The sequence below is a fragment of the Idiomarina sp. H2 genome, assembly GCF_004364275.1.
GTDB classification, from domain to species: Bacteria; Pseudomonadota; Gammaproteobacteria; order Enterobacterales; family Alteromonadaceae; genus Idiomarina; species Idiomarina loihiensis.
Genome location: NZ_SNZY01000006.1, coordinates 1 through 57,671, shown reverse-complemented (window position 1 = coordinate 57,671; position 57,671 = coordinate 1). Strand labels below are relative to the sequence as shown.

At 46.8% G+C, this 57,671-nt stretch carries 52 protein-coding genes and 1 pseudogene (1 of these 53 running past the window's edge); 41 read left to right on the top strand and 12 right to left on the bottom strand.

Annotation, left to right across the window (positions count from 1 at the left end; all coding sequences use genetic code 11):
- The 3 genes from DET62_RS09345 to argE form a co-directional block, all read right to left on the bottom strand.
- Nucleotides 1-317, bottom strand: the 5' end (the start) of a protein-coding gene (locus tag DET62_RS09345) for a methyl-accepting chemotaxis protein (RefSeq protein WP_110013691.1). It extends 1,309 nt beyond the left edge of the window; the window shows 317 of its 1,626 coding nt (coding positions 1-317); it begins with the start codon at nucleotides 315-317; its stop codon lies beyond the left edge, outside the window.
- Nucleotides 318-646: 329 nt separating this feature from the next.
- Nucleotides 647-2,272 carry a methyl-accepting chemotaxis protein gene (locus DET62_RS09340; protein WP_110013690.1) on the bottom strand — a complete coding sequence of 542 codons (1,626 nt, stop codon included), beginning with the start codon at nucleotides 2,270-2,272 and terminating at the stop codon, nucleotides 647-649.
- Nucleotides 2,273-2,405: 133 nt separating this feature from the next.
- A complete protein-coding gene (argE, locus tag DET62_RS09335; RefSeq protein WP_110013689.1) occupies nucleotides 2,406-3,560 on the bottom strand; it encodes an acetylornithine deacetylase in 1,155 nt (384 codons plus the stop codon).
- 99 nt (nucleotides 3,561-3,659) lie between these two features.
- Here argE and argC point away from each other — a divergent pair, with 99 nt between their 5' ends.
- From argC to argH, 5 genes are read left to right on the top strand one after another with little or no spacing between them, the layout of a single operon-like run.
- On the top strand, nucleotides 3,660-4,685 hold the full coding sequence (gene argC, locus DET62_RS09330) for an N-acetyl-gamma-glutamyl-phosphate reductase (protein WP_110013688.1): 1,026 nt from the start codon (nucleotides 3,660-3,662) through the stop codon (nucleotides 4,683-4,685).
- Nucleotides 4,682-5,413 (top strand): acetylglutamate kinase, encoded by a 732-nt coding sequence (argB, locus tag DET62_RS09325; RefSeq protein WP_110013687.1) that lies wholly within the window; start codon nucleotides 4,682-4,684, stop codon nucleotides 5,411-5,413. Before argC ends, argB begins: the two co-directional genes overlap by 4 nt.
- Before the next feature lie 2 nt (nucleotides 5,414-5,415).
- A complete protein-coding gene (locus tag DET62_RS09320; protein ID WP_110013686.1) occupies nucleotides 5,416-6,366 on the top strand; it encodes an ornithine carbamoyltransferase in 951 nt (316 codons plus the stop codon).
- On the top strand, nucleotides 6,363-7,574 hold the full coding sequence (locus tag DET62_RS09315; RefSeq protein WP_110013685.1) for an argininosuccinate synthase: 1,212 nt from the start codon (nucleotides 6,363-6,365) through the stop codon (nucleotides 7,572-7,574). Before DET62_RS09320 ends, DET62_RS09315 begins: the two co-directional genes overlap by 4 nt.
- 3 nt (nucleotides 7,575-7,577) lie before the next feature.
- Nucleotides 7,578-9,440 (top strand): argininosuccinate lyase, encoded by a 1,863-nt coding sequence (gene argH / locus DET62_RS09310; protein WP_110013684.1) that lies wholly within the window; start codon nucleotides 7,578-7,580, stop codon nucleotides 9,438-9,440.
- Here the strand turns inward: argH and DET62_RS09305 are convergent.
- Nucleotides 9,424-10,275: an MBL fold metallo-hydrolase gene (locus DET62_RS09305; protein ID WP_110013683.1), complete on the bottom strand. Its 852-nt coding sequence runs from the start codon at nucleotides 10,273-10,275 to the stop codon at nucleotides 9,424-9,426. The two genes, argH and DET62_RS09305, sit on opposite strands and share 17 nt — an antisense overlap.
- A 200-nt stretch (nucleotides 10,276-10,475) precedes the next feature.
- Between DET62_RS09305 and DET62_RS09300 the strand changes: the two genes are divergently transcribed.
- Entirely contained in the window at nucleotides 10,476-12,047 is a 1,572-nt protein-coding gene (locus tag DET62_RS09300) for a hypothetical protein (RefSeq protein ID WP_110013682.1), read from the top strand.
- Nucleotides 12,048-12,120: 73 nt separating this feature from the next.
- Nucleotides 12,121-14,826, top strand: coding sequence for a TonB-dependent receptor (locus DET62_RS09295; protein ID WP_110013681.1), 2,706 nt, complete (start codon nucleotides 12,121-12,123; stop codon nucleotides 14,824-14,826).
- 374 nt (nucleotides 14,827-15,200) lie between these two features.
- On the opposite strand, the gene DET62_RS09290 is transcribed toward DET62_RS09295, so the two are convergent.
- Nucleotides 15,201-16,088 (bottom strand): mechanosensitive ion channel domain-containing protein, encoded by an 888-nt coding sequence (locus DET62_RS09290; RefSeq protein ID WP_110013680.1) that lies wholly within the window; start codon nucleotides 16,086-16,088, stop codon nucleotides 15,201-15,203.
- Nucleotides 16,089-16,191: 103 nt separating this feature from the next.
- Here DET62_RS09290 and DET62_RS09285 point away from each other — a divergent pair, with 103 nt between their 5' ends.
- Nucleotides 16,192-17,784 carry an ABC-F family ATPase gene (locus DET62_RS09285; protein ID WP_110013679.1) on the top strand — a complete coding sequence of 531 codons (1,593 nt, stop codon included), beginning with the start codon at nucleotides 16,192-16,194 and terminating at the stop codon, nucleotides 17,782-17,784.
- On the opposite strand, the gene DET62_RS09280 is transcribed toward DET62_RS09285, so the two are convergent.
- Genes DET62_RS09280 through DET62_RS09270 form a run of 3 tightly spaced genes read right to left on the bottom strand, consistent with a single transcriptional unit; the run spans nucleotide 17,781 to nucleotide 19,756 of the window.
- The gene (locus DET62_RS09280; protein ID WP_110013678.1) at nucleotides 17,781-18,446 is read right to left on the bottom strand and encodes a glutathione S-transferase family protein; all 666 of its coding nucleotides are present in this window, start codon (nucleotides 18,444-18,446) and stop codon (nucleotides 17,781-17,783) included. The two genes, DET62_RS09285 and DET62_RS09280, sit on opposite strands and share 4 nt — an antisense overlap.
- 9 nt (nucleotides 18,447-18,455) lie before the next feature.
- Nucleotides 18,456-19,073 carry a glutathione S-transferase family protein gene (locus DET62_RS09275; protein ID WP_110013677.1) on the bottom strand — a complete coding sequence of 206 codons (618 nt, stop codon included), beginning with the start codon at nucleotides 19,071-19,073 and terminating at the stop codon, nucleotides 18,456-18,458.
- A 26-nt stretch (nucleotides 19,074-19,099) separates the two neighbouring features.
- A complete protein-coding gene (locus DET62_RS09270; protein ID WP_110013676.1) occupies nucleotides 19,100-19,756 on the bottom strand; it encodes a LiaF domain-containing protein in 657 nt (218 codons plus the stop codon).
- 192 nt (nucleotides 19,757-19,948) lie between these two features.
- On the opposite strand from DET62_RS09270, the gene DET62_RS09265 reads away from it, so the two are divergent.
- The 6 genes from DET62_RS09265 to DET62_RS09245 all read left to right on the top strand — a co-directional run bounded on the left by DET62_RS09265 (nucleotide 19,949) and on the right by DET62_RS09245 (nucleotide 26,698).
- The gene (locus tag DET62_RS09265) at nucleotides 19,949-21,160 is read left to right on the top strand and encodes a Xaa-Pro peptidase family protein (protein WP_110013675.1); all 1,212 of its coding nucleotides are present in this window, start codon (nucleotides 19,949-19,951) and stop codon (nucleotides 21,158-21,160) included.
- Nucleotides 21,161-21,387: 227 nt separating this feature from the next.
- Nucleotides 21,388-21,750, top strand: coding sequence for a DUF6516 family protein (locus DET62_RS09260; RefSeq protein WP_110013674.1), 363 nt, complete (start codon nucleotides 21,388-21,390; stop codon nucleotides 21,748-21,750).
- Nucleotides 21,751-21,761: 11 nt separating this feature from the next.
- Nucleotides 21,762-22,163, top strand: a complete 402-nt coding sequence (locus DET62_RS09255; protein WP_208107584.1) for a MarR family transcriptional regulator — start codon at nucleotides 21,762-21,764, stop codon at nucleotides 22,161-22,163.
- Between the two features lie 15 nt (nucleotides 22,164-22,178).
- A complete protein-coding gene (locus tag DET62_RS09250; RefSeq protein ID WP_110013672.1) occupies nucleotides 22,179-23,759 on the top strand; it encodes an amidohydrolase family protein in 1,581 nt (526 codons plus the stop codon).
- 397 nt (nucleotides 23,760-24,156) lie between these two features.
- Entirely contained in the window at nucleotides 24,157-24,456 is a 300-nt protein-coding gene (locus DET62_RS14550) for a penicillin acylase family protein (RefSeq protein WP_243734962.1), read from the top strand.
- Nucleotides 24,350-26,698 (top strand): penicillin acylase family protein, encoded by a 2,349-nt coding sequence (locus DET62_RS09245; protein WP_309109149.1) that lies wholly within the window; start codon nucleotides 24,350-24,352, stop codon nucleotides 26,696-26,698. The genes DET62_RS14550 and DET62_RS09245 overlap by 107 nt, the downstream gene beginning before the upstream one ends.
- Nucleotides 26,699-27,176: 478 nt before the next feature.
- On the opposite strand, the gene cadR is transcribed toward DET62_RS09245, so the two are convergent.
- A complete protein-coding gene (cadR, locus tag DET62_RS09240) occupies nucleotides 27,177-27,584 on the bottom strand; it encodes a Cd(II)/Pb(II)-responsive transcriptional regulator (protein ID WP_004364961.1) in 408 nt (135 codons plus the stop codon).
- A 95-nt stretch (nucleotides 27,585-27,679) separates the two neighbouring features.
- Here cadR and DET62_RS09235 point away from each other — a divergent pair, with 95 nt between their 5' ends.
- The 3 genes and pseudogenes from DET62_RS09235 to DET62_RS09225 all read left to right on the top strand — a co-directional run bounded on the left by DET62_RS09235 (nucleotide 27,680) and on the right by DET62_RS09225 (nucleotide 30,404).
- Complete coding sequence (locus DET62_RS09235) at nucleotides 27,680-28,576, top strand: cation transporter (protein ID WP_110013671.1); 897 nt, start codon at nucleotides 27,680-27,682, stop codon at nucleotides 28,574-28,576.
- 3 nt (nucleotides 28,577-28,579) lie between these two features.
- Nucleotides 28,580-29,092: a signal peptidase II gene (lspA, locus tag DET62_RS09230; protein ID WP_004863699.1), complete on the top strand. Its 513-nt coding sequence runs from the start codon at nucleotides 28,580-28,582 to the stop codon at nucleotides 29,090-29,092.
- Between the two features lie 21 nt (nucleotides 29,093-29,113).
- Nucleotides 29,114-30,404, top strand: a pseudogene (locus tag DET62_RS09225) (ISL3-like element ISPpu12 family transposase).
- A 122-nt stretch (nucleotides 30,405-30,526) separates the two neighbouring features.
- Here the strand turns inward: DET62_RS09225 and DET62_RS09215 are convergent.
- Nucleotides 30,527-30,727 (bottom strand): hypothetical protein, encoded by a 201-nt coding sequence (locus DET62_RS09215; protein ID WP_006956255.1) that lies wholly within the window; start codon nucleotides 30,725-30,727, stop codon nucleotides 30,527-30,529.
- 75 nt (nucleotides 30,728-30,802) lie between these two features.
- On the opposite strand from DET62_RS09215, the gene DET62_RS09210 reads away from it, so the two are divergent.
- The 9 genes from DET62_RS09210 (at nucleotide 30,803) to DET62_RS09170 (ending at nucleotide 37,440) form a co-directional block, all read left to right on the top strand.
- Nucleotides 30,803-31,147 (top strand): hypothetical protein, encoded by a 345-nt coding sequence (locus DET62_RS09210; RefSeq protein WP_110013670.1) that lies wholly within the window; start codon nucleotides 30,803-30,805, stop codon nucleotides 31,145-31,147.
- Between the two features lie 66 nt (nucleotides 31,148-31,213).
- The gene (locus tag DET62_RS09205) at nucleotides 31,214-31,705 is read left to right on the top strand and encodes a DUF411 domain-containing protein (RefSeq protein ID WP_034732809.1); all 492 of its coding nucleotides are present in this window, start codon (nucleotides 31,214-31,216) and stop codon (nucleotides 31,703-31,705) included.
- 2 nt (nucleotides 31,706-31,707) lie between these two features.
- The gene (gene tatA / locus DET62_RS09200; RefSeq protein WP_011234486.1) at nucleotides 31,708-31,926 is read left to right on the top strand and encodes a twin-arginine translocase TatA/TatE family subunit; all 219 of its coding nucleotides are present in this window, start codon (nucleotides 31,708-31,710) and stop codon (nucleotides 31,924-31,926) included.
- Nucleotides 31,916-33,679: a copper resistance system multicopper oxidase gene (locus tag DET62_RS09195; RefSeq protein WP_110013669.1), complete on the top strand. Its 1,764-nt coding sequence runs from the start codon at nucleotides 31,916-31,918 to the stop codon at nucleotides 33,677-33,679. Before tatA ends, DET62_RS09195 begins: the two co-directional genes overlap by 11 nt.
- 11 nt (nucleotides 33,680-33,690) lie before the next feature.
- Nucleotides 33,691-34,434 (top strand): copper resistance protein B, encoded by a 744-nt coding sequence (locus tag DET62_RS09190; RefSeq protein WP_110013668.1) that lies wholly within the window; start codon nucleotides 33,691-33,693, stop codon nucleotides 34,432-34,434.
- Nucleotides 34,435-34,460: 26 nt separating this feature from the next.
- Nucleotides 34,461-34,811 (top strand): copper resistance CopC family protein, encoded by a 351-nt coding sequence (locus DET62_RS09185; protein WP_011234483.1) that lies wholly within the window; start codon nucleotides 34,461-34,463, stop codon nucleotides 34,809-34,811.
- On the top strand, nucleotides 34,808-35,656 hold the full coding sequence (locus DET62_RS09180; RefSeq protein ID WP_234972503.1) for a CopD family protein: 849 nt from the start codon (nucleotides 34,808-34,810) through the stop codon (nucleotides 35,654-35,656). The genes DET62_RS09185 and DET62_RS09180 overlap by 4 nt, the downstream gene beginning before the upstream one ends.
- 17 nt (nucleotides 35,657-35,673) lie before the next feature.
- A complete protein-coding gene (locus DET62_RS09175; RefSeq protein ID WP_008489764.1) occupies nucleotides 35,674-36,108 on the top strand; it encodes a nuclear transport factor 2 family protein in 435 nt (144 codons plus the stop codon).
- A 21-nt stretch (nucleotides 36,109-36,129) separates the two neighbouring features.
- The gene (locus DET62_RS09170; protein ID WP_054490585.1) at nucleotides 36,130-37,440 is read left to right on the top strand and encodes an APC family permease; all 1,311 of its coding nucleotides are present in this window, start codon (nucleotides 36,130-36,132) and stop codon (nucleotides 37,438-37,440) included.
- A 26-nt stretch (nucleotides 37,441-37,466) separates the two neighbouring features.
- Here the strand turns inward: DET62_RS09170 and DET62_RS09165 are convergent, their stop codons facing one another.
- Nucleotides 37,467-38,213, bottom strand: coding sequence for a MauE/DoxX family redox-associated membrane protein (locus tag DET62_RS09165; RefSeq protein WP_110013667.1), 747 nt, complete (start codon nucleotides 38,211-38,213; stop codon nucleotides 37,467-37,469).
- 388 nt (nucleotides 38,214-38,601) lie between these two features.
- Here DET62_RS09165 and DET62_RS09160 point away from each other — a divergent pair, with 388 nt between their 5' ends.
- From DET62_RS09160 to DET62_RS14600, 15 genes are all read left to right on the top strand, one after another.
- Nucleotides 38,602-41,307, top strand: coding sequence for a TonB-dependent receptor (locus DET62_RS09160; RefSeq protein ID WP_110013666.1), 2,706 nt, complete (start codon nucleotides 38,602-38,604; stop codon nucleotides 41,305-41,307).
- A gap of 69 nt (nucleotides 41,308-41,376) precedes the next feature.
- Complete coding sequence (locus DET62_RS09155) at nucleotides 41,377-42,108, top strand: PepSY domain-containing protein (protein WP_011234477.1); 732 nt, start codon at nucleotides 41,377-41,379, stop codon at nucleotides 42,106-42,108.
- Nucleotides 42,105-43,751 (top strand): 2Fe-2S iron-sulfur cluster-binding protein, encoded by a 1,647-nt coding sequence (locus DET62_RS09150; protein WP_110013665.1) that lies wholly within the window; start codon nucleotides 42,105-42,107, stop codon nucleotides 43,749-43,751. The genes DET62_RS09155 and DET62_RS09150 overlap by 4 nt, the downstream gene beginning before the upstream one ends.
- Nucleotides 43,752-44,410: 659 nt before the next feature.
- Nucleotides 44,411-45,700: a TolC family protein gene (locus DET62_RS09140; protein ID WP_243734944.1), complete on the top strand. Its 1,290-nt coding sequence runs from the start codon at nucleotides 44,411-44,413 to the stop codon at nucleotides 45,698-45,700.
- 1 nt (nucleotide 45,701) lies between these two features.
- A complete protein-coding gene (locus tag DET62_RS09135; RefSeq protein WP_110013662.1) occupies nucleotides 45,702-47,228 on the top strand; it encodes an efflux RND transporter periplasmic adaptor subunit in 1,527 nt (508 codons plus the stop codon).
- Nucleotides 47,221-50,346 (top strand): efflux RND transporter permease subunit, encoded by a 3,126-nt coding sequence (locus DET62_RS09130; protein WP_053954058.1) that lies wholly within the window; start codon nucleotides 47,221-47,223, stop codon nucleotides 50,344-50,346. The genes DET62_RS09135 and DET62_RS09130 overlap by 8 nt, the downstream gene beginning before the upstream one ends.
- A 99-nt stretch (nucleotides 50,347-50,445) precedes the next feature.
- Nucleotides 50,446-50,823 (top strand): hypothetical protein, encoded by a 378-nt coding sequence (locus DET62_RS09125; protein ID WP_133540735.1) that lies wholly within the window; start codon nucleotides 50,446-50,448, stop codon nucleotides 50,821-50,823.
- Nucleotides 50,824-50,916: 93 nt separating this feature from the next.
- A complete protein-coding gene (locus DET62_RS09120; RefSeq protein WP_034818190.1) occupies nucleotides 50,917-51,255 on the top strand; it encodes a P-II family nitrogen regulator in 339 nt (112 codons plus the stop codon).
- 57 nt (nucleotides 51,256-51,312) lie between these two features.
- Complete coding sequence (locus DET62_RS09115; protein WP_034818188.1) at nucleotides 51,313-51,684, top strand: hypothetical protein; 372 nt, start codon at nucleotides 51,313-51,315, stop codon at nucleotides 51,682-51,684.
- 27 nt (nucleotides 51,685-51,711) lie between these two features.
- On the top strand, nucleotides 51,712-52,170 hold the full coding sequence (locus tag DET62_RS09110; RefSeq protein WP_006956218.1) for a hypothetical protein: 459 nt from the start codon (nucleotides 51,712-51,714) through the stop codon (nucleotides 52,168-52,170).
- Between the two features lie 79 nt (nucleotides 52,171-52,249).
- The gene (locus tag DET62_RS09105; RefSeq protein WP_110013661.1) at nucleotides 52,250-54,511 is read left to right on the top strand and encodes a heavy metal translocating P-type ATPase; all 2,262 of its coding nucleotides are present in this window, start codon (nucleotides 52,250-52,252) and stop codon (nucleotides 54,509-54,511) included.
- Between the two features lie 37 nt (nucleotides 54,512-54,548).
- Nucleotides 54,549-54,902, top strand: coding sequence for a cupredoxin domain-containing protein (locus DET62_RS09100; protein ID WP_110013660.1), 354 nt, complete (start codon nucleotides 54,549-54,551; stop codon nucleotides 54,900-54,902).
- A 214-nt stretch (nucleotides 54,903-55,116) separates the two neighbouring features.
- Entirely contained in the window at nucleotides 55,117-55,560 is a 444-nt protein-coding gene (locus DET62_RS09095; protein WP_243734935.1) for a hypothetical protein, read from the top strand.
- Nucleotides 55,561-55,652: 92 nt separating this feature from the next.
- Nucleotides 55,653-55,922 (top strand): DUF5676 family membrane protein, encoded by a 270-nt coding sequence (locus tag DET62_RS09090; protein ID WP_133566291.1) that lies wholly within the window; start codon nucleotides 55,653-55,655, stop codon nucleotides 55,920-55,922.
- Between the two features lie 45 nt (nucleotides 55,923-55,967).
- Entirely contained in the window at nucleotides 55,968-56,108 is a 141-nt protein-coding gene (locus DET62_RS14600; RefSeq protein ID WP_153849795.1) for a cupredoxin domain-containing protein, read from the top strand.
- A 142-nt stretch (nucleotides 56,109-56,250) separates the two neighbouring features.
- Here the strand turns inward: DET62_RS14600 and merA are convergent, their stop codons facing one another.
- Entirely contained in the window at nucleotides 56,251-57,654 is a 1,404-nt protein-coding gene (gene merA, locus DET62_RS09080) for a mercury(II) reductase (protein WP_133566289.1), read from the bottom strand.
- Nucleotides 57,655-57,671 lie beyond the last annotated feature (17 nt).

Here is a 57,671-nt window from a genome sequence, read left to right as displayed (position 1 = left end):
ATGAACTCACTAAACTCATTCTGGTTACGTTTAACATCGGCGACAGCATCGTCAAGACGTTCCTTGTATTGCTCAATTCTATCTGCGTCACTATAGAATGTGGCAACGTTGGCCGAGTGAACCCGGACTCGTAAAAACGCTCTACTAATACCATTAATATTATCTAGAGCGGGCACGTGCTCATTGCTGATATAGTTCATATTGGCCTGTATTAATCCCATACGGTTTAATGAAAATAGACCTAAAATCAGGGTGAGTGCTCCAATCAGGCCAAAAGCCACGCTTGCACGAACGCCTATAGAAAACTGTCTTATCATTTGATGATCCTTAAAAATGTTTCATCTGTTACTTGTTACCGGGCACGCTTATACTGCCTCGTTTTTAAATCGGCTTTATTATCGCCGCATTATTTTAAATTAATAGTTTTTTAACGGGCTTTTTAATTCTGGCTAATTAGATTGTATTTTTAATAAGCAATATGGGATAAGAAGCTGAATACTACAGTGGTGTAGATAAATATATTTCCATTCTTGCAGCTAAATTTCTTTAGGGTATGTAAGTTCTAACGTATATTCTGGACGGGCTTGAAAAATAAACAGAACCGAAGCGGCTCTGTTTATTTGTGGCGAGAATTTATTAGCTACAGTTAAACTCTAAAACGCTTAACCAATTCATTAAGATCAACCGCCAAACGCGACAGTTCACGGCTGGAGGCATTGGTTTGCTCTGCGCCGGAAGCAGTTGAATTCGACAGATCACGAATACTGACCAGGTTTTTATCCACATCACGTGACACATTCGCCTGTTCCTCTGCGGCACTGGCTATAGAGGTGTTGTGATTATTGATTTCACTCACGGCTGTAGCAATCAATTGCAGAGCTTCACCGGCTTCGCGTGCTACATCGAGAGTTTTAGTGGCGCGCTCTAAGCTCTTGTCCATTGTGGCTACGGAGCGATCACTGGATTCGTTAATGGCTTTCACCATGTCTTCAATTTCAACGGTCGACTGCTGCGTTTTATGAGCTAATGAGCGAACTTCATCAGCAACAACCGCAAATCCGCGACCCGATTCACCAGCACGAGCAGCCTCTATCGCTGCGTTGAGTGCGAGCAGGTTTGTTTGCTCGGCAATGCCGCTGATAACTTCAAGTACTTTCGTAATACTCTTAACTTTTTCCGCCAGCTCCGTCACGTTACCGGAAGAATCGCCAATTTCCTGAGACAACTCTTCAATAGCCCGGACGGTTTGGCGTACGCGGTCATTCCCCTGCTGAGTCTGCTGGTTGGCTTCATCAGAAGCCTCAGAGGCGTTTTGTGCATCCTGAGCCACAGTTTCAACGGCGGTGGTCAGTTCGTTTACCGCAGTTGCTGCTTGCTCTAACTCTTCCGACTGTTGCTGAATAGTTCGGGTGGACTCTTCTGTCACTGAGCTTAGCTCTTCAGAGGTTGAGGCTAATTGCTCTGACGATTCTGATATGGTGGTAATGGAGTTGCGCAGCTCGGCTTGTGTGCGCTCTAACTGACGCAGCAGTTGTGCCGGCTCGTCCTTGCCAATAATTTCAATACTCTGAGTTAAATCACGCTTGGCGATACTCTCTGCAAAATCAACGGCTCCGCCAATTGGCGATACAATGCTGCGGGTCAGCGTAATAGCAAACAGCGCCAGCAACACGATAGCGACTATGAGTACAATAATAACGGCAAGGCTGGCATTTTCGGCTACGCCGTGTGCGTCATTTGACGCCTCGTGAATCAGAAGACTTTCTCTACTGTGGAGCTCTTGCAGCTTTTGGGTTATCTTGTTGGTCAGTGGCAGTATGCTGTTTTCCCTTATCGAGGCAATGGCGTCTGTAAGCCCCGCATCAACCAACTGATTGAATTGGTCGTTAAGTTGCCAGAATTCTTTATCAAGCGCCTTATATTCATTAAATAACTCTCTGGCCTGAGAATCCTCGATAACACTCTCGTATTCGTTCTGATTACGCTTAAGTGAGTCAATCGCATCGGCAAGCCGGGTTTTATAATTTGCTAAACGGTCAGCGTCATTGATATAGCTGGAAACGTTGGCTGAATGAATTCGCACCATGAGAAAATCGCGGTTTATAGCATTAACGTTGTCAAGAGCTGGCATTTGTTTGTCGGTAATAACGGTTACTTCGTTATCAATGACTCCAATCCGGTTTAACGCAAAAATACCCAGAATAAGGATGAGTATTCCTATCAGCCCGAAAGCAATACTGGCGCGAGCGCCTATAGATATTTGTCTTAACATGACGAATTCCTTTTTATTTATGACTATTAACAATATGAAGTGGTACGTAGCAAAATTTATTTTTTAAATTTTGTACCCCTCTGCTATCGGCAGTGAGCGTTATAGCCATTAATGAGTTCAGGAACCTTTACTCTTAATAACAGTAGTTTTTTATTAAACTTCTAATTTTTTTTTGAGTTGGTTCAATGGTTTCTGTTAAAAGATATTCATCGGGTTGGTGCGCTTGTTTTATTGAGCCCGGTCCCATAACCAGCGTCTCACAGCCCAGTTCCTGCAGGAAAGGTGCCTCCGTGCAGTAGTTCACCGCCTGAGCCGCGGATTGCGATATTTTTTCTGCTAATTGCACCAATGCGGAATCGGTATTTTGCTGAAAAGCCGGTATCGGATGGTGCAGTGATATGAGCTCAATTGACCCTGGATAGCGAGCCTGAATACCTTCTGTTGCTTTATGAAGGTGAGCGTAAAGATCATTAACAGATAAACCGGGTAGCGGACGAATGTCCAGATGCAACTCGCAGCAACCGCAAATACGGTTAGCGTTGTCACCGCCATGAATGTGACCAAAGTTCATGGTCGGTTGCGGTACCGAGAAGCTTGAATCTGAATATTTATGCTTAAATTCTTCTTTTAATTTCATGAGTGCTGAAATCACTTCGTGCATCAGTTCAATAGCGTTAATACCCAGCGCCGGATCAGAGCTGTGCCCGGAGCGTCCGGTAATGCGGATAACCTCGCTCATGTGCCCTTTGTGCGCGTAGACCGGGCGCATATCCGTGGGCTCGCCTATCACGCAGTAGTCGGGTTTAAGGTTCGCAAAGCGGGTGACTTCGCGGGCGCCGTCCATAGTGGTTTCTTCGTCCGCAGTGGCTAGTATCATAATAGGTTTGGTTTGTTGAGTTGCGTCCAGCTCACTCAGAGCATGAATGACAAAAGCGAAAAAACCTTTCATATCAATACTGCCAAGACCGTACCAGCGGTTGTCCTGTTCCGTGAGTTTAAAAGGGTCAAAGTTCCAGCGGCTGGCATCATAAGGTACGGTGTCGGTGTGTCCGGACAGCAATAAACCGCCACTACCTGCACCGCGCCGCGCCAGTAAATTGTACTTTCCCGGCTGACTCTGCAGCTCATTGATTTCGCATTCAAACCCCAGTAGTTCAAGCCATTCAGCAAGCAAGTTCACAACTTTCTGATTGCTGTGATCCCACTTGGGGTCAATAGCACTGATAGATGGCTGGGCAATGAGTTGCTGATACATTGAGAAAAACGATGGCAAAGCAGGGAAGTTCATGATGATAAATCCTTAATATAATTATTCACTATTATTGCATAAGTATATGTATTCAGTTATTCTGCATTTTTACTCGGAAACAGCAACAGGTTTTCTCGTATGCCGTATAAAGCAGCGCAGTCTCAGTCAGTCGCAATAGTCGGAGCCAGCGGTTACGTTGGTGTCGAACTCACTCGTCTGGTGCAACAACATCCGGCGCTGAGTCTTTTGGGTTGTTATGTCTCTGAGCATAGCAGCGATGCAGGCTCGCTGCTGAGTGATTTACACCCACAATACGCACATTTAGTGAAACTTCCCCTGCAGGGCTTATCCAGCCATGAGAAAGAGCTCATCAAAAGCTCCGCTGACACGGTATTCCTGTGTACTGATCACGGTGTGAGTGTGGAGTTGGCTCCGGAATTTCTGGCGGCGGGTTTAAAGGTCATTGATCTCTCAGGCGGCTTTCGCTTAAACGCAGGCAAAGATTATCCGGCATTTTACGGGTTTGAACACACACAGGAAAGGTGGCTGCAACAAGCGGTTTATGGGCTGGCGGAATGGTATCCGCAGGAGATAGCTACAGCTCAGTTAGTGGCGGTGCCCGGTTGTTATCCCACCGCTGCGCTAATGGCATTACTTCCGTTAAAACGGGCCGGTTTACTCGGTGACAGTAAAATTATTATTAATGCGGTATCCGGCGTCACTGGTGCCGGACGCAAGGCGGCGCTGGCAAGTCATGGTGCGGAACTTTCTTTGCAGGCGTACGGCTTATTTGAACACCGGCATACGCCGGAAATTGGCCAACAATTGCAGCATGAGGTTTTGTTCACTCCGCATTTAGCGCAGTTTCCCCGCGGCATTCTGGCCACCTTATATGCCAGCCTTAATGACGGCATCAGCGACACCGATTTAGATAAAGCCTACCAATGCTACGCGAACCAGCCTTTAGTGCGGTTTGCAAAGCAAGCGCGGCCAGCGATTAAAAATGTGGTGCAGCAACCCTTCGTCGATATTGGCTGGCACCGGCAGGGGAATCAGCTCATTGCCTTCTCGGCCATTGATAACTTATTAAAAGGTGCGGCCAGCCAGGCTATTCAGTGTCTTAATCTGCAGCTTGGCTTGTCGATTGAAGAGGGGTTGCTATGAAAGTGATTAAGCTGGGCGGCAGCCTGCTGGAGCAGCCCGCTGAGATGAAAGCCTTATTTGAATCTCTGTCAGGCACTGACAATAACACCGTTATTGTGCATGGTGGTGGCGCTTTGGCTCAGCAATGGCTGTCTGCGGCGGGCCTGAAAAGTGAAAAACATGAAGGTCTGCGAGTCAGCCCGGAACAGCATATGCCTTATATTGTAGGGGCTCTGGCCGGTTGTGCAAATAAACAACTGATGTGCCGGGCAATTGCTGCCGGCTTACGGCCCATTGGTTTAACTCTGCATGAAGCGGGTATTTCATGTCGGCAGCAATCGGCTTTGCTGGGGCAGGTAGGTACCTGCGAATTTGACGAGCCGGGGTTAATCGTTACCCTGCTCAAGTGCGGTTACCTGCCATTAATCAGCTCTGTCGGCTTCGGTAAGCAGGGTGAATGGTTCAATGTTAATGCCGATGATGCCGCTGTCGCGGTTGCCGCAAGCCTTGACGCCGATTTACTGTTGCTAACCGATGTGAATGGTGTGCTCGACAGCAAAGGTCAACTGATAGAGCAACTGGACAGCCTGAGCATAGATGAACTGACAAAAAGTGGCGTGATTAAAGATGGCATGCTGGTCAAAGTTCGCGGTGCGCTTAATGCCGCAAAACGCTTGCGACGATGTGTGCGAATAGGCAGTTGGAATTTAATTAATCAAACCCATTCAGGCACACAGATTAGTGAGTAAGTATGATGAAACATTGTTTATCCGGGCTGGAGTTAACTCCGGCTAACACACTGCAATTACTGGCATTGGCGCAGGAACAGAAAGCACAACCGCAAAAGTATCGACACACTCTGGCAGGCCGCAGCGTTGTCACTCTGTTTGAAAAGCCGAGTCTGCGCACAAGGTTGTCGTTTGATATTGGTTTGCAGAAACTTGGCGGGCATGCGGTCTATTTGAATGAACAGGGAAATGGCATGGGCGTGCGTGAGAGCGTTGCCGATTATGCCCGCAACTTATCCTGCTGGGCCGATGCCATCGTGGCCCGGGTGATGTCGCACAATACACTGCAAGAGCTGGCTCAGCATGCCTCGGTACCTGTGATCAACAGCTTGTGCGATCGTTTTCACCCGTGTCAGGCACTGGCCGACTTTCTGACGCTGCAGGAGCACTACGGCGAAGTGAAAGGTTTGAAACTGGTGTATCTGGGCGACGGTAATAATGTTTCGCACTCATTGATGCTGACTGCGGCCGCACTGGGTACCAATTGTACTATTATCTGCCCACGGGGCTATGAGCCTGATGCCGACCTTGTCACTCAAGCAAAAAAACAGGCGGCTGAGAGCGGCGCCGATATTATTGTAACCCATGATATTGCAGCGGTTGCGGGGGCTGATGCGCTCTATACCGACACCTGGGTGTCTATGGGCGATGATAAACCGTTAAGCGAAGTACGCGACATTTTTCAGCCTTATCAAATTAATTCGCAGTTGGTTGAGCACAGCAGTGCTACTTCGGTGCTGCACTGCCAGCCGGCACATCGCGGTTATGAAATTACCTCCGATGTGATGGACGGTCCGCTGTCGCGCTGCTTTCAACAAGCTGAAAACCGTCTTTATGCACAAAATGCCTTATTAACTCTACTATTAAATCCAGCGGCAGCGGTACTGCCCGAATCTATGGAGAAAGCCTCATGAGCAATGTGAAAAAAGTGGTACTGGCCTATTCTGGCGGTCTGGATACATCGGCCATTGTGCCCTGGTTAAAAGAAAATTATGGCTGTGAAGTGGTGGCCTTTGTGGCCGATGTAGGGCAGGGCGCTGATGAACTGCAAGGCGTTGAAGAAAAAGCCAAAGCCTCGGGTGCTTCCGAATGTCATGTGGTGGACTTAAAAGACGAGTTCGTGAAAAACTATGTGTACCCGACACTGAAAACCGGAGCCATTTACGAAGGTACCTATTTGCTTGGTACGGCTATGGCACGCCCCATTATTGCCAAAGCTCAGGTTGAAGTAGCGCGCAAAGTCGGCGCCGATGCACTGTCTCATGGGTGTACCGGTAAAGGTAACGATCAGGTGCGGTTTGAATCCTGCTATGCAGCTTTAGCACCGGATTTACAGGTGATTGCGCCCTGGCGTGAATGGGAATTAAGCAGCCGTGAATCTTTGCTGGATTATCTGGCGGAGCGCAATATTCCCTGCTCAGCGTCGGCGACGAAAATCTACAGCCGCGACGCTAATGCCTGGCATATTTCGCATGAAGGTGGCGAACTGGAAGACCCCTGGTGCGAACCTACCGAAAAGGTCTGGACTATGACGGTATCGCCGGAACAGGCACCGGATAAGCCCGAGTATGTTTCTGTGGTGGTAGAAAATGGCGAAATTATTGCGGTGAATAACCAGGCGCTGTCGCCTTTTGAAAGTTTGAGTTCTTTAAATGAAATTGCGGCTAAGCACGGTGTTGGCCGGGTGGATATTGTTGAGAACCGTTTAGTGGGCATGAAAAGTCGTGGTTGTTATGAAACGCCGGGCGGTACGGTGATGATGGCGGCGCTGCAGGCTATTGACGAACTGGTGCTGGACAAAGTCAGTCGCAGCTGGAAAACTCAGTTGAGCGAGCAGTTCGCGCAATTATTGTATGACGGGCGCTGGTTTACCCCCTTGCAGCAATCGGTTATGGCTGCGGCACAGTCGTTATGCGCAACCGCCAGTGGTGAGGTGGTTCTGAAACTTTATAAAGGTTCGGTAACTGCAGTGCAGAAACGTTCTCCGCACAGTTTATACAGCGAAGATTTTGCGACCTTTGGTGCCGATGAAGTGTATAACCAGGCGCATGCCGAGGGCTTTATCCGGTTGTTCTCTCTTCCGAGCCGGATTGCGGCGCTACAAAAACAGCAAAAGGGATAGGTTATGGCGTTATGGGGCGGACGTTTTGCGGCAGGACCCGATGCCGCGTTTCAGCAGTTTAATGACTCGTTACCCTTTGACTATGTGCTGGCAGAGCAGGACATTACCGGCTCTAAAGCCTGGGCCAATGCGTTGCAACAGGTTGGGGTGCTGAGTTCGGAAGAATGTGAACAATTGCAACAGGCTCTGGACGAACTTTTAGGTGAAGTGCGTTCTGACCCTGCGGCTGTCGCTGTTGGCGGCGATGAGGACATTCATTCCTTTGTTGAGGCGGCATTGATAGCTAAAGTAGGCGACTTAGCTAAAAAATTGCACACCGGGCGTAGTCGTAATGATCAGGTTGCTACTGACCTGCGGTTATGGTGTCGTCAGCAGTCAGAGGATTTGCAACAGGCGTTGCAGCAAACTCAGCAGGCCTTACTGGGTTTAGCTGAGCGCGAGCAGGGCACGGTGATACCCGGTTATACTCACTTGCAACGGGCTCAACCGGTATTGCTGGCGCATTGGTGTCTGGCTTATGTGGAAATGCTGCAGCGTGACAGCGAGCGTTTAGAGGATGCCGTAACGCGTCTGAATAAAAGCCCACTGGGCTGTGGGGCTTTAGCCGGAACGGCATACCCGGTTGACCGTGAAGCCATTGCCAGTGAGCTGGGTTTTAGTCAGGCAACGCGTAACAGTTTAGATTCGGTTTCCGATCGTGATTTTGTCGTGGAGCTTCTCAGCACGGCGTCGTTATCGATGCTGCATTTATCCCGCCTGGCGGAAGATCTCATCTTTTATAATTCCGGCGAGGCGGGCTTTATTGAACTGAGTGATAATGTGACGTCAGGCTCTTCGCTGATGCCACAAAAGAAGAATCCGGATGCGCTGGAATTAGTGCGTGGCAAAAGCGGCCGGGTAGTAGGTTCGTTAACTGGCCTGATGATGACCTTAAAATCACTGCCACTGGCCTACAACAAGGACATGCAGGAAGACAAAGAAGGGCTGTTTGACGCTTTTACCACCTGGCAGGCGTCGCTGGCTATGGTCACCTCCAGCCTGCAGGGCTTAACCGTGAACCATGATGTTTGTCGCAAAGCGGCGCAGGGTGGTTATGCGAACGCCACTGAGCTGGCCGACTATCTAGTGTCGAAAGGCGTTCCGTTCCGCCAGGCGCACCATAATGTCGGTGAGCTAGTGCAACTGGCAATACAGGCACAAAAATCGCTGGAAGATATGCCGCTGGAGGCGTTTCAGACCGTTGTTCCCGTTATTGAGACGGACGTGTATGAATGGCTCACGCTGGATGCTTTACTGGAAAAGCGATGCGCGCTGGGAGGTACTTCGCCGCAGCGAGTATCAGAGGCCTTAAAAGCGGCGCAGCAGCAACAGAAAATTCGTATTCGGGATGCTAACCTCGGTGACATCGGCGCGATTCTGGATTTAGTACAACACTGGGCCGGAGCCGGAGAGAACTTACCGCGCGCCAAAGATGACATTGTCCATTCCATTAATGAGTTTGCGGTGACCGAAGTCGGCGGTAAAGTCATGGGCTGTGCGTCGCTTTATATTTACACCACTGGGCTTGCTGAAATTCGCTCGCTGGGTGTTCATCCGCAGACGGAAGTGCGCGGGCAGGGGCGCATGCTGGTGTCTTATCTATTGAAGAAGGCGCGACTGTTGCAACTGAATCGGGTCATCGTACTGACCCGGGTCCCCGACTTTTTTGAACAGCAGGGGTTCAGTCACTGCTCCAAAGACAGTTTACCGGAAAAGGTTATGAAGGATTGTGAATTGTGTCCAAGGCTGGCCAACTGCGATGAGCTGGCCATGGACTTTCACCTGCAACCGCCGGACGAACGCTTGATCTTTAGTACAGCGTTGTGATCCAGCGCTCTTCATTAATAAAAGACCAGCTCCAGTCCTTCCATTTATCGCTCAGACCCTTGGTTTTCACTTCATCAAGGGTCATTCCCTGTTGCTTCATGGTATCTACTTCCGCTTTGGTCTCCTTCAGCATCGTCAGAAAACCGCGGTAATCCTCTTTACTGGCCAACGGGCCGTGGCCGGGGATAATAACGGTGTCATCGGTAATGCGGTCTAACAGGCTTTCAACGTTAGCAATGTAGCCGTCAACGTCACCGCCGCTTTTCAGATCAATAAAGGGAAAGCGCTCATTAAAGAATAAGTCGCCCGGGTGCAATACGTTGGCGTCTTCAAACCACACTGCACTGTCGCCATCGGTATGGCCTGCAGGCAGATGAAACACATAAATGGTGTCATCGTTTAAGTGGAAGGTAATACCGGAATCAAAGGTAATTGCCGGTAAACCCATTTGGGTAAAGCTGTCGTCGTTACTCAAACGTTCACGCACGTTATCGTGAGCATAAATGGTTGAGCTCTGGTTGTTTGCAAACCACATATTTGAACCAACGTGGTCGCCGTGGAAGTGGGTGTTCAGAATGTAACGAACCTGTTCACCGCTAAGTTCTTCAATTTTGGCGGCAATTTTTTCTGCTACCTGAGTGTACTGATCGTCGACCAGAAATACGCCGTCCTCACCGGATGACATTAGCATATTGCCGCCTGCGCCGGTCAGCATATAAATATTATCGGCGACTTCGTTGTGCTCTATGGTGACGTCTTCGAATTGGTCTGCCGGCGCAGATGTTGAGAGTGCAGGCAGTGAAACGAATAAGCAACTGAGTAATAGTTTACGCATGGGGCATCCTTTTTTAGTTTTTCATTACTGATATAGGTTACTTATTCAACAAGCGCAAAGATCAAAAAGCACAACCTTGAGTGACTAGAATGTGAATATATTGTTACATTTTTATGTTGTCACAATATTGTCATGCAAGCGTTTTACTCTTCATCCCGACTTAAATCATAACTGGATAAAATCCAAGTCGGGAGAACCCAATGAAATTTAATACCTTATTCAAAGTCTCTGCAGTTGCTACAGCTTTATTCCTGGCCGGTTGCGGCGGCGATATCAATGTAACTCCAACCGTTAACAACGGCGGCGGTTCAGGCGGCGGCGATGGCGGCGATGGAGGTAGCAGCGTTGAATGTGCTAGCTACGGCAGTGTTGAAGGAACTTACGACGGTCAGGATTGTACTTACGATACAGATTTTGCCAGTGCCACTATTGAAATTGACGAAGATATTACTTTTGAAGAGCTGCCTGACGGCGGTGTTCACGTGTTTGAAGGTGCGCTGCAAATTGGCGTAGATTGTGATACCACCACAAGTTGCGAAATTAACCAAAATGGCCCGGTTATGACGGTTGAGCCTGGTGCGACACTTGCTTTCACTTCTGGTGAAGCCATTATCCAGATTGCCCGTGGCGCACAGTTAAACGCTATTGGTACTTTTGACAAGCCAATTACATTTACCTCAGCTAACGCATTTGACCGTCTGAACGTTTCTGGTGATGCTCCGCGTTACGCTGACTGGGGCGGTATCATCATCAACGGTAACGGTATTACTAACCAGTGTACTGATGCACAGCGCGATGGCGGTACTTGTAATGTCGAATCTGAAGGTATTGTGAGTTATTACGGCGGTAATGATAACACTGATAGCAGTGGCTCAATTAAATACGCAAAAATTTGGTATGCCGGTTCAGGCCCTCGCGATGGTGGTCCCGGAGATGATTTGAACTCGTTAACTCTGAACGCGGTTGGTTCCGGTTCATCTTATGAATTTATTCATATTCACCAGGGTTTTGATGACGGTATTGAGTTCTTCGGTGGCGCAGCAGATGTTAAAAACGTAGTCTTTACCGACACTCAGGATGACTCGATGGACATCGATGCGGGCTGGCAAGGTCGTGCACAGTTCCTGTTTATTAAACACGGAACAGTAACGGTAGATGGCAATACTAACTATATGGGTAACGGTGGCTTTGAAGCCGATGGTGAGAAAAATAATGGCCCGGATTACAGCCAGGCTCCCACATCAGCACCGACCATCGCAAACGTCACTATTATCACCACTGATGGTAAATCAGTACGTGACAACGATCCGTCTATTGCTACTAAGTTTGATGATAACTTCCAGGGTAAAATGTATAACGTTCTGAAAATTAAAGAGAACGGTACTGCTGACGATGGTTGTATCTTCTTTACGACAGACGGTGAAGCGGGTGTAGATAACGGTGAGCTGGACTTCTTTAACTCTGTAATGGCCTGTACTAACAACTTTGTAAATACTGGCGATAATACCTTTGCTGACGGCGAAACTTATTCAGCCTGGTACCCGAACGGCGGTGTAAACGAAATCCTTGATGGTTCGGCTACGGTTCTGAATGATGATGGTATCTCAACGGATATGACGTCTTCTATCACTATCGCAGCGAATGACTTAACGTCGCTAAATGATGACTTCTTTACTCCGGTTGATTTCATCGGCGCATTGTCTGACGACGATACTAGCTCTGAGTGGTACCAGTGGGTTGAAACTGCTGTAGCCGCTGCTGACGCGGACTAATTTGAGTTGGAATGCGAATGAATAGGCGCAACGGTGTTGCGCCTATTTTCCGATTTTATTGCAGGAGTTGGTTATGAAGAATCAATACAAACTCAAACCTGTTGCTCTGGCGGTTGGTTTAAGCCTGTTGGCCGGTACTCCGGCAGCTTTGGCTCAGCAAGCCGATGACGCAGACGTTGAACGTGAATCAACGATAGAAGAAGTTGTTACCACGGGTAGCCGTTTACAAGGTAGTGCCGCAGCCGTTGTTCAAGAGCGTAAAAATCAGGCTTTTGTGGCGGATATCCTGGGTGCCGAGCAGTTATCCCGTTCGGGTGACAGCGACGCGGCCTCGGCTTTGCGTCGGGTAACGGGGTTAACCCTGGTTGACGGTAAGTTCATTTATGTTCGCGGCTTAGGTGAGCGTTATTCAAGTGCGCGCATCAATGGTGCCAGTATACCCAGCCCGGATTTAACCCGTAACGTGGTTCCGCTGGATATTATTCCTTCGACCATTATTGAAAGCATGGCAGTACAAAAGGTGTTTTCACCTTCAATGCCAGCGGCCTTTGGTGGCGGTAACATTGATATCCGCACGCGCTCTTTGCCTGATGACTTCATTTTTAATATTGAAGCTGGCGTTGGCATGAACAGTAATGCTGATGAGGGCTATACCTATAATCGAAATGATAAGGGTATTCCCGCTGGTATCAACGATGCGATTGGCCGCTACCAGGGGGACTTTAGTCTACGCAATATTGTTAATACCGACGGTCTGACCGGCTCAGGAAATAGTGCGGGTAATCAGGCTCGTGCCATTAATGCTTCTTTAGCAAAACAATTGCCTCGTGACATGGTGCTTAAGAAAGAGTCGTTAGATCCGAATATGGATTTAAAGGCAACGATAGGTAACCGTTTTGACGAACCGTTTTTTGGCGGTAGCTTTGGTGTACTGGCGGCAGCTTCCTACGATAATGACTGGGATGTTTCTGAACGCAAAAATGCGGTTATCAGTAACAACGCAACAGCCGACTGTTCAACTTCTCTGGCGACAGTCGAAGATATTTCCAGGTCGTGTTACAACACCTTTGAAGAAACCACAGTAACCACAGAAACTGAGCGTCTGAACGGTTTTTTCACGGCGGGTTATGAACTGGATACGCACAGTGTCAGTTATACCAAAATTTATTTAGAAGATTCGGAAGATGAATCGGAGTTTGGTATTAAGCAAAGCCCGAACGGAAGTAACCTAAAAACTATAGTCGGAACCGGTATTGCTAATCGTGAGCACGAATTTAAATACGAAGAACGCGTATTAAATGTGGATCAGTTCCGCGGTCAACATACTCTTATGGATTACTGGGGTATAGGTTTCGACTGGCAGTATACCGAGTCAAAAGCGGAAACGGATATCCCTACTGAAGTTTCATATCGTTTTGACGATATTTATGACACCGAGGGTAACTTCTCTGAAACCCGGGTAACGGGTGATGATAACCGTGCTATTTTCCAGTTTGTTGATATGGAAGATAACGTTAAGTCTTACGGCGGTAACTTCTCTTTGCCACTGGCGTTTTCCGGAATTGAGCTTGAGTTAAAAGCTGGTTATGACTTTGTTGATAAAGCCCGTTATTACAGTACAAGTCGCTTTAGTTTAGACAATGCATCGGGTTCGCGTTTGTCAGTGCTGGACGATTTAGACAACGTGTTAGGTGTCACTGGTTATCTGACGGATGATGTTATTGATGATAACGACTTCCGTATTACTTTCCGTGAACCAACAGCGCCTAACGCTGACGATTACCTGGCTGCTCAGAAAATTGATGCCTATTACGGCGAGTTCGACGCAATATTCGATAACACCTGGCGTGTCAGTGGTGGTGTGCGTTATGAAGACTTTAAACAGGTTTCCCTGGCAACATCGAGCTTAATTTTTAGTGAAAAGGATTTAAATAACTACTTTAATCCTGAGCGAGTGGCCGAAAGCACCGTTTCTGAAGACGACCTTTACACCGCTTTATCTCTGACTTATATGGCCAGCGATAATTATCAGCTGCGTTTTGGTTACGGCGAAACTGTGGTTCGCCCGGATTTGCGTGAGACGGTTCCGGTGGCTTATTACGATCCGGTAACTGATATTCGTACTTTTGGTCGGGCCGGGTTGGAAAGCAGCGATTTACGTAACTACGATGCGCGTTTTGAATATTATGCGGATAATGGTGACAATTACACCCTTGCCGCTTTCTATAAAGACATCAAGAACCCTATTGAATCTGTGCTTCAGGTGGGTGACGAAGATTACACCTTAAGTTACGTTAATGGGGAGTCAGCCGAAGTCTATGGGGTTGAGTTTGAGTGGCTGCACGATTTAGGCTACCTGGCGAACGGCTTCTTTACCTCGGGTAACTTAACCTGGAGTGACTCTGAAGCCTCGATTGATCCGGCCTTGGCGGGTAACTTAACCAACCGGACTAAGCGTATGACCGGACACTCAGAGTACGTAGCCAACTTCCAGCTGAACTACGATTCGGCTAATGGAGAGCATTCGACGTCGTTGGTCTATAACGTGTTTGGTGAGCGTATCTTAGCGGCCGGTATTGGTGGACGTGACGATGCTTATGAGCAGCCGTTCCATTCACTAGACCTGGTTTATAACTATTACCCGACTTTCAGTTCCAAAATTGGTCTGAAAGTGAAGAACATTCTTGGTGAAGACCAGGAAGTGACTCAGTCGGATATCTTAGTTCGCAGCAAAGAAGTCGGAACCGTGGTGAGTTTGAGTTACAGCTACGAGTTCTAGTTGGGGGAGGTTGGCGTTTCGTAGCCTGACATTTATGTCAGGTGAGATATTTAACGCGCCGCCATCACTTCACTATTTGAGCTGCTGTTCAACGCGGAAGAATACCACCTGACGTGAACGTCAGGCTACATAGACGTAGCCTGGCGTTTTTTTATGCCCGATATGATACCTCACCTGATGTGGACATCAGGCTACGAGCACCCTGTAGCCTGACATTTATGTCAGGTGCGATATTTAACGCGCCGCCATCACTTCACTATTGGAGCTGCTGTTCAACGTGGAGAATACCACCTGACGTGAACGTCAGGCTACATAGACGTAGTCTGGCGTTTTTTTATGCCCGATATGATACCTCACCTGATGTGAACATCAGGCTACGTCATTTTTATCTCTATAGGTTTCAGTGTATCTAAGTGCACGTCGCGTTGAGGGAAGGCGATAACAATATCGTTCTCGGCGAAAAGCTTATCGATTGTAAAACGGATATCGGATTGTACCCGGCGAATGTCCATGGGTGCTTCTACCTCTGTCCAGAACAGCAAATTAAACGTCAGGCTGTTGTCACCAAAATCATCGAAGAAAACTTCAAAAGGCAGGCGTTGAACAATTTTTTCGTGCTGACTGGCAGCTTCCATCATCAATTCCCGAACTTTGTCGATAGGCGAACCGTAAGCAACGCCAACCGTTACCGTACTGCGTATTTCCGTAGATACCAACGTCCAGTTCACCACCCGCTGTTCCAGAAAATAACTGTTAGGTACAAGCACGTGAACACCGTCGAAGCGTTTGATGCGCACACAGCGGTTGCCAATTTCTTCAATACGGCCACGTTCGTTCTCCAGTTCCACAATGTCGCCAATACGAATTGGACGCTCAGCAATTAAAATCATGCCGGATATCAGGTTATTAAGCAGGTTCTGAGCACCAAAACCCACACCAATAGCGAGCGCACCACCTAAAACAGCAAATATGGTGATGGGAATACCGGCTACCGGCAAAGCAATGAGAACAATAAGCACGTAAGCCAGAAAGGAGAATAACTTACGAAAAGCATAGATGGTGTTCTGAGAGGCATGGCCGGATTTTAAGGCGCGTTTGACCAGGCTGGAACCTATCCAGCGTATGACAATAACGCCTACAACAATCAGAGTAATGGCAATAATGACCTGGCTCAGATAGATTTGAGCATCGCCGGCTTTCCAAAGCTCGGTATTCCAAATGCGAGTTAAACCCGAAGAAACGTCGGCCCATGACATTTGCATAAGTTATTTATCCGTTAATTAGTGAATCTTTCTTTGTAATTTACGCGAAAAACACGTACATTGCGCGCTCAATTTTTACCCTATTATTCTGGATGTTGACTACGTGATTTCTGCTGCAAATATCACCATGCAATTTGGTGCAAAGCCCCTTTTTGAAAATATTTCCGTTAAATTCGGCAATGGCAACCGTTATGGCTTAATTGGCGCTAACGGTTGCGGTAAGTCGACCTTTATGCGCATTTTAAGTGGTGAGCAGGAGCCTTCGGCGGGCAATGTGTCGCTGGAACCCAATATCCGCATAGGTAAATTGAGGCAGGATCAGTTTGCTTATGAAGAATACAGTGTTGTGGATGCCGTTATTATGGGACACGAAGAGCTGTGGGCCGTAAAAGAAGAGCGTGACCGTATATACAGCAGTGGTGAAATGACCGAAGAAGACGGCATGCGTGTAGCGGACCTGGAAACGGAATTTGCCGAAATGGATGGCTATACAGCTGAATCTCGTGCGGGTGAGTTGTTGTTGGGGTTAGGTATACCGGTCGAGCAGCATTTTGGCCTGATGTCGGAACTGGCGCCGGGTGTAAAAATTCGTGTGTTACTGGCGCAGGTGCTGTTTTCTGAGCCGGATCTTATGTTGCTGGATGAGCCTACCAACAACCTTGATATTAACACCATTCGTTGGCTGGAAGACGTGTTGGCTGAAAAGCAAAGCACCATGATCATTATTTCGCACGATCGTCACTTTCTGAACACGGTTTGTACGCACATGGCGGATATTGACTACGGCGAGCTGCGTGTGTACCCGGGCAACTACGACGAATACATGTTTGCCGCTACCCAGGCGCGTGAGCAGCTGATGAGCGATAACGCCAAGAAGAAAGAGAAAATAGCCGAGCTGCAGAGTTTCGTCAGCCGTTTCTCTGCGAACGCATCAAAAGCCAAGCAGGCGACCTCGCGTCAGAAACAAATGGAAAAAATTCAGTTGGACGAAGTCAAAGCCTCAAGCCGGGTTAATCCGTACATTCGTTTTACCCAGGAAAAGAAACTTTACCGGTTAGCGCTTGAAACCGAAAACGTGCGTAAGAGCTTTGATGATGAAGCTGTTCTAAAAGGCCTGAGCACTTCAATAGAAGTGGGCGAGAAAGTCGCTATTATTGGTGCGAACGGTATTGGTAAAACGACCTTACTGAAATGTTTAATGGGTGAATACACGCCGGACTCCGGCAGCATCAAATGGTCTGAAAATGCGGCGATAGGCTACTACGCGCAGGATCATGCCCACTGGTTTAAGCAGGATATGACGGTTTACGAGTGGATGTATCAGTGGAAGAAGCCGGGCGATGATGAACAAGCCATTCGTGGCGTGTTGGGGCGTATGTTGTTCTCTTCCGATGACATTCAGAAGCCGGTATCGATATTATCCGGTGGTGAAAAAGGCCGGATGATTTTCGGTAAGCTGATTTTACAACGCCCGAACATTTTGGTGATGGACGAACCGACCAACCACCTGGATATGGAATCGATAGAATCGCTGAACCTGGCACTGGAGCAGTTTGAAGGGACGTTGATTTTTGTCAGCCACGACCGTGAGTTTGTTTCTTCACTGGCTTCGCGCATTATTGAAATAACCGACAAAGGCTTACGTGACTTTGCCGGCAGTTACGATGAGTATCTGGCGCAGTTGGCTGCTGCTTAACGCTGCACCATTTTTTGGGCGCTCTTGACCAGCTCGTCAGGGTCGCCCATGCGCTCCGGCTTGGTGACACCGCGTTGGCAGGCAGGGCGCTGGCTAATGGTGTCCATCCAGCGCTTTAGGTTTTTCAGACCGTCCAGACTCACACCGGACCAGTCGTGCGTTCGCACCCAGCACCAGTTGGCAATATCGGCTAACGAGAAATTATTACCGGCTAAGTATTCCGATTCGCCTAAGCGTGTGTTCAACACTTCAAACAGCCGACGAGTTTCATTTTGGTAACGCTCAATGGCTGAAGGCAGCTTCTCCGGAAAATACCGATAGAAGACATTGGCCTGACCCATCATGGGGCCGATGCCACCCATCTGAAACATCAGCCACTGGATCATACGGGAGCGTTCTTTTGGGTCTTTGGGGTTTAACTTGTCGTAGGTTTCGGCAAGGTACAACATAATGGCACCGGATTCGAACACCACAAAATCGTCGTTGTTTTTATCAACAATAACCGGAATACGGCCATTGGGGTTCATTTTCAGAAACTCCGGGCGCTTTTGTTCGTTGTCCTGCAACTGAACGTGATGCAGCTTATAGTCCAGCCCCATCTCCTCCAGTGTCACCGTGGCTTTGTAACCGTTAGGTGTCGCCGCTGTGTAGAGTTCAATCATGTTTTTTCCTTAAACCTTTGATGAATCACGTTCTTTCATACGCTCGTACCAGGCTTTTAGATTAGGCCAGCGGTCATCGACGCGCAACTGAATGACTTTGGCGAAATCGACTGTGCAGAAGGCGTTAATATCAGCCGTAGTGAAACGTTCAAGTGCAACAAACTTGTGGTTAGCTAAATGTTTGTCCAGAAAAGCGAAGAAGCTGATAGTTGCTTCGCGATTGACTTCGCCCCATTCTTTAATTGGGGTCATGCGGTGCTTGAAGTAATCGGTTGTGTGCTGGAAGCAGTTACCAATAGGAAGAAACAACTGAAAGTCTATCCAGCGCGTCCATTGTTCAATAATGGCCTGTTCTTCGGCAGTATTGCCGAGCATAGTTTCAGCGTCAGGGAAGGCCGCTTCAAAATACCGGCAAATAGCCATGGTTTCGCCAATGCAGGTGCCGTTATCCAGTTCCAGCACTGGTACTTTCTTCATTGGGTTTTTACGTTCAAATTCCGGCGTTAAGTTTTCGCCTTTCGCCAAATCGAGTTCGACACATTCAACCTTATTCAGTAATCCTTTTTCCGCAAGAAACATCCGCACCCGACGTGGGTTCGGAGCTTTTGCCATTTCATAAAGTTTCATTGTAGCCTCAATAGCTTGAGTGAAGATTAAGACATATTCTTTGAATTAAAGGCTTCTTTCAAGCTATTGGCAAAGGCAACGAACTTTTCTTTAATGGTTTGTTTAATTTTAACTTCAACAGAACCTAATACAGAATAGCCTTCTATGGTAATGACTGGTGCCTGACGACCGCCCATAGAAGGGGCTTTATTCTCTGTTGAACCAATAATATTGAAGACCTTAGAAACCACATTGACACCTTCCGGAACAAAAACGTCAACACTGCTCAGTCCGCTCATAACGTTAATAGTGACATGCTGGTGCTGAAAAACGGCGTCGGTAAAGTCCAGCTCTGTTGAACCCAGCAGGGTATATACAGTAATTTCCCGCGGCACAACCCACTGGCCACTGCGTTCGTTGGAGCCCAGAATACTAATGACTTTTTGGTTCTGCTCGTCATCGCCACTGGTATAGTTTGGCGTAAACTGGCGTTCTTTAATGTTTTCGTACTGAGTATCCGCTTTTAAAGGTAAGTCACTGACCAGCTCGGCTAACCGGTTATGTTCTTTAGTGTCCATAGCCTGATCAAGCCGACGTTCAAAGGCTTCAGCGGAGAGTTCACCGTGGCTGTAATTCATGACCAGTTGGTCAATGGTCTCTTCACGGACTTTTTCTATTGGGCGGTCTTCAAATTTTACACTCATGGTGGTTCCTTGTTGTTCTTATCTTCTTATTATGGACAACAAAGCAATTCTTAGGCCAGAAATAAAACGCAATTAAATCATTGGGTTAAAATATTCCCCTTCGACTGTACTGTTTTAATTGGCGAAATTTTAGCAAAATCGGCTATTCGATAAGAATGTTGCCTAAACGGCGGTATGGAGAGAGGAGTTTTTATGACGCATGGTGTAGGAATTGCGCGGGCAGAAGAAGCGCTCAGTACGTTGGAAAATATGACCCAGGGGGTTGAGCCTATTGCACTGCAAGAATACCAAGAGCGCGTTGCTAAAGCGCAGGCATTGATGCAGGAGCAGGGTATTAGTGCGATGTATCTGAATGCGGGCACTAATTTGGAGTATTTTACCGGTTTAAAATGGTACCCCAGCGAACGGCTGGTCGGTGCAATTGTTCCGGCTAAGGGCGGTGTGACTCTCATTGCCCCGGCGTTTGAGGTGGGATCTTTAACGCAAGCCATGATTCTGCCCATGGAAACTTTATTGTGGGACGAGCATGAATCGCCTTATTCGAAGTTACTCGATTTTCTGACGGAGTCTTTTTCCGGCAACTTTAAACTGGCGCTGGATGAATCTACTCCCTACAGCGTGGTGGCGCAGCTGGAAGAGCGCAAGCCGGCAGAAACCCTGTGCGATGCCAAAGTGATTACCGCCGCCTGCCGCATGCATAAGTCTCCGAAAGAACTGGCGCTGATTCAGACCGCAATGGATATGACCATGGCGGTGCACCGGACGACCGGCGCGATGCTGCATGAGGGGATCACCGCCTCGGAGGTCAGAGCCTTTATTAATAAAGCGCACCAGAAGGTGGGTGCAACGGGCTCGTTTTTCTGTATCGTTTTGTTCGGTAAGGCCACTAGCTACCCGCACGGCGTTAACTATGAACAAAAACTGGAGAAAGACGACTGGGTATTAATTGATACCGGCTGTAAATTGCATGGTTACCATTCGGATATTACCCGAACCTATTCCTTTGGAAATGCCACTGACGAGCAGCAGAAATTTTGGCAGTACGAGCGTGACTTACAACAAGCCGCCTTTGATGCTGCGTTACTGGGAAAAACCTGTGAAGCTGTGGATGATGCGGTTCGCGTTAAATTAAAAGAGCAAGGTCTGGAAGCGGATTATCAATTACCCGGCGTGCCGCACAGAACCGGACACGGCATTGGTATGGACTTGCACGAATGGCCTTATTTAGTCGGCGGCGATAAGACCAAACTAGCCCCGGGCATGTGCTTCAGCAACGAACCTATGGTGATTAACCCTGAGCAGTTTGGGGTACGGCTGGAAGATCATTTCTATATGTCCGAAGAGGGCGCCTTTTGGTTTACTGAACCGTCTCGTTCAGTGGATGACCCGTTTAACCTGCTGTAACCGGGCGGGGCCGGTAGGCCTATACTTCTCTTGAACAACAATAACGGCGGTAACATTGTGTAGCCTGACGTTCACGTCAGGTTCAGTGGTTAAATATTTCACCTGATGTGAACATCAGGCTACACATGTTTTAGATTACCTGCTTGTCCTCCTTAGCAATTTGGTATTAATTTTTTAAAGAGTTATACTCATGCCATAACCTCTATTCATGGATGAAATAAGAGTCAATGGATGATAGTGGAATTGAGTATTTACTGGAGCTGCATGGAACGCAGGTTCATAGAGATGATGGGTATTGGTATAAAATTGAAGCTTGGCGTGTAAAGCCTTCGAAACACATTCCCCATGGGATTAGATACAACTTAACTCTGCATAATCTGAACAATAAACGCATTTTTGGAATGGATAATGCTCACGGTATAAAGGCATCTAAAACCTCAAAAGTGAGTGGGAAACGACACGTTTATGATCATAAACACCGTCACGTATCGGATAAAGGCGTGCCTTATGAGTTCTCTAGTGCGTTTCAGCTTATAGAGGATTTTTTCAACGGTATTGATGAAACCATTGAGCACTTAAGCAGTAAATGAGGAGCAATGTGATGAAAGCCAAAATAGGAATTATGTCGGAAGCCCTTATCAGGAAAAGAATGCTTGCAATTGCTGCGGGAAAATATGAACCAGAGGCTAAAGAGCCTAAAGTTTGGTATACCTCAATGGCTGCGGTTTCGCATATCTTGAACGAGAAAAACATTCAATTATTGAGGCTGATTGATGAAGCAAAGCCTCAAAGCCTGGCTGAATTAGCTGAGCTGAGTGGACGCCATAAGTCTAATTTATCTAAAACGCTAAGTACCCTCTCAGAAAAGGGCTTTTTAAAAATTGAAAAGCACGGAAATAATCAGTCAAAGCCGGTGGCGTTATACATTGACTTTGAAATTATTGTGGATAAGTACTACGAAGATAAAGTACTGAAAGCACTTTCTGAGCACGCGGCTGCATAGTCTGGGGAAGAGACCATGAGTAAACTCCCGTTAGTTGTTGATGCCCATACCCACCTTTTTAATGCTCGCTATGTGCCTTTGCAGGGCATTCTTGAAAGTTGGGGTATCTGGAAAATACCGGCAAAGTTAATCAGTAAACTGGCCTATTCCCTAACTGCCAGTTCCACGCTAAAAGAGCGGCTAGAATCGTTTGCAGTGACAACGAAAAAAGACGCAACTTCAATTATCTGTAACGAGTTTGCCCATCTGGTTTGTATTGAAATAGAACACGATTTACTGAAAGATGCAGGCAACAAGCCTGAGTCAGCCGAAGCCTACCAGGAACAATTCATTAACAGCGAGCTGTACTCGGTTCTGAGGGAAATACATCGGTACTACGGTGACAGCGAATCGGCTCGCGAACTTGAGTTAGATTACATTAAGACGAAGTGGACTTTTAAAGCAGAAACTCAGGTTCAGGATAAAGTATCGGGCTGGTTCTCCGGCATTCATAAAATGATTGAGCGAATGCTGAGAAAGTCGCTGGAGTTTCTGGAAGACGCTGCCGACAAAATTGATTTTGTATTGAACATGCTGCGTAGCGAAGTCGGGATACTGAAACGGTTAAAAGGCTATTACGATAACTTCTCGGAAAGTTACGTACTTTTCCATTATATGATGGATATGGCTTATCCGTTTGACGACAACCCTAAATACGATTTTTATGATCAGCAGTTAGAGCGAATGACCGCGTTGGAGAATTATTCGGATGGGATAATCCTGGGCTTCTCTGCTTTTGACCCACTGCGCTTCGTTGCCCGATCTGCGTCGGAGCGGGTGATTCGCGATGCCATTGAAACTTCGCTGGAGCATGGTAAAGCCGGATTCAAATTTTATCCTCCCATGGGTTATAAGCCGGCCGGTAATGCCCCCCGGGTTGAGCGAGTGGTGGATCACTTCATGGATTTTTGCGTAGAGCATTCCATTCCGGTGTTTACCCACTGCACACCCGAAGGCTTTCAGGCTTACCCGGGCTCAGGATTAAACTCTGACCCCGACTACTGGGAGCAAGCGCTGACGAAGAGCGAACAGAGAGCAACAATGCGATTGTGCTTTGGTCATGCCGGTGGCGGAAAGCGGAAAGTGAATGGCCGCTGGGTGAAAGGCTGGCTGTCGACAACTGAAAAAGAATGGAATGACTCGGATAACTATGCCCGTAAGGTTGTCGAGTTATGTCGCCGCTACGAGCATGTTTATTGTGACTTGTCTTATTTACACGAAATAGTTGACGACAAGAAAGCGCAAGCGAGCTTAGCTGAGCGACTTGAAATAGAACTAACCCGTGAAGTGAGCGCCGATAAACCTTATAGATTAGCCGATAAAATGATGTACGGCAGTGACTGGCATATGGTGTCTATGGTGAATGACATTGAAGAATATTTCAGGCAGATAAAAGCTATTTTTGAAACGCAGAAAATGCAGCCTTTTGCTGACAGATTTTATTTTAAAAATGCGCTCAAGTACGTTGATTTAGCGGCTTATATTGCACGGGCTAAGAATGTATTTAGCCAGGATTATTTAGCGCGCCTGGAAGCAATAAAAGACTATGTAGCCTGACGTTTACGTCAGGTGAGATACCTGAAGGGCGTTAGAGAGTCGACAGGACGTTTCGTCAGATCTAAAAGATTAATATTGCACCTGATGTGAACATCAGGCTACTGGTACAAAATTGGCATAGGCCGTAGCCTGACATTTATGTCAGGTGGAATAATTTTTACTTCCTCTATTCACTAACTTCCTCGAATATAACGCTGATAAATCCCACCGTGATAAAGGAAAATCGCTCGATAAAAAAGCGGTTTGCTGGCTCAATCAGTAGCTCCTATACTCAGTGGTTAAACGAATGAAGCAGCATCGTTTTTATAAGAACAAAGGTTCAATAAATGAACGGATAAAATAAAGGACTAAGACGATGAATTTGCCAAAAAAAATACTACTGTATAAGGGAATGCTAATGGCTGGAATGGTTATTCTGGCTGGTTGTAATTCTGATAACGAAACATACGAAGGTAATCCTTTGCCCGGGCAAGAGCCGCTATCTACCTTTGACGAGGATGGCGAACTTCAGGCTGATATCTCCTGGACCACATACGGTGTGCCTTATATCACTGCTGATAATTTAGAGAGTATGGCATTTGGTGTGGGCTATGCTTATGCTCAGGACAACCTTTGTATTCTGGCTGAGCAGGTCGTTAAATTTAATTCACAGCGATCACAGTTCTTTGGACCGGACAACCCGATTGATTCTGGCTGAGCAGGTCGTTAAATTTAATTCACAGCGATCACAGTTCTTTGGACCGGACAACCCGATTGATTCAGGCAACAGTCAAAACCTTATCGATGATTTTGGTTTCTTGGCGCTGGGTATTCGTGAGCATGCCGAGCAAGGGTTCGATAGTTTAAGTGAGGAATCACAGGCGTTGCTACAAGGTTATGCAGCAGGCTACAACAAGTACCTTGCGGATACCCCGGAAGCCAGCTTGGATCCTCAATGCGCAGGACAACCATTTGTGCGTGAGATCACACCAATAGATGTACTGACTTATGCGCAAGGCGTTGCTCTATTGCCCGGAGCCAGCAATTTTACCGGGGCTATTTTTGCTGCCGCACCTCCGGGCGAGGATTTCTCGCCAACACCCGTTATGGAGGGCGAGCAGACAGCCAACATTGAGCTGCGCCCGGTTGCTATTGACATGCCAGAAGCTAACCCGACAGAAATGGGCTCTAATGGTTGGGCAATTGGTCGCGACTTAAGCGCGACAGGGCAAGGAATGTTGTTGGCTAACCCGCACTTTCCGCACACCGGAAATCAACGGTTTTGGCAGTTTGGTGTTGAGATCCCCGGGCAGTTAAAGGTAGCCGGAGGTTCATTATCAGGTATGCCTGGTATAGTTAATATTGGTTTTAATGAGAACGTAGCCTGGACTCATACGTTTTCTACCGCTAATCGTTTTGTGGTTCACCAATTAGAGCTGGATCCGGCGGATGATAACAACCTGACTTATCTGGTGGACGGTGAACCCATAGAAATGACCACCAAAACACATCAAATTCAGGTAAATGTAGGAGGTGGGCAAACCACTACCCTGGAGAAAACCAGCTACCACAGCGAGTTCGGTACAATCATCACGGTACCGGATTCTCCAATTACCTGGGGTATCGACGACTTCGGTAATGAAGTGGCTTACGCAATTTACGACGCAAACTTACCTAACTTTGAAATCTTCGATCATTGGATGGCAATGAATCGTGCTCGTAACATTGAAGAATATCGTCAGAGCTTTATTGATTATACCGGTACGGTATTCAACAACGCGATGGCGGTTGATGAGGATGGTGACGTGTTTTTTACCGATGGCTCATCAGTTCCAAATGTTAGCGATGAAGCGATTGCCGCGTGGCAAGATGATCAGTTACTGCAGGGGATTAGCTCCGCTGTCGGTTTCCCCGTTATACCGGGCAATTCGGCTATGTTCAAAGCTGATGGCAAGATGCCATTCAGTCGTGCTCCTTCACTATTGCGAACCGACTTTGTGCAGAATTCGAACAACAGCTACTGGTTGTCAAACCCGGCCGAGCCTATTGAAAATGTGGCTCCATTTTGGGGACGCATTGATAACGAGCAATCCTGGCGTTCGCGTTTAGGTCAAAAAATGTTGGCGGAAGGCGGTTCTGTTGATGGCAAATTTACTCGTGAAGACATTACGGAAAAACTGCTAAGTAACCGCAGCTTTCTGGCTGAAGAAACACTAGAACCCCTGTTATCACTGTGTGAGAGTCAAGGAGAACAGCCAGTTTCTACTGTTGCCGGCGAGCAAAATATTAAGCCTGCTTGTGACGTGCTAGCAGAATGGGACGGCACAATGAATAAAGACAGCGTCGGTGCGATGCTATTCCGCGAGTTTGCGACCGAATTTTCGAAAGATCCCAAATGGACGGTCGACTTTGATCCCGACGATCCGCTGAATACACCGCGTGAACTGGCTGCTGATGTTGCTGTACTCAGCGATCTGGGCAATGCCATGGTGCGAATTGAGTCTCTTGGGTTATCAATTGATGCCCCACTAGGTGATGTACAATTTGTGGAACGCGCGGGACCAACAGGGCAACCTTCCGGGCAGAGACTGCCCTGGGGAGGTGCTAATAATATTGAAGGTGGGTTTAACGTGTTTCGTGCCAATACGGGATCAGATGGCTCTATTTATCCGCGTTTGATTTACCCTGAAGTCGAAGGCTCTAACCTGACAGAAGCAGGGTTGGGTTATCACATTAGCTATGGTTCAAGCTGGATGTTTACCATGGAGTTTACTGACGAAGGACCCCTGGCTCACGGCTTATTGAGTTATTCACAGTCGCGAGACATATACTCTGATCACTATCTGGATCAAACCCTGTTGTACTCTCAAGAACCACAGCTAAGGCCTATTTGGTTTGATAATGCAGAAATTGAGGAAAATGCGCTCCGTCAGGAAACGATTAGCCTGACGACGGAGTAATACAAAATTTAGTTGTCCGATGTAGCCTGACGTTTACGTCAGGCTCAATGGTTAGGCATCCCACCTGATGTGAACATCAGGCTACTGGTACAAAATTGGTACACTACCAGAAACAAAAAAGCCCCGCTGTTTCCAGCGAGGCCTTGCAATATGTGGTGCCGGAGGCGGAATCGATAAGATCTAATAACTTATTGTTTTATAGTGGATAAAAAATATTAAGATTCAAGCGTGTTACTTACCTTGTTACTAAAACTTCAGCTTTAGTTTTTTGATTGAAAGCTTTTTCACAAATGAATCTTTTAACTTTTTGGCTATGCCCAATACTCGCTTAACACGTTGAACATAGCTATAGTGGTCTGCAACTTGTGAACGTGTAGTGGCAAATAAATTCGGGTAAGCGGATTAAATGGTTGATCTTACCTTTGCATGAGAGTGAGACAGACCGGCATCTCATCGGATTATCTGGTTGATGCTTCACCTACTGCTGGTGCATGTTTCCTTCGCTAATTCCAGCAAGAACCCCACACGCCTCAACTTCCCGGTCATCGTTGCAACTCGCTCTCAGTGAAACGAGTTGTTTCTCAAGCGCTTGCAGAGCGGTTATCTGCGACCGCACATGAGAGATGTGATCATCGAGCAAGGCGTTGACGGCGGTACAAGGCTGATGAGGGTCGTCCTGATAGCTCTGTAGTTCGTGAATCTCAGCCAGTGACAGGCCCAGGATTCTGCAGCGACGGATGAAGGCCAGCCCCTCACCATGCTTCTCGGTATAGACACGGTAACCGTTGTCCTGCCGATCAGGCGGCGGCAACAAGCCCTGCTGTTCATAGAAGCGGATCGTCTGTGTTTCGACCCCTACCAACTGCGCCAACTGACCAATGCGCATCAGCCTCCTCCCCAACGGATTCTTTACTCTATTGACCTTATAGTAGCTTTATAGTTTAAAATGGTACCACAACATTGTTCAAGTGGAGTCGTATCATGAGCAAATCCTGTGGTGGCGCCTGTGGCGGTGATGCAACGTCCGCAGCGGATACCGATATACAGGCCTCCTCCGAGGCGCCAGGGAGATGGGTCAGTGTTTATGCCGTGCCGAAGATGGACTGTCCATCAGAAGAACGAATGATTCGCCTAGCCCTGAACGGCTTTGAGGAGATTCGGGCGCTGTCCTTCGACTTGTCGAACCGCCGGCTGAAGGTCGTGCATGACGGCGAGGTCGAGCCCGTCACCTCGAAACTGAAGACCTTGGGGCTAGGCGCCTCGCTTCAGGAAACCATCGCTGCAAATCCGGAGACCATCAAGGCCGCCGAGTTTTCGGCAGCTTCTGCTAAGCAAGAATCCGGGACCCTGCGCTGGTTGCTCGGCATCAATGCACTTCTGTTCGTGGTGGAAATGACTGCCGGTCTGATCGCCCAGTCCACCGGCCTGATTGGAGAATCCCTGGACAATTTTGCCGATGCGGCGGTGTACGGGCTTGCCCTTTATGCGGTTGGACATAGCGTGAAAATGCAGGTACGTGCCGCGCATCTTGCTGGTGTACTGCAACTGATCTTGGCTGTGGGCGTGCTCGTAGAGGTGGTGAGACGCTTTGTATTCGGTAGTGAGCCTGAATCGCTGGTGATGATGGCTATCGCATTCGTCGCATTGATTGCCAATACCAGTTGTCTGCTGCTCATATCCAAACATCGGGAAGGCGGGGCGCACATGAAGGCAAGCTGGATATTCTCGGCCAACGACGTGGTGATCAACCTGGGGGTCATCACCGCCGGCGCCCTGGTCGCGTGGACCGGTTCCAATTATCCGGATCTGATTATCGGCACCATCGCGGGGGGCATTGTACTTAACGGTGCCAGACGCATTTTGGCGTTGAAGGGTTAAATAATGCTCATTATTGGCAAAAAGCTCTCGCCGTATGCCCTATTGTCCATATCGGGCCTGCTGGCAGCGTCTGATCAGGCTGTAAAGTGGCTGGTGCAGCAATCAATGGCCTATGGCGAGTATGTTTCGGTGACCCCGTTCTTTAACTGGGTGCACCTATGGAACACCGGTGCCGCATTCAGTCTTTTTGCGAATGGTGGAGGCTGGCAGCGCTACTTTTTTATCGGAATCGCGGTAGTGGTCTCGATTTTTTTGATCAAGCTGATCCTTGAAAATCGTCATAAAGGAGAAGCCATCGCTTACAGTCTTATCCTCGGTGGCGCCATGGGCAACCTGATTGACCGGGTCTTTCGCGGCTATGTTGTGGATTCCTTTGATTTCTATTGGCGAGACTGGCATTGGCCGGCCTTCAACCTGGCTGATATTGCAATTGTCCTCGGTGCCTTACTTTTCGTTTCCAGCAGCTTGTTGGGTAAAAAAGCAAACACCAATGCCGAGCCGGATGGATCTGACTGACACCTACGCCTATACAACACCATGACCGAACTTCCCGACAACATCCTTCACCTGCCGCAATACCAAGTACTGGGCTGCAAATCAACCGACGACGAAATGCACTTCCAGGTGGACGTGCCCGATCCCATCGCCTGCGAGGAATGCGGCGTGCAGGGTGAGTTCGTACGGTTCGGCAAGCGTGACGTTCCCTATCGTGATCTGCCCATCCACGGCAAGCGGGTCACTCTCTGGGTGGTCCGCCGCCGATACACCTGCCGGGCCTGCAAGACAACATTCAGGCCCCAGCTACCGGAGATCGGTGGACGGATTCCGTATGACACTGCGGCTGCATGAGTACGTGGAGAAGGAATCCTTCAACCACCCCTACACCTTTGTGGCGGCACAGACCGGCCTGGACGAGAAGACGGTGCGCGACATCTTCAACGCCCGCGCCGAGTTCCTGGGGCGCTGGCACCGCTTCGAGACGCCCCGCATCCTGGGCATTGACGAGCTATACCTGAACAAGCGCTACCGCTGCATTCTGACCAACATTGAGGAGCGAACCCTGCTCGACCTGCTGGCCACCCGCCGCCAGGACGTGGTGACCAACTACCTGATGAAGCTGAAAGACCGGCAGAAGGTCGAGATCGTCAGCATGGACATGTGGAACCCCTACCGGGCAGCGGTCAAGGCTGTGCTGCCCCAGGCCCGTATCGTGGTCGATAAGTTCCATGTGGTGCGCATGGCCAACGATGCCCTAGAGAGAGTGCGCAAGGGCCTCAGAAAGGAGCTGAAACCGTCCCAGAGCCGGACTCTCAAGGGAGACCGGAAAATCCTGCTGAAACGCGCTCACGAAGTCTCAGACCGGGAGCGCCTCATCATGGAGACCTGGACAGGCGCGTTCCCGCAACTGCTGGCCGCCTACGAGCACAAGGAGCGCTTCTACGGCATCTGGGACGCCACCACACGGCTCCAGGCAGAAGCCGCCCTGGACGAGTGGATAGCCACCATCCCGAAGGGCCAAAAGGAAGTCTGGAGCGATCTGGTCAGGGCAGTGGGAAACTGGCGCGAAGAGACCATGACCTACTTCGAGACGGACATGCCCGTCACCAACGCTTACACGGAGTCCATCAACCGACTGGCCAAGGACAAGAACCGTGAAGGGCGCGGTTACTCCTTCGAGGTGATGCGGGCACGAATGCTCTACACCACGAAGCACAAGAAGAAGGCACCGACTGCGAAGGTCTCTCCTTTCTACAAGAAAACCATCGGTTACGGACTGCCGGACTTCGCAGAGGAACTCAACTACGGAGTCGATCTATCAACCATCTGAGGGTGGTATCAGATTGATGGGGTGAAAGTGCCCCATCAACCATTAAATCCGTATACCCATAAATTCGTGCTTCTGATCAGAGATGAAAAGCTATACTTGTTGCTTTGGTTAAAGTGAATTAGCTATTTATCAACATTTTTCCATGGGCCGAACGCTATAAAGTAAAGAAGAATGATATTTGCGATAGGGATAACAATCAGAAGACCCAATGGACCAGGGTAGCCAACTCGTTGGCAGATACGCCATGCGGGAACAATAAAAATAGCTCCCACAATCAGCATCCATAGAAAGCCCATACCTGCGAACATTTCGTGATTCATCATTATCTGCTCCTTATTTGACATGCGTTTAAATGACGTTAAACTGAAATTTATTAAATTGCAAAAAGCAAGGTGCTCGTGCAGGTTCGAATTCTGTTAGTGATGGCAGTGCTATTAGTGTCGATGTCGTTTTCGCAAACGGCAGACGCTCACGCGTGTCATGATGATGGGCAGATGCAGCACAGCATGATGCAGGAAGCAGACGCAAGCGATTGTGAACATGAGACGCAAAAGCACAACTCGTGCTGTGCTGACATGACCATTCGGCATTGTTCCGGCGGCTCGGTTTTATTTGTCGGACAGTCTTCTTCGGTTAATGCCGCTGCAGTTAACTTCTCTACTAAAGTCGACGCACCTGTTGACACCTCAATTCGTGCCAAACACGCGTCTAGTTTATTCCGTCCCCCAATAATTACCGCTTAATAAGTTACTAGAAATTTAACACACGCTCGGCGTGCTCCCTTAAAACTTATTAATCGGTGAATAATTATGTCTATCAAACGCAATATCGCTGTTTTGGCGATGCTGTTTTCCGTGTCTGTATCTGCAACCGATGTAGAAGAGCAGCAACTAACCGTTCTAAAAGATCCCAACTGCGGTTGCTGTGAAAAGTGGTTACAAGCTTTACCGGATAGCTTTAGTGTGTCCGTACAACATCCGAACAACTTGACCCAACGAAAACGTGATGCCGGTATTAGTGCCGAGGTCCAATCCTGTCATACCGCTATTTCTAGTAATGGCTATGTCTTTGAGGGGCACGTTCCTCCTACATTGGTTTCTCATTATTTAGCTGGGAAAAAGTCAGCCAATGGCATTGGATTAACTGTTCCTGGCATGCCGGTAGGGTCTGTTGGTATGGAAATGGGTACTCGGTTTCAACCGTATACGGTCTATGAAATCAAAGAGGACGGTTCAATTACACCTTATAAGCAGATAGCAAGTTTAGAGCAGCAGCAAGCACTCTCAAATGGAGGGCTTTAGCTATGGGATTTGGCGGCATGAGTATGGTTCAGTTAGGAGTTTTACTGGTTATTGTCATTCTTCTTTTTGGTAGCAAAAAGCTACGAACCCTGGGATCCGATCTTGGTAGTGCGATAAAAGGGTTTAAATCATCGATTACTGATGAACCGTCTGATAGGGAAAAGGACATTCAACGTCATCAAAATTTAACCTCAGAAGAGGAGCGTCATCATGAACAATGAGTTTAATAAAGGGCGTCGAAAATTCATTAAATCTGCATTTACTGCGGCGTCTGCTTTAGCAATCGCCAAAGTAGCACCAACATGGGCAACACCTCAAGGGCGTAAATTTAAAGATCAAGTTTTGACGAAAGACGAAATTGATTTAACCATCGCGAAGTCTCCTTTGATAGTAGGGAATAAGGTTGGTACACCTATAACGATTAACGGTCAAATGCCTGGTCCTCTAATTCGTTTGAAAGAAGGTCAACGAGCTAAACTAAATGTGACCAATAGACTATCTGAAGACACGTCAATTCACTGGCACGGAATTATATTGCCCGAGAACATGGATGGCGTGCCTGGCGTATCTTTCGAAGGTATAAAGCCAGGACGAACGTTTAAGTACCGCTACGATGTCGAGCAAAACGGAACTTATTGGTATCACAGCCATTCCGGTTTGCAGGAGCAATTGGGACACCTGGGGCCGTTAGTGATTGAACCGAAAGACGGAGACATTGGTGCTGATCGAGAACATACCATTATTCTCAGCGACTGGACATTCGAAGATCCGGATACCGTGTTTCGTAACTTGAAAGTTGCGGAGGGGTACTATAACTATCAAAAACGTACGATATTTGAGACCTTCGAGGACGTGCGACAGCAAGGGTTAGAGAAAACCTGGAAGCAACGAGAAATGTGGGGGCAAATGCGAATGAGCCCCCGTGATATTGCGGATGTGACGGGCAGTACTTATACCTACCTGATGAATGGCCGCGATTCACAGATGAACTGGTCAGCATTGTTTAAGCCTGGTGAAAAAGTACGCCTGCGTATCATTAATGGTTCGGCAATGAGTTTCTTTGACGTAAGAATCCCTGGATTGGAGATGACGGTAGTGGCCGCTGACGGGCAGCCTGTGAAGCCAGTGCCAGTTGACGAGTTCCGCATTGGTGTGGCGGAAACCTACGATGTAATTGTCCAGCCTAAGCAAAACAAGCCTTACACTATTTATGCTGAGAGCTTTGATCGAAGTGGTTATGTCAGAGGTACATTAACGCCGGAACTTGGTCTTGAGGCTGAAGTGCCTGAACTACGGCAAGTTCCTGAGCGAGGCATGGCCGCTATGGGCATGGGAGCGATGGCGATGTCCGGTGATATGAAAGGCAATAGCATGAATATGAAGCATATGGGCGGCAATAACAGCCATATGACGCATAAAATGACACACAAAAAAGAGCTCCCGGTCGAAAACATTAAAATCAAACACCGTGAGTCCGGACATGGCGCCGGGGCGGCTATGATTGCTACAAACCCGGTAAGCCGTTTGCATGAACCCGGGATTGGATTGGAAGACGTTGATCATAAAGTCTTAGTGTATACCGACTTGGTCGGCGCGCATGAATGGCCGGATACGCGGGAGCCCGAACGACAGATAGAGCTGCACTTAACGGGTAATATGGAGCGTTACATGTGGTCTTTCGACGGGAAGAAGTTTACCGAAGTGGATGGCCCGGTTCAGTTTCATCATGGAGAACGACTGAGGTTGGTGATGGTAAACGATACGATGATGGACCACCCCATACACCTACACGGTATGTGGATGGAACTTGAAAACGGACAGTATCCACGCCCACGCAAACATACGATTAGCCTGAAGCCGAGCGAAAAAGTGTCGTTATTGATAACGGCAGACGCGCCGGGTAGTTGGGCGTTCCACTGTCACCTGTTGTATCACATGAAAGCGGGTATGTTCCGTGTGGTCAATGTCGCATAAGGAGGACAATTATGTACGGTAAATCATTATTAGTGGGTGCGGCGTTGTTGCCAGGTTTAGCAGTCGCCGGACATGCGAAAGAGGACTGGCCTGAACCCGTCAAAGAATATTACACCGGGCAAGTACTGTTCGATCGGTTGGAGTTAACGCGAACCAACGAGGAAGAGAACCTAGCCGTCTGGGACATGATGGCTTGGTATGGCGGTGACTATCACCGAGCTGTTTTCAAGAGTGAAGGGGAGAATGTTCAAGACGACGGTGAGCCCACTGACTTGGAAAGTGCCGAACTGCTGTATGGATACTTGGTGTCTCCGTTTTGGTCGTTTCAGGCCGGTATTGGTACGCGAGGTACCTTATCGTCGGACGCGTCTATGGAAAATTATGCTGTCGTGAGTTTTATGGGGTTGGCGCCCTATTGGTTCGAAATGGATAACTCGCTGATGGTGAATGAAGAAGGCGACGTCCAGTTTGTCAGCGAAACTGAATATGAGTGGCAGTTAACGCAAACATCGTACTTGCAGCCTCGTATTGAGTTAACAGCTAACCTAACAGATTCAGACAAATATGAACGGCAAAGTGGCTTGAGCAACTTGCGTGTGGGGTTGCGTTATCGTCACGAAATCAGTCGTGAGTTTGCACCCTACATTGGTGTTTATTGGAACGGCGCGTTAGGCAACACGGCAGATGAAATGAAACGAATGGGTGAGGACACCACAGAAACAGGCGTGGTCCTTGGGGCCAGAGTTTGGTTTTAATTGATAATAAACAAAGAGGAAACAACATGAAAAACATACTTAAGTTAGCCTTCGGTACCACGTTATTTTTTAGTGCATGGGCCAGCGCTCACGTCGGCCTAACATCCAGTAGCCCGGAGGACGGTGCGACTTTGTCCGAGTCACCAACGGAAATTACGATGAATTTTTCCGGTGATGTTCGTCTGGCTAAAATTATGCTGCACTCAGATGACGGTAAAATGCATCCGCTGGACTTTTCGATGAGCATGACTCCCAAAGCAGCGTACGAAATTGCTGTTAAAAACAATTTGGCGTCAGGTGGTTATACGGTTTATTGGACGGCAATGGGTGGGGACAGTCATAAAATATCGGGTGATTTTAGCTTTGAGGTGAAATGATGACCCTTTGGAGTGTGGCCAGCGTTTTAACGTTGGCCTTTATATTCTGGCTTAACGCGGTGATGACCGCCTCGCCTTATATCGTTTATTTGTCCGGTTTAAAAAAGCAGTCTGAACGAAAGAATAGCCTTGTTGCGTTGCTTCTATTACTGGCAAGCCTTCTGTATTTTTTTCTGAAAGTCGGTAGTTTTGCTGCTGAAGGCTTTGCCGGCATGATTGACACGACCTACATGCAGTTTATATGGACCGGCCCTGTTGGGTTGTTCATCCAACTTCAGATAGCGGTTGCTATTGCTTGGATTGTTTACTCCGTTGTTAAGCTAAAACGTATAAAGTGGGTGCTATATGTTGTCGCCATTGGACTCATGGGATGGAGCTTTTTAAGTATTGGTCACGGCAGTGACGCCGTCTGGTGGGGAAAGCTAGCGCTTTTAACACACTTGTTAGTCGCTTGGGTTTGGTTCGGCAGTCTTAACTCATTGCGAAAGCTGGCAACGTCGGTACCGCTTGCTAAAGCGAAAGCCATTATGGAGCGTTTTGGTGTGCATATGTCTGCAGCGGTTCCAATACTCCTTATTGCGGGCTTGGTTATGTATCGTAGTGCAACAGGGCGATGGATGCCAGAGCTGCCGCTTACGTCGTATGACACGGTACTACTAGCGAAACTTGTGTTTGTGGCGCTGATTCTCCTTGTTGCCGCATTGCATAAATTAAAGTTCGTACCGCAATTAAATGATAACGCGGCCGCCAAGCGACTCAAAAACTCCATAACGGCGGAAATGGTATTGGCTGTCACTATTTTTACCCTGGCCTCTGCGCTAAGCAGCGCGTTTTCCCCCGGTTAATGTAAGGAATAAGAAGAATGAAATTACTTGTGAGTGTTTTTATGGTTTCGGTAATGTTTATTTCAGCGCCCAGTAGCGCCGAAAAACTATCTGAGCCGACCGCTGTGCTTGATGCATTTCGAACTGCTTTAACTGAAGGTGACACGGAGGTCGTTAAAGACGTGCTTTCCGATGATGTGCTTATCTTTGAAGGTGGTGGCGTTGAACGGTCCCTGGCTGAATACAGTGCTCATCATCTTAAGTCAGATATCAAATTTAGCCAGGCGGTTCCTTCCAAGCTGATTGAAAGAACACGATATGAAGTGGCTAGCCTTGCTGTGATCACTTCTCGATATAGTATTTCCGGGGCGTACAACGGGCGTGAGATTGATTTAACGATGAATGAAACTGTAACCGTTTCACATACCCCGGAGTCTGGCTGGAAAATTATCCGGATTCACTGGTCCAACTAACGTCAACCACAGGAGCTGATTATGGCAGAACACGATCACGAACACGGACATCAGGGTTATCAGAAAGGAAGCCTTAGTCTTTGGGGGGCGGTGTCGCTGGGGACTGGTGTGATGATTGGCGCTGGTATTTTTGCACTGACCGGACAAGTTGCTCAGCTGGCAAGAGAGTGGTTTGTCCTGGCGTTTGTGTGCGGCGGTATCATTGCCGGCTTTAGCGCTTACTCTTACGTTAAGTTGGCGAAAGCCTATCCGTCAGCGGGCGGTATTGCGATGTTCCTCAGTAAAGCTTATGGAAAAGGAAGTGTGACGGCGATATTCGCACTCTTGATGTACTTTTCTATGGTGATTAATGAAAGTTTAGTCGCTCGGACATTTGCGTCTTATACCAGCCAGTTAATTTCTTTTGAAGCGCAGTGGCTTATCCCTTTGTTGGCGGTGGGTTTGCTGGTCTTTGCGTTTTTTATCAATATTTTGAGTAATCAGTTTATTCAAACGTTCTCGTTTTTTATGGCCTTTGTTAAGACTTTAGGGTTGGTCATTTTAGCGGCTGGTGGTTTGTGGGCCTCAGGCATTCAGTTTGAATCGATATCGGCTATTCCAGAAGAAGCTACGGGTGGCGGTATTTTAGCGGGGATTGCTTTAAGCATACTTGCGTACAAAGGGTTTACAACAATAACCAATAGTGGCGGTGAAATTGTTGAGCCTAAGAGAAATGTCGGGCGTGCCATTATTATTTCGCTGATTATCTGCGCGTTAATATACGTTCTGGTCACTCTGGCGGTTGGCTCGAGCCTGTCCATAGATGAGATTGTGAAAGCGAAAGACTACGCGCTTGCTGAAGCAGCCAGACCCGTCTATGGCGAGACCGGACTATGGGTGACGGTCGCTTTTGCAATTGTAGCAACGGTATCAGGAGTGATTGCCAGCGCGTTTGCCGTTTCAAGAATGTTAGCCATGTTGACCAATATGAAGCTTGTTCCACACAGTCATTTTGGCATGCCAGGTTCCATTCAGAAGCATACGCTGGTTTACACCATTGTTATGGCTATGATCTTAGCGGCATTCTTCGATTTGAGTCGAATTGCGTCACTGGGCGCTATTTTTTATATCGTGATGGACATTGCGATCCACTGGGGCGTATTACGGCATCTAAGGCAAAAGGTGAATGCCAATATTTACATACTTGTCAGCGCAATCACGCTAGACGTCATCGTTTTAGTCGCTTTTATATGGGTGAAATGGACGAGCGATCCGCTGGTGATTTGGGCGTCTCTTATCGGTATGGCATTGATTGCCGCTGGTGAGATTTTGTTTTTACGTAAAAAGCGTTAAGAAAAAGAGCGCATAGCGCTCTTTTTCTAGTTCATTGTAAAAAACATCCAGACAGCCATAGCGACCATCATGAGGTTTTCAGTGAGCGAAATGAAGCCTAACGGCACATTACTGGAGCCACCGACACAGGCACATTTTAGCTCGCGTTTGTCGACATAAACGGCTTTAAACACCGAGACAGAGCCCACCATGCCGATAAATAACGCGATAGGGATGGAAATGACGTGAGCAAATTCCGCAGCCATTAACAGACCCGCCAAGCCTTCGGCGTAGGGGTAAATACGGCCATAAGGCACCCATTTTTTGGCGAGAAGATCGTAATTGAGAAACATGGTAGAGAATTTCTCTACGTCCTGGAGTTTGAGCAAGGCCAGAACCACCATAGAGAAACTGATGAACCACTCGATGGTTTGTACGGTAAATACGCGACCAAAAGACAACCACGACGTGGCTACAGAGAGGAGTGCCGTCATAATAAATAATGCAATAACGGGCCGGTAACTGGTTGCGTCAGGGTCAGGAAGAGGCTTTCCAAGAAAGGCTCGAACCTCCTCGTACCCACCGATACGTTTATCACCAATAAACACTTGTGGAGTGGTATCGACGTCGTGCTTTTCCTTGAATTTGTCGGTTTTTTGACGACTCTCTAACAGATTGTCGTCTACTTCGAAGCCATTGGCTTTAAGTAAGTGCCGGGTTTTTAGCCCAAAAGGGCACTGGTGATCAGGCGTTGACATTCTGTAAAGCGTAGCTTTTTGAGTTGACTGACTCATAGCCAAGTTCCTTACGTAAAAGTTATGTATTCATGTACGCATTATAGTCGGCAAAAGATTAAAAGCATCAATAATCAGAAGAGGGTAAAAATTCATTAAAAATGAAAAATTATTTTTATTTTGAAAAAAGTGGACAACTTTTTTTATTGCTTTTCTAGCTATCTTGAAGAGCTTATTTTAAAAGATTATTGATACATGAGGATAACTTAAAGTTGAATATACAACCTCTATAAGCTTTGCTGTTAAAGGTTTTTTTATACAACTTTAATCGTTTTTAGCTTGACTAAAATCCTAAGGTTTCTATTCTGAAGGTTGTATAAACAACTTAGATGGCAGTACGAAGTCTAATCGGAAAGTAAAATAATTATAATTTAATCGAGGTGACAAAATGCAAAAGTTACTTAAGTCTGCTGTCGCTATAGGCGTATCTGCGGCACTCTTTAATACAACAACCGTTTGGGCTCAGTCAGGGCCTGGTGATACTGAAGCCGAAAACGTTGAGAAAATCACGGTGACCGGTTCGCGAATTCAGCGAATCGAAGCCGAAAGTGCTGCTCCTGTTCAGGTTTTTACGGCGGAAGATATTGAAGTATCGGGAATGACCTCGGTAGAAATGATTTTACAGAGAATGTCAGCCTCCGCTGGTTTTGCTGGCAGTCAGAGCAATGCTTATTGGACAGGTAATGGCTATGGTACCGCTCAAGTTAATTTGCGTGGACTGGGCATTAACCGAACACTTGTGCTTCTGAATGGCCGCCGTGTTGTAAATGGTGGGACCGGTGCTAATAGTTCAGTCGACTTAAATATGATACCTGTCGAAATGATCCAACGTATCGAAGTACTGAAAGACGGCGCTTCAGCGATATACGGTGCGGATGCTGTAGCAGGTGTGGTCAACATCATCACTCGTAAAAGTTATGACGGCTTTACTATAGAAGGGCGCTTGGGCTCGACAGATGACGGTGAGGGCCAAGATCGTAAAGTTAACATGATCTTTGGCGCCAGCAGCGACAAAGGTCGCATAATGGCGACTCTAGGCTACCGTTCTTCCGATGAGGTCAATATGGCTGATCAAGCCGGCTGTGCTTTGGGTGAATTAACACCAGGCCAACTGGATTGCTTCGGGAGCTCAAGTACCATTGGGGGTAGAGCAACCATATTGACGGGGCCAAATGCTGGCGAACGGATTAATTTCAGTCAAGATGCGGACGGTAACGGGGACTTTTATGAACCCTACAGCTCTGAAAAACACAACTTTGCATTTTTTCCTTACCTAAATTCGGTTAACCCAATTACAAACTGGAATTTCTCCGCTTTCGGGGATTATCAACTGTCGCCAGATACGACGGTATTTACTGAAGTTTTATACAACAATCGAACATCCGATCAATTAGCGACACCCGGAACATTAAGAGGTATTGAGTTTGATGCCAGCCACCCAACAAACCCAACGGGTGAAACAATTCGACTTGAAGGTCGTCGCTTATTAGAAGGTGGACCAAGAACGTTCTTTCAAGATGTTAATACGTTCAGAACGGTCGTCGGCATGAATGGTGTTATTGGCTCAGGTTGGAACTGGGAAGTTGCTTATAACTATGGCCGTAATACAGCCATTGACGGCATGACCAATATAGTCAACATGCAGCGTCTATCTGCGGGTTTAGATCCGAATACTTGTGGCTCCAACGGCATTCCTTGTATTGACTTGCTGGGGTACGGTGACCTGTCTCAAGAAGCTTTGGACTACATTATGTTTCGGACGACTGACAACGGTGGTAATGAGCAGCGTTCATTGACAGCAAATATTTCCGGAGACTTATTCGAAATGCCTTCTGGATGGGTTCCTGTCGCTTTTGGTGTCGAACACCGAAAAGAAAAAGGATGGCGTAATCCTGACTCGTCAATTGTCGCCGGTATCATGAATACCAATCAGGCTGACCCAATAGAAGGAAGTTATACGGTCGATGAAGTTTATGCTGAAACGTCCTTGCCTTTGTTGGCTGATTTACCATTGGTTCAGTCATTGAATTTGGATTTAGCGTATCGTTACAGTGACTATGACACCTTTGGTAGTGATGGGAACTACAAAGCGAGTGTTCACTGGCGTGTATCGGATGCGTTGAAAGTGCGTGCGACTCAGTCAACAGCTTTTCGTATTCCAAATATACCTGAACTCTTTGGTGGTGTTGCTGAAGGAAACCTGACAACAACGGATCCGTGTGACGGATGGGATCAAGCCGGTGCTAATCCAACTGTGGCGGCAAATTGCCAAGCAGATGGTGTCCCTGCAGGGTATGAACAATTTGGTGCAACCGTTCTTACCACTGTTGGCGGGAACCCTGATTTAAAACCGGAAGACGCAGATACTTTTACTGCTGGTTTTGTATGGGATATTGGTTCGGCGGACAATTTACAATTGACGGTTGATTACTACGATATTGATATTGAGAATGCTATCCAAAGGATTCCCGGTTCAACGAAGCTGTCTGTCTGCTATAACTCAGAAAATTTATCGCACCCATTTTGCAGTCCAGAGCACTTTACGAGAGACTCTTTAACTGGCGATATTGACTTTTTGTCTGCTCAACCCACCAATGCCGCAACTGAAAATGTATCGGGTATCGATACCGCTTTATTTTATAACACCGAGCTACTGGGTTGGAAAAGTGACTTCAGTTGGAATGTCAGTTACTTAAATGAGTATACATTTGCGCCTTTTGTTGGTGCGGATGAAATTGAGTATGCCGGGTTCATCACCGGAGGCAGAGGAAGTTATACGCATTGGCGTTCAAATGCTTCGGGAACCTTTATGAAGCAGGATTGGCGCATACATTATTCAGTGCAATATATAGGGGCTGCTGACGACATTAATGCCGCTCCAGAAGATATTGGAGCCCGCGCACCGAGCGTCTTTTACCATAATATTCAAGGCACTTATTTCATAAATTCCGATTTGAGTGTGACGGGTGGCGTTAATAATCTTTTCGACAAAGAGCCGCCTTATATTCAAAGCTGGACGGACGCAAATACTGACACTATGACTTACGACTTATTAGGTCGTCAGTTGTACTTGAAGGTACGTTACAGCTTTTGATTAGTGAACTGGCTGTCGCTTTTCCCTGGGAGCGGCAGCCTTTTTATATGAAATTTGAGGTAGGACGACATGTCGGAAAAAAAACGTTCGAGTCAATGGAGAGTCTGGCACCGCTGGTTATCTTTGGTTTTTGGCTTGCAAATGGTCATTTGGACAATAAGTGGTGCTTACATGGTGTTCTTCGACTTGGATTATATTCACGGAGATCACTTAGTTCAGGATGTTAGTCAGCCTTTACCTGAAGGTACTGAGGTATCAGATTTAGATAAGTTATTAACGCGTTATCCTGAAACTGAAAAAGCCTCACTAGAGGCTCGCAGACTAGATGGTAAGCTACAGCCAGTATACAAGTTAAAAAGTGATAAAGGTGAGTTTTTGGTTAATGCAAAATCGTTAGAGCGCATTGAAATAACTCAGCATCATATTGAAGACTTGGCCAACCGATACTACGCACAAGAGAGTGCAGACATTGAATCCGTTGTTTATATGACGGATAACCCACCAACTGAAATTAGTGAAACTTTGTTGCCAGTATGGCAAGTGAACTACGATGACTTTGGTAATACCAGCCTTTACTTGTCTGAAACAACGGGTGATTTGCTCGTAAAACGACACACTTTCTGGCGTGGTTTCGACATTGTCTGGATGCTACACATAATGGACTACGATGAACGTGTGGATATAGAAACGTGGTGGTTAAAAGCCTTTATTATCGGTACATTTATTTTAATGATAACGGGCATTGTTTTGCTCCTTTATACCATAACGTTTAAAAGAAGACCGATCGGAGGTGCCCAATGATAAGGTTTATACAATGGCTTCATCGTTGGGTGAGTTTAATTTTAGTTATTCAGGTCGCTTTGTGGCTAGTGAGTGGTTTCTTTTTCAGTATAACTGGCCATCATGGAATGTCGGGTCATCAATACATGGTCTCCGAAAACTCTAAGCCGCCGCTTAAAAAATTAGCAACTCAGGTCGACTTTACTGAAATGTACCAAAGGTTTCCATCAGCACATTTAATTGAACTGGTAAGTGTTGCTGGGGTTGGTCAGTATCAAGTGACATTGGCAGATGGAAATGTCCTGTATTTCAACGCTAACACAAACGAAAACTGGTCTACCGGTGAGGCTTTGGCAACCCAATTAGCGCTCAGTAGCTATAATGGTCCGGGTCACGTCGAAGCGGTTGAAAGAGTCATGGGAAGCGATGAAGTGAATGGCTGGGAAGCTTCGGGGTTTCGCATTGATATTAAAGATGATCTTAATACTCGGATATACATCGATGAAGCCTCATCTCAGGTAGTGGAGCATCGCAATACACCATGGACAATAGCTGACTGGGCATTTCGTCTGCATTTTATGGATTACACTGGTGGCCGAAGCTTTAATCATTTATTGATTTGGAGTGCCGGGTTATTCGCTCTTTGGTTTTCGTTATCCGGGCTAATTCTTTTAGGCCGAAATATTACTAACGGTGACTTTAATCCAAATCGGAAAAAAACATGGCTAGAATACTTTCAACAGAAAGGGAAACCAATTGCCAGCAGCTGTGGTGGAGGTGGAACTTGTGGATTATGTAAAGTAACACTACAAGGCAGCGATATACCTAGTCCTAAAGCCGCTGAAAAAGCGTTATTGAGCGCCAATGAATTAGACGCGGGGATGCGGTTATCTTGCCAACACAGAACCTCAACAAATTATGAAGTAAAGTTACATAATGAGGGGGTTAGTGATATAGCTTTAACACTCGATTCAAAGCGTCAACTGACTCCATCCATTATGGAGCTTACCTTTGTGAGTTCAGAGCCCGTTAATTATGAAGCCGGGCAGTTTATGCAGTTTCGTATTCCACACTTAAACGAAATATTGTCACGACATTACTCTGTTGCTACGCGGCCTCACCCGACTCGATTTGTGTTTAACGTACGACAACTGCCCTCGCCAAGTGAAGGGGTGCCCCCAGGCATCGGTTCAAACTACTTGTGTAATTTAGAGCCTGGCGCTCATGTCGATGCTATTGGACCATTTGGTGACTTTCAGCTGACGAAACAAAATAATCACACGCAAGTCTTTATCGGAGGCGGCGCGGGTATTGCACCGTTGAGAGCGTTAATACAAAGTGAATTAGCAGCAGGCTCTCCTCGTCGCTGTATCTTTTTTTACGGCGCACGATATGAAAAAGAGCTCTGTTATAGGGATGAGTTCGAAAGAGATGAGCGGTTAAATTATATACCGGTACTTTCAGAGGTTGCTAAATCAGATGCGTGGGCCGGGCACACTGGCTTTGTGCACGAAACTGCAATGAAATGGTTGGCAGATGAAAACAAAGACACATTGGACGTTTACGTGTGTGGTCCTCCACCAATGCTGAAAGCGACGTTAGAGTCTCTTGCTGACTTTGGCGTTCCGCGAGAACAAGTAAGGTTCGATGACTTTGGTATTTAGAGCTTGAAAGCGCCTGAGTTAGCAATAAATCGGGGTGGTGATGTAGAAGTCGTATCACCACCTGGGTTGACTACCTCGTTATGGGTACTTCCTTTAATTGATTGATCTTTATCAGCCAAAAGAGATACACTTCAAGCATGTTTTTACAGTAAAGCTTCGCATGTATCGTTTAATCATTGCCCTACTGCTATTAGCAGTAACAACAATGTCATTTTCACAAACTATCAGTACGGAAAAGGCATGTATGCACGATCCTACTGAGCAAGTTTGCGATCTTGCAGATTGCGAAGTGTCACATTCTCTTACCGATAACTGTTGCTCTGATTCAATGATGCGTCATTGTTACAGCCCGTCAATTACTGTCGTTTATTCTGAGCAATCCACCGTTCCGCCTATTGAGAAGCTGGTTTTTAACGCTTCCTCATTCTTAGATACGAATATTAAAGAAAAGCATTCTCTCTCGCTTTTTCGCCCCCCAATCCACTCTTAAAAATACGAAATTTCTCGCTCCTGGCGCGTTTATCGTCCAGGTAAAAGCACAGCTATAAGCTTTGGTTCGGTCATTGTCGTTACGACGTCGTTCGTCGTCCTCGTTACGGTCCGACTCATAACTTGGTCTGTGTTTAATTTAAAAATTCACAGTTTTTGAGAGTAACAATATGAAACTTTTAAGAAGAATGGCTTATTTAAGTGTTCTGACTGTAGTGGTGCCAAATGTCGTTAATGCACAAGAGCCGCTTTTGAATTTGCAAGAAGCAGTGAGTATCGCTGTACAAGAAGATCCTTGGTTAACGGCAAGTAAGCAAACCCAAGAAGCATTCGCGAGTGAAGCAATAGCCTCTTCCAGTTTGCCTGACCCTAAAATATCGCTCACGGCTGCCAGTTTCCCGGTTGACAGTTTTAGTTCAAGACAGGAAGGAATGACCCAGTTAGTCGTCGGTGTTTCACAAACATTTCCCAGAGGAGACACATTATCGTTGTCTCGTAAGCAGAAAAACCAATTAGCTCAAAAACAACCGTTTTTGAGAGCGGATCGTATTGCAAAGGTCAAAACAACGGTCACGAAGTTGTGGTTAGATGTTTTTTTCTCTCAGCAAAGTATTCGCTTGATTGAATCGGATAGAGCGCTTTTTGAACAGTTAGTGTCGACGGCTAAGGCGAGTTATACCAGTACCGAGGGAAAAGCACGGCAGCAAGATGTTATTAGAGCCCAACTTGAGCTTACACGCCTGGATGATAGGTTGACGTCACTGCGACAAAAAGAGGAGCGACTTCAAAGCGAATTGTCGGAATGGATAGGTGTTATAGCGAAATCAACGTTACCGGATGACGTTCCTAACCTTACGCTACAGGAAGCATTGAGTTCGCCTTCAACAATGCCTAAACAAGCCTTGTACGAATTAATAAAAGGGCACCCAGTTTTGCAAGCTACCGATCAAGACATTTCGGCGTCGGAAACTTCTGTAGAGCTTGCTCAACAAGGTTATAAACCACAATGGTCAACCAACCTTAAATATGGCCATAGAAACGACGATCCAAGCGGCAATGACCGTGCCAACTTGCTGTCAGCCGGAGTTACGTTCGATATACCACTATTTACTGATAACAAGCAGGATGAACAGGTGCGTTCGGCAAAGTATAAAACTGAAGCAAAAAGAACTGAAAAACTGCTGATTGCCAGACAGTTAATAGCCAATTTACGCAGTACCTTTGTACAACTGAATCGTTTGAATGAACGCGCTGCTCTTTATCGTGAAGAGCTACTTCCACAAATGTCCGCCCAGTCTGAAGCTGCATTGACAGCTTACAACAATGATGATGGCGACTTTGCAGAGGCGGTGCGTTCACAGATTGCTGAAGTCAACGCAAAAATTGATGCATTAGCGATCGCCATCAACCGCCAAAAGCTGATTGCCGAAGCAAACTACTTATTATTCTCAGGAGTTTAAAATGAAAACAGTCACCAAATCTCTTATAAGTTTAGCTGTAGGCTTTGCAGTTGGCGCTGGCGCTATTGGCTATGTAATGCAATCGACTGAAGTGTCTGATCGTTCATCGGGCAATGCAGAAAAAGAGCCGTTATATTGGGTGGCTCCGATGGATCCCAATTATCGCCGAGACAAACCAGGAAAGTCTCCAATGGGGATGGACCTTATTCCTTACTATGGCGATGATGCAGAAGAGAGTTCACCAGGTACGGTGAGAATTGATCCCGACGTTATTAATAACCTTGGGGTTACAACTGCAACGGTCACCTTTTCGAGACTCAACCTGGATATCGAAACGGTCGGTTATGTTCAGTTTGATGAGAACCGAGTGCTGACAGTAAGTCCCCGTGTTGAAGGCTGGATTGAGAAGCTTTTCGTAAAAGCGGTTGGTAACTCGGTTAAAGCCGGCGAGCCTTTATACAGTATTTACTCACCGGAAATGGTTAATGCGCAAGAGGAGCTTGTATTGGCCTCGCAAAGAGGTAATCAGGTGCTAATTGATGCCGCTGAAGAACGCTTAAGAGCTCTGCAAGTCTCTGAATCTGAGATTAAGAAGTTAAAAGAAACTCGTAAAATTCAGAAAACAATCACGGTAAAAGCAAAGCAGTCCGGGGTATTGGATAGACTGACTGTGCGTGAAGGTGCGTTTGTAACGCCGAGTATGAATTTAATGACCATTGCTCAACTGGATAAAATTTGGGTTATTGCAGAAGTCTTTGAGCGGCAATTGAACCAGGTTGAGGTAGGCAATGACGTTCAAATGAACCTTGAGTATGCTCCAGGTAAAGAGTGGCAAGGAAAGGTTGATTATGTCTATCCGTCACTTAACCCTAAAACTCGGACGGGACAAGTTCGAATTCACTTCGACAACCCAGATGGTTTTTTAAAACCGGGCATGTTTGCGAATCTTAACATTAAGGCTGGTTTAGGCGACAAAAACTTAATCATCCCTAAAGAAGCGCTTATCCGAATGGGTGGTTCGAACCGAGTTGTACTGGCACTGGGTGATGGGAAATTTAAATCAGTTAATGTTGACGTTGGGCGGTTAGGGAGCTCGCGAGTTGAAATTTTATCGGGTCTTATGGCAGGTGATGACATCGTTACTTCAGCTCAGTTTTTGATTGATTCTGAGTCCAGTAAATCCTCTGACTTTAAGCGCATGCAACATGACACTGATGCTGATAACGAGAGCCATGGCAGTATGTCAAGTGACGCAGCAGCTCAAGCTGTCTGGGTTGAAGCAACCGTTAAAAATGTTATGCCTCAGCACTCGATGGTTACGCTGGAGCACGGTGAGATTTCTGAATGGGACTGGCCTGCAATGACGATGGACTTCGATGTTGCTTCGGATGTTGAACTTTCTCAGCTTAGCACGGGGTTATCCTTGCATGCGGAAATAACGCAAGTCGGGAAGCAACAGTACCAGCTCACATCGATTCATATTCCCGAGCAAAAACAAGTGACAGAGCAGGAGCATAACCATGATTAAGTCAGTCATTCGATGGTCAGTGAGTAACCGTTTTTTCGTTCTTCTGGCGACATTAATCCTCGTGGGTGTTGGTGCTTTTGCGGTTAAGAATACGCCCGTAGACGCACTGCCGGACTTGTCGGATGTCCAGGTGATCATTAAAACCAGCTATCCGGGTCAAGCGCCGCAGGTGGTAGAAGATCAAGTAACCTATCCATTAACAACCGCTATGCTGTCTGTCCCCGGCGCTAAAACCGTCCGTGGATATTCGTTTTTCGGCGACTCCTATGTGTATGTCATTTTTGACGAAGATACAGACGCTTACTGGGCGCGTTCGCGAGTACTGGAATATTTGTCTCAGGTTGCTCCGACACTGCCTTCTAATGCAAGACCGCAATTAGGCCCTGATGCAACAGGGGTTGGTTGGGTGTATTTGTATGCCTTGGTTGATCGTACGGGTAACCACAATTTGAGTGAGTTACGCAGTATGCAGGATTGGTTTTTAAAGTATGAACTGCAAACGGTCGAGGGGGTTTCGGAAGTTGCCGCCCTCGGCGGGATGGTAAAGCAGTACCAGGTGAAAGTGGATCCGGAGAAGCTGCGCGCATTCGATATTCCTCTTGCTCACATACAAAATGCTATCCAGCGAGGTAATCAGGAAGTGGGGGCGTCGGTGGTTGAAATGGCGGAAGCTGAGTATATGGTCCGGGCCTCAGGCTATATTGATGGTGTGTCAGACTTAGAGAGTATCCCGCTTGGCGTTGATGAAAATGGCACGCCATTATTGCTTAAAGACGTTGCTGATGTGGGTGTGGGCCCCCAAATGAGACGCGGTATCGCCGAACTCAACGGTGAGGGAGAAGCCGTGGGTGGTATTGTGGTAATGCGTTTCGGAGAAAATGCCCAAAAAACGATTGATGGCGTTAAACAAAAGTTGGAAGAATTAAAGTCTGGGCTACCAGAAGGTGTCGATATAGTCACTGTCTATGATCGTTCGGGGCTTATCTCGGATGCCGTGGAAAGTCTCTGGAAAAGTTTAATAGAAGAACTCGCTATTGTCGCGTTTATCTGTGTGATATTTCTCTTCCATGTCCGCTCCTCGCTGGTTGCCGTTATCAGCTTGCCTTTGGGTATTTTAACCGCGTTTATTGTCATGTATTGGCAAGGAATTAACGCGAATATTATGTCACTTGGAGGGATCGCAATCGCTATTGGCGCTATGCTCGATGGTGCCATCGTCATGATTGAAAATATGCATAAGCATATGGAAAAAACGCCACTGACAGCAGAGAACCGCTGGCGGGTGGTTGCCGCCTCTGCTTCAGAGGTGGGCCCTGCTCTTTTCTTTAGCTTGCTCATTATTACCGTCAGCTTTATGCCGGTATTTACCTTAGAAGCCCAGGAAGGGCGGATGTTTTCTCCGCTTGCTTTCACGAAAACTTACGCAATGGCAGCCAGTGCAGCCTTAGCGGTTACCGTTATCCCCGTGTTGATGGGATATTTTATCAGAGGAAAGGTAACACCTGAGGGGAAAAACCCGCTTAATCGGTTATTGATCGCCGGGTATAAACCGCTTTTAAAAGGCATTTTGAAATACCCCAAGACAGCAGTTGTCGGAGCGCTTGTTATCCTGGCCGTTGGTGTCTGGCCGATTGACAAAATTGGTAGTGAATTTATTCCAGATTTGGATGAGGGCGATTTGATGTATATGCCCACTACCTATCCCGGATTATCAATTGGTAAAGCAAGGGAGCTGTTGCAGCAAACCGACAAGCTCATAAAAACGGTACCGGAAGTGAAGACGGTTTTTGGCAAAATTGGTCGAGCGGATACCGCCACTGATCCGGCACCCCTAACGATGATTGAAACCTTTATTCAACTGAAACCGAAAGATCAGTGGAGAGACGGTATGACCACTGAGAAGTTGAAAAAAGAACTGGATGCGCTTGTAAAGTTTCCGGGGCTGACCAATGCGTGGGTTTACCCCATTAAAACTCGCATTGATATGCTATCGACAGGTATCAAAACGCCGGTAGGTATAAAAGTTGCCGGAGCCGATCTTAATGAAATTCAGACGATAGGGCAGCAGCTTGAAGCAATACTTGATGATGTCGATGGTACGGCTTCTGTTTATTCAGAGCGAGTGGCAGGTGGACGCTATGTCAAAGTTGACATAGAAAGAGAGCAGGCTGCACGTTATGGCTTGAACATTGAGGATGTGCAGCAGGTCGTTGCCACGGCTATTGGTGGAATGAATGTTTCAGAGACCATTGAAGGGCTTGAACGTTACCCAATAAACTTGCGCTACCCTCAAGATTACCGTGATTCGCCGGAAGAATTAAAGAAGCTACCTTTAGTTACGCCAAACGGGCAGCGTATTAGTTTGGCGGATGTGGCTGATGTCTACGTTGAACTTGGACCGCCGGCAATTAAAAGCGAAAACGCAAGACTTAATGGCTGGACTTTTGTCGACATTGAGGGAGTTGATGTCGGCACTTATGTTGAAAAAGCAATGAAGGTTGTAGAACAAGAACTCGAGTTGCCAGCAGGGTATTCAGTTACCTGGTCCGGGCAGTACGAATATATGGAAAGGGCAAAGGAAAAACTGACTTACGTGATTCCGTTAACGCTCGCGATTATTATCGTTCTTTTATATATGAACTTTCGAAACGCTACAGAAATAGCCATTATATTGGGAACTTTGCCTCTCGCATTGGTGGGGTCAATCTGGCTAATGTATCTTTTAGATTATAATTTCTCAGTTGCTGTAGCGGTTGGTTTTATAGCTCTAGCCGGTGTCACTGTAGAAATAGGAATACTAATGCTGACTTACTTAAACCAGTCCTATAATGAATATGAAAAAAGTCAGTTAGAGCATGGTAAAGCATTAACGAAAGACGGTCTCTCTCTTGCCGTAATGGAAGGGGCTGGACTTCGTGTTCGCCCCGTCATGATGACGGCCGTTTCTACAATTGCTGGTTTATTGCCTATAATGTTTAGTACAGGGACTGGGGCTGAGGTGGTTAGTAGAATAGCGGCGCCAATGGTTGGAGGAATGATCAGCGCTGTTATCTTAACCTTGCTCGTATTACCTGCTGTTTACTATTTGTGGCGTGGGCAAAAGGTTAAGCGTGTATAAGACCAATTATTTTAGTTAAGAGACGCACATCATTGATCTTGATCAATGATGTGCGCTAACAAGTATGCTAGGTTAAAATTCGGGATTGGGGACACACATATGGCTCAAACAAAATTTTTAGTTGTGCTTATGCTAGGAATAGTAATTCAACTATCCTTCCCAGCTGCTCCTGTCCATAATACTGCCTCCAGCGCAGAGCACGTAATCAACGTTAATCAGGCAGATGTTGCAAACGAGAGAAAAAGCAACATTCATTGTGATGACGACGAACAACCTGCCAGTAAAACGTGCTGTTATTGTTTAACTGACTCTGCTGATACATGTTTAATGGATGCGGGGTGCAACTCTGCAAGCTCACCTTTAGTATTAATTCCGTTCAATTTGCCAATAAAGTCAATTGGTTACTTGCAGCATCCTCTTTCATATGAAGGGAATGTTAAGCAAATGTCTTTTGATATTTTTTATCCTCCGAAATAGCTCCTGCTGAATTTCAATTAAAACTTTTTTCGAAATTTAATCATGCTAGATAGAGCTCTTAAGTTAAGTGACTTAAGGCTTGTAGGAGAATATATGAACCTATCTAAAATCACCGCTATTTTTGATCAACTTCGGCAAGACGCAGTGGAGGAGACTCTGGTTGGGTGTGGCGTTAGCGGCTTTACATTGTTTCCTGTTCGAGGTCGAGGCTATTACTTCGATAGTTATAACGATGATCACTTAGTTGAGCACGTACAGCTCGAAGTTTATGTGAACAGTGATGACGCGCGTGACGTTGCGTTTTTGGTAGTTGAAGCGGCCCATACCGGGGTATCTAACGAGGGCTTAGTCTGTATCTCGCCAATAGATGAATTGCTTTGGGTTCACGACAAACGAGCAGCGACTGATAAAGAACTCTCGTTACAACGTTAATATCGCGGCAACGTCGACTGAAGCATATTGGTAGTTTTAATAAATAGGACAGTACTGATGTCAACTAACGATCATAGAGCCGGAGTGCGGGAAATTAACTTAGTCAATCGCACGTTAAAGCTAAACACTGAGAGTGTGAAAAAAGTTCGCGAAGCGATTAACGAAATCGATCGCTTGGTTGGTCTTGATAGCGTTGCCTACGACTCTGACCAGAACTTGTTATCGGTCGCTTATGATGCCTCTAAAGTCGATCTGACTATGATAGAGGAAAAGCTCGGAATATTTGGTGTTGAAATAAATAGTGGCTGGTGGACTCACTTGAAAGAGGAATACTACAAATTTATTGATCAAAATATTAAAGATAATGCAGAGCATACACCGTGGAGTTGCCACAGAAGCCCGCCACGTACCAAAAGCAAACGAAAGTAACAATTAATTATAGGTAAGGAGTAAAAAATGCAAATAGAAACAATCAAAGATGTACTGAGTTGGACCGTTGATTTCCACAAAAACCTGAAGGAGTGTGTGACTCACTGCTCTAAACAAAACCAAGATGAACGAGCTCGGATGATTCTAAGCTACGTGTCGGGTCATGAAGCTAGCTTAGAGCGAATGGTTGAAGGTTTTTTGAATACAGCCAACCTAAATGCATTAGACACTTGGTGTTATGACTATATTGGGAAACATCCCATCGTTGAGCATGGGCACTGCGATTCGCCTTTTAAAGAGTTAGATACCGATCACATTATGGAGAAGGTTGTAAACCATCATGAGCAAGTCATAGAACTGTATGAACACCTATATTCCCGTGTTGATATAGATAGCGCAAAAGAGCTGCTAGAAACGGTAAAGAACGTTGAAGAAAATGAAATTAAACGAATGGTGCAAACTGCGAATCGATTTTCGGATATGTAGTGAGTGACGGTTTTATCGTTGGTACTTTGCGGGAAATAGCTGTTGCTTGGCTCGTTTCCCGTCAATAAGGAGCACTGGTATGGGTGTAAAAACTGAGGACGTTCGTAGTCGTTCCATTGAGGAACTCATTATCGAGGGAGCCGGTTGCGCGAGTTGTGTTGGCAAAATCGAAAATGCATTAAAGTCTGTATCCGGCGTGGAAAATGCTGAGATGAACTTTGCCCAGCGAACGGTCAGTGTGACTGGAACAGCAAATCCGAGCGCTTTAGTGAAAGCAGTAGAGAGGGCGGGGTATAGCGCTAAAGTAGCCACGTCCGAAAGTGACGGTGATGCGTTGGCAGAAAAAGAGCAAGCCGACTGGGCTTATTACAAGCGGCTGATGCGGGAGATGACCGTTGCGCTGTCGTTAGGTGTACCTCTCATGATTTATAGCCTTTTTGTTGGTGAAATGACGGTGACCACTGCCACAGAGCGTGTGACATGGTTAGTCGTAGGTATTCTAACGTTAGGTGTACTTTACTTTTCGGGCAAACACTTCTTCGTCGGTGCCTGGCAATCTTTGAAAAATCATTCCGCTAATATGGATACGCTGATCGCACTTGGTACTGGTACCGCCTGGTTGTATTCCATGGTGGTTGTATTGGTTCCGCACCTGGTTCCGGAAATGGCGCGTCACGTATACTTTGAAGCGACCGCAATGATTATCGGTTTGATCAATTTGGGGCTGGCACTTGAACTGAAAGCTCGTGGGCGCACGTCCGAAGCCATAAAACGTCTCATTGGTTTGCAGGCGAAAACCGCAAGGGTGATTCGTGACGATAAACAATTGGATATCGCTATCGAAGACGTACTCGAGGAGGACGTAGTACGTGTTCGTCCCGGAGAAAAAATCCCTGTTGATGGAAAAGTTATAGAGGGAAGTACCACCGTTGATGAATCTATGCTAACGGGTGAACCCATGCCCGTGGAAAAATCAGTTGGTGATGACGTTGTGGCGGGCACGATAAATAAAAGTGGTTCCTTTTTGTTTCAAGCGACAAGAGTCGGAAAAGATACAGCACTTGCTCAAATTATTAACATGGTGAAACGGGCGCAAAACTCTAAGCCCCCAATCGGTCGTCTTGCCGATATTATTTCAGCTTACTTTGTGCCAGTCGTTATGATTATCGCTGTTATCAGTGCTCTAGCTTGGCTTAACTTTGGGCCTGAGCCGGCACTGGCCTTTGCTGTGGTATCAGCGACCACTGTCTTGATTATTGCTTGCCCTTGCGCATTAGGCCTGGCGACGCCTATGTCGGTAATGGTGGGTGTAGGAAAAGCCGCAGAGGCAGGTGTGCTGATTCGCAATGGCGAAGCATTGCAAACAGCGTCGAAAGTATCGGCTATGATCCTGGATAAAACGGGCACCATTACACTTGGTTCTCCTAAAGTCACCGACGTATTAGTAGCGAGTGAGTACGATGAGCAAACCGTACTGCAACTTGCAGCGACACTTGAGTCTGGCTCTGAACATCCGCTAGCACAGGCGATAGTTGAGTCAGCCAGGGAAAGAGGGATTAAGACAAGTAAGGTCTCGAACTTCAACGCCATCGCTGGTCATGGCGTGGAGGCAGAAGTTGACGGGAAGTCCCTCCTTTTCGGTAATGAAAAGCTGTTGCGTGAACGTCAAGTTGAGCTCGGTAACTTTGTTGAAAAAGCCCAAGGCTTAGCTGCTGAAGCTAAGACGCCTATGTACTTTGCCGTTGATAATGAGTTAGCTGCAATTATTGCAGTTGCCGACCCGATAAAAGACGACTCCGTAGCCGCCATTAAACGTTTGCAAGATAACGGTGTGCGAGTAGTGATGCTTACTGGTGATAATCGCGCGACAGCAGAAGCAGTTGCTGAAAAAGTAGGAATTAAAGAATTTTTTGCCGAAGTTCTGCCGGAAGAAAAATCAAAAAAGGTTCAGGAACTGCAGATGGAAGGCGAAATTGTTGGTATGACGGGAGACGGTATTAATGATGCGCCAGCGCTAGCTATTGCCAATGTAGGCTTCGCTATTGGCACTGGGACGGACGTTGCTATTGAAAGTGCCGATATTACATTGATGCGTGGGTCGTTACATGGGCTTGCCGATGCGATCGCGGTGAGCAAGGCCACGCTGCGCAATATTAAGCAAAACTTATTTGGTGCTTTTATTTACAACGTAGCGGGTATTCCTTTTGCCGCAGGCGTTCTGTACCCGTTTTTGGGAATGCTATTGAGCCCGGTTATTGCTGGTGCAGCAATGGCTTTTTCTTCTCTTACGGTAGTGAGTAACGCTAACCGGTTACGCTTTTTCAAAGCCAAGAAACATTAACGCACCTTCTAACACTGACGCATTCAGGAGAATAAACATGTTATTCATTAATATTGCTGGTATCACTTTGATCGCGCTGATCGTCTGGTGGTTTTGGCTTTACAAGCCCAAGCAGATGAAGCTGGGAGAAGGTGATTGGGTGATTGCCGTCGAAAACGGCACCTACTCGCCTTCGAGAATAAACGTACCTGAAGGTAAGCCGGTTGAACTCAGGTTTCTGCGGAAGGATCAATCGCCTTGCTCTGAAACTCTGCTTATCCCTGACCTGGAAATCAGTGAAACGTTGCCTTTTAACAAATTAAAGCCAATTCAAATACCAGCACTGGAACCCGGAGAGTATGACTTTCATTGCCAGATGCAAATGTATCGGGGAAAAATCGTTGCTGGTTAAATGGCTTAAAACGTCCAGGTCACAATGAGAATTTTAAAAGTTTTCCGCTAGATTCAATGAAATTCAATTTCATCGAAGGCATTGAAGAATTCGGCGATGAATACTGCCGTTATATGGGATCTACGTCAGCGTGGGTTCCAAGATTTAACTGTAATGAAATAACGTCAAATTAATGAAACCAATACAATTTGGTCATAATCAAGAGGGTAATAGAATGAAAAAAGTACTTTCAGCTTTAACTATCACAGCTTTAATGGCCTCTCCTGTCTTTGCTGATGCTCAGCATAAACATGGCGATGATAAAAAAGGTTCAATGAGTGGAATGATGCACCATGAAAAAATGACATCAATGCATGAGCACATGCAGGAAATGCGCGATGCTATGAAAGAAATAAAAAGCGAATCTGACCCCAAGAAGCGTAAAGAACTCATGCAAAAACATATGAAGTCAATGCAGAAGGGCATGCAAATGATGAACCATGGGATGGATAAAGGCATGAACAAAGGAGAACATAAAAAGGGAGACAAAGCAGAGCAAATGGGCAAAGAGAATATGATGAATAAAATGAAAATGATGGAGCATCGAATGGATATGATGCAAAAGATGATGGAGCAAATGATGGAACACCAAAGTGAGGAAATGAAGCAGGGTAGTTAAGCGATATAAGGCATTCGCTTAAGATTAAGTGCGGTTATTTATAGGAATAAGTAGCCGCGCTTTTTATTTGATTTTGCAATTTTTTAGGACAAATGATGAAGCTTGATGCAAGTAAATTTGGTTTAGCAGCTGGCGCCGCCTTTGCTGTAGTATGGTCCATCTGCACTTTACTCGTGCTTTTTTGGCCTTCTAGCATGATGGCGTTAACAGAAAGCATGGTTCACGGTAAATTTTCTGGTTTCGAGTGGAATTTCAGTTTTAGTGGATTTGTTACGGGATTATTCGGGTGGTCCTTGGGAGCTATGATTACTGGCTGGCTAATTGTAACGTTATATAATAAACAAATGAAAACGGCTAAATGAGATTGTTGTCAAACTGGAAGCCTTTAAATCTGTTGCTCTGAAACTTTGCTTATTCCTGATCTGGGGATCAGCGATACTTTACCGACCAATAAGTTAAAGTTGATCGAATTGCCAGTATTAAAGACCGGAGAATACGATTTTCATTGTCAGATGCAAAGGTATCTAGGAAAACTTATTGTCAAATAAGTGAGACAAATAAGAGCTAATATGAATGAAAAAAAAGTGCTTATAACAACTATTATCACTCCTGAACTAGCTTAACCTATCACCAACCAGCAGCTAAACCCGAAATATTGGTAACTGTCCAGTGAAGTTAAGCTAGGTTATCTCACCCAGCGCAGCAAGATAATTGGCTAACATCTTTAGTAAACGTTTGAGCGCATAATTTTAAGCCTTCTACCATCGTAAGGTATGGGAAGAGCTCATCAGCCAACTCATTGACTGTCATTCCTGCTCTTATCGCCATTACAGCAGCTTGAATCAACTCACCAGCTTCTCCTGCGACGACTTGAACACCGAGCAGCCGGCCGCTGCCACTTTCTGCGACAATTTTTATAAACCCTTGGGTATCGAAGTTAACCAATGCCCGTGGGACATTTTCAAGGCCCAACGTGCGGCTTTCGGTGACGTAACCACCAGTTTTAGCATCAGCTTCTGATAAACCCACCGTGGCGACTTGTGGATCAGTAAAGATAACCTCGGGCATTGCACTGAGATCAAGATGCGCATCACCGCCCGTCATGTTAATAGCGGCTCGGCTGCCGCCTGCGGCGGCGACATAGACAAACTGCGGCTGATTCGTACAGTCGCCTGCCGCATATACTCTTGAGTTAGAGGTTTGCATGCGATCGTTAATCGTTATGGCACCGCGCTCGGTTTGTACGGCGATGGTTTCTAAATCGAGGTTTTCCGTATTGGGCGTGCGGCCTGTGGCCACGAGCAGTTGTTCTGCTTTTAATGTTCCGGCATTGGTTTTGAGAATGAAGTGTTGTCCGTCGTAACGCACTTCGCTGGCTTCTGTATGCTCAAGCACATTGATGCCTTCGTGATAAAAAACAGTGGCTATTGCCTCACCAATGGCAGGCTCGTCTTGGGATAACACCCGACTGCGAGCCAAAACAGTAACTTCACTACCGAGACGCGCGAAGGCCTGTGCTAATTCAAGAGCAACGACCGAGGCTCCAATAATAGCGAGGCGTTTAGGAATGTTACTTAGCTCTAATGCGCTTGTCGAAGTAAGGTAAGGGGTTTCAGCTAAGCCGGGGATGGGGGGTTGTGCGGGTCGGGCCCCGGTGCCGATAAAAGCACGGTCAAAGTAAACCGTTTGCTCACCGCCATCGCGAAGTGATACGGAAAGAGTTTCATCGTTTATAAAGCGGGCTTCGCCGTTAATAACGGTAATGGCGGAATTCTCTCTAAGAATACTCTGGTATTTGGATTCACGGAGTTCTTCTACCCGAGCCTGTTGTTGCTCGAGGAGAGCTGATCGATTTACCTTAAGAGTATGAGTACTTAAGCCTTTATCAAAAGGGCTTTCTCGCCGCAGTTGGGCGATATGAGCCGCTCGGATCATGATTTTAGACGGGACACAGCCAATATTGACACAAGTTCCGCCAATAGTACCTCTCTCAATGAGCGTCACTCGGGCACCTCTCTCGGTCGCTTTGAGTGCCGCAGCCATCGCACTGCCGCCGCTACCAATGACAGCAATGTGTAAATTGTTATTACTCATAACGGTTACTCCTTGGT

Excerpts from the sequence above, each read along its gene's own strand:
- DET62_RS09090 (WP_133566291.1), top strand. The coding sequence starts at position 55,653 with ATGATGAAGCTTGATGCAAGTAAATTTGGTTTAGCAGCTGGCGCCGCC.
- DET62_RS09280 (WP_110013678.1), bottom strand. The coding sequence starts at position 18,446 with ATGATTGAACTCTACACAGCGGCGACACCTAACGGTTACAAAGCCACG.
- DET62_RS09255 (WP_208107584.1), top strand. The coding sequence starts at position 21,762 with ATGAAAGCCAAAATAGGAATTATGTCGGAAGCCCTTATCAGGAAAAGA.
- DET62_RS09130 (WP_053954058.1), top strand. The coding sequence starts at position 47,221 with ATGATTAAGTCAGTCATTCGATGGTCAGTGAGTAACCGTTTTTTCGTT.
- DET62_RS09340 (WP_110013690.1), bottom strand. The coding sequence starts at position 2,272 with ATGTTAAGACAAATATCTATAGGCGCTCGCGCCAGTATTGCTTTCGGG.
- DET62_RS09115 (WP_034818188.1), top strand. The coding sequence starts at position 51,313 with ATGTCAACTAACGATCATAGAGCCGGAGTGCGGGAAATTAACTTAGTC.
- DET62_RS09265 (WP_110013675.1), top strand. The coding sequence starts at position 19,949 with ATGACGCATGGTGTAGGAATTGCGCGGGCAGAAGAAGCGCTCAGTACG.
- DET62_RS09110 (WP_006956218.1), top strand. The coding sequence starts at position 51,712 with ATGCAAATAGAAACAATCAAAGATGTACTGAGTTGGACCGTTGATTTC.
- DET62_RS09260 (WP_110013674.1), top strand. The coding sequence starts at position 21,388 with ATGGATGATAGTGGAATTGAGTATTTACTGGAGCTGCATGGAACGCAG.
- argH (WP_110013684.1), top strand. The coding sequence starts at position 7,578 with ATGGCGTTATGGGGCGGACGTTTTGCGGCAGGACCCGATGCCGCGTTT.
- DET62_RS09275 (WP_110013677.1), bottom strand. The coding sequence starts at position 19,073 with ATGAAACTTTATGAAATGGCAAAAGCTCCGAACCCACGTCGGGTGCGG.
- DET62_RS09195 (WP_110013669.1), top strand. The coding sequence starts at position 31,916 with ATGAACAATGAGTTTAATAAAGGGCGTCGAAAATTCATTAAATCTGCA.
- DET62_RS09215 (WP_006956255.1), bottom strand. The coding sequence starts at position 30,727 with ATGATGAATCACGAAATGTTCGCAGGTATGGGCTTTCTATGGATGCTG.
- merA (WP_133566289.1), bottom strand. The coding sequence starts at position 57,654 with ATGAGTAATAACAATTTACACATTGCTGTCATTGGTAGCGGCGGCAGT.
- lspA (WP_004863699.1), top strand. The coding sequence starts at position 28,580 with ATGCTCATTATTGGCAAAAAGCTCTCGCCGTATGCCCTATTGTCCATA.
- argB (WP_110013687.1), top strand. The coding sequence starts at position 4,682 with ATGAAAGTGATTAAGCTGGGCGGCAGCCTGCTGGAGCAGCCCGCTGAG.
- DET62_RS09185 (WP_011234483.1), top strand. The coding sequence starts at position 34,461 with ATGAAAAACATACTTAAGTTAGCCTTCGGTACCACGTTATTTTTTAGT.
- DET62_RS09205 (WP_034732809.1), top strand. The coding sequence starts at position 31,214 with ATGTCTATCAAACGCAATATCGCTGTTTTGGCGATGCTGTTTTCCGTG.
- DET62_RS09175 (WP_008489764.1), top strand. The coding sequence starts at position 35,674 with ATGAAATTACTTGTGAGTGTTTTTATGGTTTCGGTAATGTTTATTTCA.
- DET62_RS09300 (WP_110013682.1), top strand. The coding sequence starts at position 10,476 with ATGAAATTTAATACCTTATTCAAAGTCTCTGCAGTTGCTACAGCTTTA.
- DET62_RS09270 (WP_110013676.1), bottom strand. The coding sequence starts at position 19,756 with ATGAGTGTAAAATTTGAAGACCGCCCAATAGAAAAAGTCCGTGAAGAG.
- DET62_RS09315 (WP_110013685.1), top strand. The coding sequence starts at position 6,363 with ATGAGCAATGTGAAAAAAGTGGTACTGGCCTATTCTGGCGGTCTGGAT.
- DET62_RS09170 (WP_054490585.1), top strand. The coding sequence starts at position 36,130 with ATGGCAGAACACGATCACGAACACGGACATCAGGGTTATCAGAAAGGA.
- DET62_RS09305 (WP_110013683.1), bottom strand. The coding sequence starts at position 10,275 with ATGCGTAAACTATTACTCAGTTGCTTATTCGTTTCACTGCCTGCACTC.
- DET62_RS09160 (WP_110013666.1), top strand. The coding sequence starts at position 38,602 with ATGCAAAAGTTACTTAAGTCTGCTGTCGCTATAGGCGTATCTGCGGCA.
- DET62_RS09105 (WP_110013661.1), top strand. The coding sequence starts at position 52,250 with ATGGGTGTAAAAACTGAGGACGTTCGTAGTCGTTCCATTGAGGAACTC.
- DET62_RS09180 (WP_234972503.1), top strand. The coding sequence starts at position 34,808 with ATGATGACCCTTTGGAGTGTGGCCAGCGTTTTAACGTTGGCCTTTATA.
- DET62_RS14550 (WP_243734962.1), top strand. The coding sequence starts at position 24,157 with ATGGCTGGAATGGTTATTCTGGCTGGTTGTAATTCTGATAACGAAACA.
- DET62_RS09125 (WP_133540735.1), top strand. The coding sequence starts at position 50,446 with ATGGCTCAAACAAAATTTTTAGTTGTGCTTATGCTAGGAATAGTAATT.
- DET62_RS09290 (WP_110013680.1), bottom strand. The coding sequence starts at position 16,088 with ATGCAAATGTCATGGGCCGACGTTTCTTCGGGTTTAACTCGCATTTGG.
- DET62_RS09155 (WP_011234477.1), top strand. The coding sequence starts at position 41,377 with ATGTCGGAAAAAAAACGTTCGAGTCAATGGAGAGTCTGGCACCGCTGG.
- DET62_RS09250 (WP_110013672.1), top strand. The coding sequence starts at position 22,179 with ATGAGTAAACTCCCGTTAGTTGTTGATGCCCATACCCACCTTTTTAAT.
- DET62_RS09120 (WP_034818190.1), top strand. The coding sequence starts at position 50,917 with ATGAACCTATCTAAAATCACCGCTATTTTTGATCAACTTCGGCAAGAC.
- argC (WP_110013688.1), top strand. The coding sequence starts at position 3,660 with ATGCCGTATAAAGCAGCGCAGTCTCAGTCAGTCGCAATAGTCGGAGCC.
- DET62_RS09095 (WP_243734935.1), top strand. The coding sequence starts at position 55,117 with ATGAAAAAAGTACTTTCAGCTTTAACTATCACAGCTTTAATGGCCTCT.
- DET62_RS09140 (WP_243734944.1), top strand. The coding sequence starts at position 44,411 with ATGAAACTTTTAAGAAGAATGGCTTATTTAAGTGTTCTGACTGTAGTG.
- DET62_RS09320 (WP_110013686.1), top strand. The coding sequence starts at position 5,416 with ATGATGAAACATTGTTTATCCGGGCTGGAGTTAACTCCGGCTAACACA.
- DET62_RS09165 (WP_110013667.1), bottom strand. The coding sequence starts at position 38,213 with ATGAGTCAGTCAACTCAAAAAGCTACGCTTTACAGAATGTCAACGCCT.
- DET62_RS09135 (WP_110013662.1), top strand. The coding sequence starts at position 45,702 with ATGAAAACAGTCACCAAATCTCTTATAAGTTTAGCTGTAGGCTTTGCA.
- DET62_RS09295 (WP_110013681.1), top strand. The coding sequence starts at position 12,121 with ATGAAGAATCAATACAAACTCAAACCTGTTGCTCTGGCGGTTGGTTTA.
- DET62_RS09235 (WP_110013671.1), top strand. The coding sequence starts at position 27,680 with ATGAGCAAATCCTGTGGTGGCGCCTGTGGCGGTGATGCAACGTCCGCA.
- DET62_RS09100 (WP_110013660.1), top strand. The coding sequence starts at position 54,549 with ATGTTATTCATTAATATTGCTGGTATCACTTTGATCGCGCTGATCGTC.
- tatA (WP_011234486.1), top strand. The coding sequence starts at position 31,708 with ATGGGATTTGGCGGCATGAGTATGGTTCAGTTAGGAGTTTTACTGGTT.
- argE (WP_110013689.1), bottom strand. The coding sequence starts at position 3,560 with ATGAACTTCCCTGCTTTGCCATCGTTTTTCTCAATGTATCAGCAACTC.
- cadR (WP_004364961.1), bottom strand. The coding sequence starts at position 27,584 with ATGCGCATTGGTCAGTTGGCGCAGTTGGTAGGGGTCGAAACACAGACG.
- DET62_RS09245 (WP_309109149.1), top strand. The coding sequence starts at position 24,350 with ATGCTTATGCTCAGGACAACCTTTGTATTCTGGCTGAGCAGGTCGTTA.
- DET62_RS09190 (WP_110013668.1), top strand. The coding sequence starts at position 33,691 with ATGTACGGTAAATCATTATTAGTGGGTGCGGCGTTGTTGCCAGGTTTA.
- DET62_RS09150 (WP_110013665.1), top strand. The coding sequence starts at position 42,105 with ATGATAAGGTTTATACAATGGCTTCATCGTTGGGTGAGTTTAATTTTA.